The sequence below is a fragment of the Lewinella sp. genome (genome assembly GCF_050633125.1).
Taxonomy (GTDB): domain Bacteria; phylum Bacteroidota; class Bacteroidia; order Chitinophagales; family Saprospiraceae; genus Lewinella.
The window spans coordinates 19,946-77,616 of sequence record NZ_JBOEFX010000091.1 but is presented as its reverse complement, the minus strand read 5'-3'; the positions used below and the strand labels follow the sequence as shown (position 1 = coordinate 77,616).

Sequence of the window (57,671 nt, the reverse complement as noted above, 5' to 3'; positions counted from 1 at the left end):
TCCCTTATTGGAGCAATTCCTTCCTCAGGATACTTCCAATTTGCCGGAAGAGGAGCGTAATGATCGCTTGGCTAGAAAGGTCTTTGATTGGCTGTTGTACCTCAATGTTCCGCTTGTTTTTGGGATCATTTGCCTTTTTATTTACCAGTTGAATACGCAAGACTACACAACCAGCGAGCTGACCGGGCATGTACTTTCCGTAGGAATAGTGCTGGGTGTTTGCGGCATCAATGTTGCGCACGAATTGGGGCACCGAAGTAACAAAGTGGAACAAACCTTGGCGAAAATATTGCTACTGCCTACCCTGTATCAGCACTTCTTTATTGAGCATAATCGTGGCCATCACAAACACGTTGCCACACCACTTGATCCCGCTACTGCCCGCAAAGGAGAAATAGTATATACATTTTGGTTTCGTTCCCTGTGGGGCTCTTATCGCAGTGCTTGGCGCTTGGAGCGAGATCGCTTGCAGCGCAGTAAACTCCCTTTTTGGAGCTTCCAAAACGAGATGGTCCGCTTTAGCATCCAGCAACTTATCTACGTAGCCTTGGTTTTCGCCCTTACCCCTTCCTGGCAGATGGCCCTGGCGGTGTTGACTGCTGGTTTGATCGGTGTACTGCTCTTGGAATCTATCAATTACGTAGAGCACTATGGCCTCCAACGCCGCCTTTTGGACAATGGCCGCTACGAGCGCGTACAACCTCGCCACTCGTGGAATGCCAACTATCATCTGGGCCGAATCATGCTCTACGAGCTCACCCGCCATTCTGATCACCACTACTTGGCCAACAAAAAATACCAGATCCTCGATCATCACGAACAGGCACCTGTATTGCCTTTGGGCTACCCAGCTTCTATTCTCATGGCGCTGGTGCCGCCGCTTTGGTTGGTGGTGATGGATAGGAGGTTGGAAGAGGTCGGGGTCGCGTAAGACGGACCAAGCTGCTTAGGAATTCAAAATAATAGAATGGAGTTAGAAGATGTCTTGTTTAGAGTATGGGTAGTTTTTATGATTTTCATCCCCTTAGCGTTATACTTCTCAGGTAAGAACGTACTGAAGTTGTTCCCAGAGGTAACGAATGATGATATTCAGTTTAAAGAAAGATGGTGCTCAGGGTATTCTGGAATGTATACTAGAAGAGCAAACGGTGCTAAAAATATATTAATGGTGATGGTAGTTAAAAATGAGTTTTGGATAAAATCTCATCCAATTCATGCGCTAGCAATTGAAAAATCCGGTATTCTGACTAAAATACCAATTGATGATATAAAGGAAATAACCCCATACGGGAAGAAGGAGGTTTCCGTAGTGTATTCAAGTGGAGCTAATACCAATTCTGTAACGGTGAGTTTAAAGAATAGAGGAAAATTCATGAGTATTTTGAAAGGGTCATCATCACAGTTAATTGTTAATCAACTAATGGAAAAAAATGATTGATTAACTCCCTTTAATCTATCGTTAGGTGTATAGAATGTGAGCGTAGAGGCGATTATAAAATTGACTCAATAAAAGCATTGGATTTGGATGTCATAAGTAATAGATACAGCGTTTCAATTCTATCAAAATTAGTAAGGCATTTTATGCCATTGGGCTTAGTGATTTTCTTTTGCTATAGCACAGGGACAGAATGTTTATTGTGTCCATTTTTCGACAATTTTTGTATTGTCACGGGAGTCTATATCCTGTTTTCGGTTGTGCAGATTGCATACACAAATCCATCTTTCTATTTTAAAGAGCGGTCCGTTTTAGTAAAGTTCCCCATGTTGTTTAGATGGAAAGATTTTGAAGTGAATTATGAAGAAATACAATTGGCTCTATTTAGGCATGAGCCATTTCAATCTAAGTTTTTCGATAATAGACCTGGGCTTACTCTTCTGTTGAGGCTAGTCGTAAACTTAGTCGTACCAATTGAGTATAAATGGATGAAATTAGAAACGCCTACAAAGAAATATTTGGTGTTTTGTTTTGGATTAGAATATGACTATTTTGATAACTGTGATGATATACTGTTTGAAACACTAAAGTTAGCGTTTTCTGAAAGGGGAGTGAAGACGCTTTGGACAGAAACGGATGATTTTTATTTTCAGAATGATTGATAGGATGACGTACCCCATTCAGCGCGAAAGGCAACGCCTGTAGCCCGGCGGACGGAGGAGCAGGCCAAAGGATGGGCCGGAGCGCCAGCGACAGACAGCCTGGTGCCGCAGCGGTGTTTGCACAGCAACACCACTGCCGGTATGGCCCATAAAATTGTGTCAACGTGTTTCAGTCCTAGTCAATATTTCCGACTTCCCACTTCCGCTTACTGACTTCCCGTTCGGCATTGGGTCCACCTATGTAGCTGCCCACTTCCCACTTCAAACTTATTTCCCCCACTCCGTATGATACGTCTCCCCATCACCATCTAGTCGTTCGTAGGTGTGAGCGCCAAAGTAATCACGCTGAGCCTGTACCAGGTTGAGTGGCAAACGCGGTGCCCGCAAAGATTCAAAATAGTGCAAAGCACTGCTGAGGGCCAGCAGAGGAATACCATTTTGGGTAGCAGTTTCTACCACCGCGCGGACGGATGATAACAGTGTTTTGAGACGACCACGGAATACCGACGAAGCAATAAGATTTTCCAGGTCTGGCCGGGCCGCATAGGCCTGACGAATATCTTCTAATATTTCGGCCCGGATGATGCACCCACCCCGCCATATTTTTGCCGTTTCCGAGAGGTTTAGCTCCAGGCCCATCTCTTTGCTGGCTACGGCCAAAAGGTGGAGCCCCTGAGCGTAGGTGAGGATAAAACTAAAGAGCAGTGCGTGCTCTAGCTGAATAGCAAAAGTGGTTTTGTTTTCGATACTTTCGGTAGGGAAGGAACCATATTTTTGTCCGGCTTCCTGGCGAAAATCAAAGAAGGATGAAAGCCCCCGCATAGTAACGGCCGCATCAATGGTAGGCACAGGAACGCCGAGGTCCATCGCCGACTGCGAAGTCCATTTGCCGGTGCCTTTTTGTTTGGCTTTGTCAAGGATGGCATCAATCAGGTGACCTTCTGTTTTGTCATCCTTTTGCCCGAAAATGGTGGCGGTGATTTCGATCAGAAAAGATTGCAAAGGGCCTTGGTTCCATTGCGTGAAGGTCTCGTGGATTTCCTCATTGGAGAAGCCACCGATCCGCCGCATGAGGTCGTAGGTTTCGGCAATCAGCTGCATCATGCCATACTCAATGCCATTGTGTACCATTTTTACGTAGTGTCCGGCTGCGCCTTTACCCATGTAGGCAACACAAGGCTCGCGATCTACTTTGGCAGAAACTGCCTCCAGGATGGATTGCACATCCTCCCAGGCAGAAAAATCGCCGCCAGGCATAATGCTCGGCCCGCGTCGGGCACCTTCTTCGCCGCCAGAAACACCTACACCCAAAAATCTTATCCCCTTTGCATTGAGGTTTTCGGCACGACGTGCGGTATCGTTGTAATGAGAATTACCACCGTCGATAATCAGGTCGCCTTGGTCTAGGTGTGGTAAGAGGCCTTCAATAACTTTATCCACGATTTTGCCCGCAGGAACCAGCAGCATGATGCGGCGTGGTGACTTTAGCATTTGCAAAAATTCCGCTTGATCGGTGGTGGCTTGCATTTTGCGGTGCCCGGCTTCTTCATTGAGTGATGCTGCTTTTTCAGGGTCCAGGTCTAAGCCCGCAGCCGAGAAGCCTTTGTCTGCAACGTTCAATAAAAAATTACGGCCCATTGTGCCCAGACCAATCATTCCGAAATCGTATTGCATGGATGTTATTATTAGGCTTGCACCAACTTTTGTTTAGTTGAGCGGTTTGAAAAAGAGTACACTTTACAGCTAAACTGTACTTTTGGCAAAAGTAAGAGAATCCTGTCTTGGTGGACTATAAATTAGCGATTATCGCTAACCCAACTGAAAAACGATCCTTGGGCCCAACAAGTTTAGGTGAACTTCGAGGAAAATGTCCATTTTTGCAATCATCCTTAATCATCGTCTTGTATGACTCCTCATATCTTCGTTATTTTTGGCGCTTCTGGCGACCTTACCGCCAGAAAATTAATTCCCGCCTTCTATCATCTTTATGAAGGAGGGTATTTGCCTGAAAATTTTGCACTCCTGGGGGTTAGCCGAACGGAGTTGTCGGATGAAGATTTTCGCAAGAAAGCCGTTTACGAAAGTACTTATCTTTCCGAGGATTTGCCACAAGAAAAGAAGGATACTTTCGCTAAAATGCTTTTTTATCAACCCATTGATACTTCCAGCGAAGCTGATTATGGCAAGGTGAAAGAGCGGCTGACGAAGCTGGATCAGGCCATTGGTACAAAAGGAGATTATATCTTTTACCTCTCTACGCCGCCTAAGTTATACAAAACGATTCCTGCTTATCTTGCTACCCATGGCTTGAATAAGGCGGAAGGCCATTTCCGCCGACTGGTGATTGAAAAGCCGTTTGGCTATGATGCGGAGTCAGCTAGCGAACTGAATAACCATCTCTTACAATTCTTCAAAGAAGAAGAGATTTATCGGATCGACCATTACCTCGGGAAAGAGACGGTGCAAAACCTGCTGGTGACGCGGTTCGCCAATGGTATTTTCGAACCACTTTGGAACCGAAACTATATCGAACACGTACAAATTACTTCTGCAGAACCAATGGGGGTAGGTAGCCGTGGTGGTTACTATGATGATTCGGGTGCTTTGCGCGATATGATTCAGAATCACCTTTTGCAGGTCGTTGCACATATTGCCATGGAGCCACCTGTTTCGGCTGCTGCCCATGCTATTCGTAGCGAAAAGTTGAAATTGTTTCAATCGTTGCGGCCGATTGATCCAGAAGAAGTGGAGCAATATGTGGTACGTGGTCAGTATACGGCATCAGAAATTGCGGGAGATACTGCTGTAGGCTACCGCGAAGAAGAAGGTGTTCTCGATGATTCCAGAACGGAGACTTTTGTGGCGATGAAATTTTTTATCGACAATTGGCGCTGGGCTGATGTACCGTTCTACGTACGCACAGGCAAGCGCCTACCTACTAAGGTTTCGGAGGTGGTGATTACCTTTAAACAATCACCACAGCGCCTTTTTCGCAGTGAAGAAACCTTCAGTGATCCTTACAATCAGCTTATTATTCGTATCCAGCCGCACGAAGGACTGGCGCTTAAGTTTGGGATGAAAATCCCCGGGCAAGGCTTTCGTGTAAAGGATGTCAATATGGATTTTCACTACGCAGACCTTACCGATGCTGATGTGCCGGAAGCTTACGAACGCCTCATCTTGGATTGTATCCGCGGTGACGCTACGCTCTACTCTCTCGGAGAAAGCGTAGAGGCTGCCTGGGCTTTTGTGGACCCCATTCTAAATGCTTGGAAGGCTAATGAAAGCAAGCTGTTTGGTTATCCCGCCGGCACTTGGGGCCCTAAAGAAGCAGATAGCCTCTTCGATAATGGGACACGCTGGCGTAACCCTTGCAAGAACCTGACGGATATGGGTGATTTTTGTGAGCTCTAAAAAGGAGGTTCGGCTATTTGAAAATATAAGAGACTTCGAAGCTAAGGAACAGCACGAAAATAAAAAGCGATTCGCAGTTTATTTTCTGCGCAATACTAATTGAGTTTTCCATTCCTTTTGCCCAATACTAAGCTATGTCAAAACCAGAATATCAGATTCCTGCGGGTGCCCGGATAGGGCACGTACACTTGAAGGTAGCAGATTTACAGCGAGCGCTGGATTTTTACTGTGGCCTGTTGGGCTTTGAGGTAATGGCTACTTATGGCGAAGATGCTGCCTTTATTTCAGCGGGTGGTTATCATCATCATATAGGCTTGAATACTTGGTTTAGCAAAGGAGCACCAAAATCAGATCGCCGTGCAGTTGGTCTCTTTCATACCGCATTGGTCTACCCTACACGAGAAGACCTGTCTGCTATTGTAAAACGACTGATTAGCGCTGATTATCCCCTTACGGGAGCTTCTGATCATGGTGTTTCAGAGGCTATTTACCTAGATGATCCTGACGGAAATGGCGTAGAATTGTATTGGGATCGCCCGCGCGAGGAATGGCCAATGAACAAGGATGGAAGTCTCCATATGTATACTCGGGTTTTGGATGTAGACGGACTTTTGGCGTTAACGGATTAACGTTTGTGTTGCATCAATGGTAAAACCAACCTCAGGAATCCGAAAACAGTCGTTATTGATGCATTTGATAGTTTCCAGCGTTGAAATCAAGTGCAATCAAACCTGATACTGCTTTGCTTAAACGCAAAAAAGTCATTGAAGGTCTTATCTTTGTTGCTCAATATAATTATGACGGCTCATGCGTAATTCGAAGCTCTTACTCTTTAGTGTGTTTTTTCTGGTAATAGGTAGTCTTTTTTATACTTCTTGTAAAAGTGATCCCCCACAAAAACCGGATACTCCTCGCCCCAAAGGGCCTGTAGCTGTCCCTGCTTTTGATGCTGATGCTGCCTACGATGATATTGCCAAGCAAGTAAGTTTTGGCCCTCGGGTAATGGGGAGTGAAGGCCATGAAGCTACACGCGAATGGTTGGTAGCAGAGCTAAAAGCGACAGGCGCAAAAGTAATCGAGCAGGATTTTCAGGCGGCCGTTTATACAGGCGAAAAGTACCCCGCAACGAATATCATTGCGCAGTTTAACCCTGAAGTATCTGATCGGATCATGCTAGCCGCTCATTGGGATACGCGCCATATTGCGGATAGCCCTTTGAATACAGATCGAGAAGCCGAGCCGATATTAGGTGCCGACGATGGTGGCAGTGGGGTAGGCGTAATTTTGCAAATAGCCCGTACTTTGGCAGCACAGAAAGTAGGCATCGGAGTTGATTTGGTTTTATTTGATGCCGAAGACTATGGTGAAGCAGGAGGCCAGCCGAATACTTACTGTTTGGGTAGCCAATATTGGTCGAACAACCGCCCGACGCCTATAAAGCCTCGCTACGGTATTTTGCTAGATATGGTCGGCGCAAAAGATGCTCAATTTAAAATTGAAGGGAACAGTTGGCAATACGCACAACCTATCGTGCAAAAAGTATGGGTGCTGGCAAAACAAATGGGCCGCAGTAACTATTTTCTCAATGAAGGAGGCCCAGGAATTACGGATGATCACTACTTCGTGAATACGATTGCTGGTATTCCTATGATTGACATTATCAACCTAAAAGGAACAGAAGAAACCGCCTTTGGCCCTCATTGGCACACCCATCATGACGATATGGAAATCATTGACAAAAATACGCTACGAGCAGTAGGGCAAGTACTATTGGCTGTCATTTATCGAGAGGATGCTGGCCAATTCTAGATGATATTACCATTCAAAGTACAAAACTGACGATTCACCAGAAAAGACTGTTGTAACAAGCACAGAAGGGGCAGCTTTGGTCCATTAAATTATTCAGACCCTGAATTTACCAAAGCTCATCAAGATGTTACGACTACTATTTACCCTTTCAATACTAGTTTCTGGTACGGCCCTTTGGTCGCAGCAAACGATCAAAGGAACTATTATAGACCAACAATCCGAGATGCCACTCATTGGTGCTGCCGTAGAGTTGGTTAGCGTCGAAAATTCCCCTGGCACCGTTACCGATATTGACGGATACTTCCGTTTGAAGGAGGTACCCTATGGCCGTCAGGTTATCCGGGTTACGTACCTGGGATACGAAGCCCTTACTATTCCCAATATCGTGGTGGGAGCAGGCAAAGAAGTCATCCTACAACTAGCGATGGAAGAAGCAATCGCTGAACTCGACGCCGTTGTAGTAACTGCGAATGTGGATAAAGATCGTCCGCAAAATGAATTAGCGACCATCTCGGCACGGACCTTCTCTGTAGAAGAAGTCAACCGTTATGCAGGTGGGAATAGCGATGTTGCTCGACTGGCCAGTAACTTTGCTGGCGTATCTACTGCCAATGATTCTAGGAACGACATTGTTATTCGTGGAAATTCACCAACAGGCGTGCTTTGGCGATTGGAGGGTATTCCTATTCCCAATCCCAATCATTTTTCTACATTGGGTACAACGGGTGGCCCGGTGAGCGCACTCAACCCAAATTTACTTCGCAACTCGGATTTCCTTACCAGTGCTTTTCCTGCGGAATACGGCAATGCATTGGCGGGCGTTTTTGATCTCGGACTCCGCACCGGTAATCGTGACCGACATGAATTTATGCTTCAAATGGGAGCGTTTAGCGGGCTGGAAGGCATGGCCGAGGGACCTTTGTTTAATGGTGGGTCTTATGTCGTGGCGGGGCGTTACTCTTTTGTTGGTTTAGCCGCCGAATTGGGTATTCCTGTAGGAACCAACGCTACGCCCAACTACCAGGACCTTACTTTTAAGTTGGATTTTGGCAATGGAAAAGCAGGTAAGTTTGTCCTCTTCGGTATCGGTGGGCGTAGTGATATTGATTTTCTCCATGATGAAATTGCCGAAGATGACCTTTTTGCTGCTGCGGATGAAGACGCTTTTGCTGAATCAAGTTTTGGCGTTTTAGGCCTACGCCACAATCTTATCCTAAGCGACAAAGCTTATATACGTACTGTAATTGCCGGTACTAGTTCAGGGAATACCTTTACCCAGGATCGGTATTTTTTGCAAGACACAGAAGAAGAGTTTAAGGTGCCCTATGCCGATGTTGACAATACAGAAAATCGCTACTCTTTGTCATCTTACGTAAATAAAAAATTCAATGCCCGCTGGACTGCGCGTGCCGGGGTCTTGGTCGAACTGTACGATTATGACCTAAATGCATTGGATGCAGAAGAAGGGCCGGATGCCGATGGTGATGGTATTCGTGAATTAGCGCTGGCTTACAAGTTTCAAGATCAGGCGACAATTCTACAACCATTTGTACAAACGCAATACCGCTTTAGCACAAAGTGGACTTTGAACGCTGGCCTGCACGCCCAATATTTGGATATCAATGATGCAACAGCCATTGAACCTAGGGTGGCTGTAAATTGGGACTTTGCACCTCTCCAAAGGCTTACATTAGGCTACGGTTTGCATAGCCAAGCACAACCCATTCCCATTTTGTTAGCTGCGGCTATTGACGATGAAGGAACGATAAGCCGGCCTAACAAAGAACTTGATTTTACCCGTAGCCAGCACTTTGTATTAGGCTATGATTACAAATTCTCTCCAGCCTGGCGCTTAAAAGTAGAAGCCTATTATCAGGATGTAAATAATGTGCCTGTAGACCCTTTTTCGAGTTCATTTTCTATACTAAATACCGGGGCGGATTTTGTCTTTCCACGGAATAAAGTGGGACTTGTGAATGACGGTTCAGGCAAAAATTATGGTGTAGAATTGACTTTGGAAAAATTCTTTAGTAACAACTATTACGGTTTACTTACAGCTTCCATTTATGACTCTAGTTACAAAGGAAGTGACGGTGTCGAACGCAGTACCGCTTTTAATAATTCCTATGTTCTGAATCTTCTGGCTGGTAAAGAATGGAGTTTTGGACCAGATGGCAGAAATGCGATTACCGTGGATACGAAAATTACAACAGCGGGCGGAAGGCCCTTCTCTCCTACTGATTTAGCAGCTTCGCAAGCAGCAGGCTTTCAGGTCGATGTTGAAGAAGAAGCTTTCAGCCTAACACTTGATCCCTATTTTCGGTGGGACCTCAAGTTTGGCGTCACAATGAACAGTACAAAGCGTAAACTTACCCACCGTTTCTATCTGGATTTTCAGAACCTGACAGACCAGGAAAACGTTTTTGTACGCCGCTACAATCGACAAACAAACGAAGTGAATGAAGTCTACCAGCGTGGGTTCTTCCCTGATTTTTTATACCGCGTACAGTTTTAATAAACAGGAGTACGACAAATGAGTGGCTTTTGTAGATAATTGGTGGTTCCCCGTGATTTGTCGCGGGGAACCACTAATCGTCTTAGGATAGAAGAGGGATTAGCCCGGAAAATAAATAAAAAACAATGCCCCTTACTCTATAGAGTCCGTACCTTAGCCTAAACAGATTTTACCAAACGCATGGCCAAAGGGAAACATACGCTACGCCCACACGCAGAAACCGCTTTCGCAAAAGAGCTTAAAGCCCTCAAAGCGCAGGATAAACAACACCGCCCGCAAGGTTGGGAGCTTTCCCCCCAAGCAGTGGTGACCTACTTGCTGGGCGGAGAGTTGGCTGATGGTACCGTTATTGAACCCAAATACTTCGGACAGCGCCGATTGATTGAAGTAGCAGTTGCTACCCTGGTTACAGATCGTGCACTCTTACTGGTAGGTATACCCGGGACCGCCAAAACATGGGTGAGCGAACACTTGGCAGCAGCCATCAGCGGCAACTCTACACTTTTGGTACAAGGTACCGCTGGCCTGAATGAAGAAGCATTGCGCTATGGTTGGAATTATGCTCAATTGCTGGCCGAAGGGCCATCAGAAAAGGCTATCGTTCCTAGTCCTATTATGAAAGGAATGACCACGGGCAAAATTGTGCGGATAGAAGAGCTTACCCGAATACCCAGCGATGTGCAGGATGCCCTGATAACTATACTATCAGAAAAAACACTGCCCATTCCCGAATTGAATGCCGAAGTACAGGCCATTCGTGGTTTCAACGTGATTGCTACGGCAAACGATCGAGATAAAGGAGTCAATGAGCTTTCTTCTGCCCTCCGTCGGCGTTTCAACACCGTTGTGATGCCGCTTCCTGCTACCTTGGAGGAAGAAGTGAAAATCGTTGAAACAAGGGTACAGCAGACCCAGACCCAGCTCGAAATTCCAGCACCACCACTCCCTTCGGAAGAAGTACGCCGACTGGTGACTATTTTTCGAGAACTCCGTTCTGGTAAAACCGAGGATGGTCGTACCCGAATTAAATCGCCTAGTAGTACCCTCAGTACTGCCGAAGCTATTTCTGTACTCAATAACGGGCAGGCACTAGCGACTCATTTTGGGAATGGCGAATTGCATGCTGATGATTTGGCAGCAAGCCTCACAGGCGCCATTATCAAAGATAACCAGCAGGATGCTCCATTGTGGGAGGAATACTTAGAAACGGTAGTTCGCCAGCGAAAAAATTGGAAAGACTTGTACGATGCTTGTCGAATACTATTGTAAGGTTTTAGATTAGGGGAAGATTATAGCAATAAAAAGCTATTTTACACCGTCTTTACTCCCCCAAGAACTTTATGAGAGCTGTCATCCTATCCATTTTTGTTGTTTTATTGACCACTTTTGCTTTAACGGCTCAAGAGCCAACAGCTATTACCATTGACAAAATATCAGTAATTGGTCAGAAACGTACCCGGCTGGCAGTTATTTTCAGAGAGTTACCCATTAAGGTAGGAGACACCATCTCCCTCGCTAATTTACCAAAAAAGATCGCGGAGGCAGAACGCCAACTTATGAACACCAACCTGTTCAGTAAGGCGAATATCACCTACAAAGACTGGGAAGGCGCTACTCAAAAAGTTCACCTGCAAGTAGAGCTGTTAGAAAACTGGTACATCTATCCCGTTCCAACCTTCGATTTGGCCGACCGCAATTTCAACGTCTGGTGGAAGGAACAAAATCGTTCGCTTCAGCGGGTGAATATCGGGTTGGAAGTCAACCATCTTAATTTTACAGGTTGGGGAGATAAGATTGAAGTAGGCTTTGAATATGGCTACACCCGTAGCTACAGTGGTAGCTATAAAATTCCCTACATTAATAAGAAGCAAACGCTGGGGCTGGCGGCAGGCCTTAGTTACAGCCGTAACCGCGAAGTGAATTACGCTACGGTGGATAATAAGCAGGAGTTTTATCGTGATGATGCTCGCTTTCTGCGTAGATTTTACAAATTTGAAAGTAGCTTAACCTGGCGCCCTGCGATTTATGCCATGCATACGTTTGGCCTGGAGTTCCATCAGGAATGGATAGACCCCTTGATTGTCCAGCAATACAATCCTGATTATTTTGGAGACAACAAGAACGAAATCAGTTTTTTTAGGCTGCTTTATCGTTTCGCTTATGATTTTAGAGACAATCGCGCTTATCCTTGGTCAGGCCACATTTATGGTGCCGAATTACTGAAAGATGGTGTCGGAATCTTCAATGACCGTTCCTCGCTTACCTTGGATGTTTTTGGTTCTAAATACTGGCCGGTAGGGGAGCGTTGGAGCTTTGGGCTTGTTGGAGGAGGGAAATATTCATTTATACGTCAATCGCAGGCATATCGCTATAACCGGGCACTGGGTTTTGGCAGGAGCAAGTTGAGTGGTTACGAGCTGTATCTCCTGGATGGCCTGGATGCGGCGTATCTGCGTAAGAGTGTCCGTTTTAACCTTTGGAAGGGGAATATTACTTTTGGTAAATGGGTCTTTTTAGAATCTTTTCGGGAGCTACCTTTTCATTTTAACCTTAGTATGAGTAGCGATATGGGGTACGCAAACAGCCCATTCAATACCCAACCGAACCCACTCAATAATGAGTTTCTTTGGGGCGGTGGAATCGGGATTGATCTTGTTTTTTATTATGATTTCGTACTTCGCCTACAGTACAGTGCAAACAAAATTGGTGACCGTGGGTTTTTCCTTGATTTTGAACTAGGGATATAAAAGAGAAATCAACTCTTTCCAAAATTTCCCATCTTTGCAGCACCAAATAAAACATAAAAGCATAAAAATAAATTGAGTACTTATCTAGCTATGTCGAGCAGACAGGCTGAGAAAAGACTTCATTTTTTTTCTGCGTAATACCAATGACCACATGTCTAAAAAAGCTTTGATTGAATGCGTGCCCAATTTTAGTGAAGGCCGCGACTTGACTATTATTAAGCAAATTACCGATGCGATTGAAACCGTTGAAGGGGTAAAACTCCTCGATGTTGATCCAGGCTACGCTACCAATCGTACTGTGGTCACTTTTGTGGGTGAACCTGCCGCTGTAGTAGAAGCAGCATTTCGGGGGATTCAAAAAGCAGCTGAGCTTATCGATATGCGTCAGCATCAAGGAGAGCACCCCCGTATGGGAGCCACTGATGTATGCCCGCTAGTACCTATTGCGAATATTACGATGGAAGAAGCTGCTCACTGGGCACAACAGTTGGGCCGCCGCGTTGGAGAAGAATTAAAAATTCCTATTTATCTATACGAAAGTGCTGCTTCTCGTCCTGAAAGGAAGAATTTGGCTACTGTTCGTGCTGGTGAATACGAAGGGTTGGCAGATAAGTTGAAGCAGCCTGAATGGAAACCTGATTTTGGTACAGCAACCTTTAACGCAACAGCAGGGGCCACAGCTATTGGTGCTCGTGATTTCTTGATCGCTTATAATGTGAACCTCAATACGACATCGGTTCGGCGAGCCAACTCTGTTGCTTTTGACATCAGAGAGAAAGGTCGTGTGCAACGTTCAGGTAACCCAATTACTGGGCCAGTTGTAGAAGATGAAAATGGTGAGCCAGTACGCACTCCTGGTACTTGCAAAGGCGTAAAAGCTATTGGATGGTTTATTGAAGAATATGGCGTTGCGCAGATTAGTATGAATATTACGGATACTAAACTTACCGCCCTACACGAAGCTTTTGAGGCAACGAGGGAGAGTGCTACTCGGCGTGGTTTACGTGTCACCGGTTCTGAACTTGTTGGTCTCGTTCCTTTGCAGGTAATGCTGGATGCGGGGAAGTATTTTCTGGCACAACAGCAACGATCTTTAGGCGTGAGTGAGGAAGAAATCGTCAAAATTGCGATAAAGTCTTTGGGACTGGACGAATTGAGCCCTTTTGATCCCAACAAAAAAATTATTGAATACCAACTGCGAGAAGAAGCTGGTGCACCATTAGCGGCGATGAGTCTCCGCGACTTTGCAAATGAAACAGCCAGTGAAAGCCCTGCACCTGGTGGTGGTTCAATTGCAGCTTATGTAGGTGCACTCGGAGCAGGCCTCGGAACAATGGTCGCAAACCTAAGTAGCCACAAAAGAGGTTGGGATGATCGCTGGGCAGAATTTAGCGAATGGGCCGAACGGGGGCAGGAACTTAAAGACCAGCTCTTGCTACTTGTCGATCAGGATACCCAAGCTTTTGAAGGTATTATGGACGCTTTTCGTTTACCTAAAGGTAGTGATGCAGAAAAGGCTGCTCGCCGTGAAGCTATCCAGTTGGCTACTAAAGAGGCTATGATGACGCCTTTTAGAATCATGGAAACATCCAGTCATATTTTTCCACTTTGCCGGGCAATGGCAGAGAATGGCCTTCCTGCCTCGGTCTCTGATGCTGGAGTAGGAGCGCTTTGTGCACGAGCAGCTATTCATGGCGCTCATCTCAATGTACAGATCAACGCTAGCGGTTTGCATGACGAATATTTCAAAGAGGATTTACTTGCAAAAAGCGCTAAGCTAGCTGCAGCAGCGGATCAGGAAGAAAAGGAAATCATGGAGATGGTAAGAAAGGCGATCTAGAAAAAGAATCAACTCATTTTAGCAAACAAGATCGAAGTAAAAAAGGCACCTAAGGAATGAACTTAGGTGCCTTTTCTTTGCAAAAGAACGTCCAGGAATTACTCTGGCTCAAATCCAAGGATGATGTTAAAGTCACCCATGTTTTGTAAAGTTCTTGGCCCTGTTTTGTCAATGCCGATACCGTAGTCAAATCCAAGTGTACCAAACATCGGTAGGAAAACCCGGACACCACCACCAACGGAACGTTGTAGTTCGAATGGGTTGAAGTCGCGGCCATCACGCCATGCATTTGCTCCTTGCGCAAATGCGAGTACGTAGATAGTAGAACTTGGGTTCAAAGACAGTGGGTAACGTAGTTCAAAAGTAAGTTTGCTGTAAAGTGGTGTCGCTACTTCCTGGCCATTGCCAATAGTATTGCCAGGGAAATCAGCGATCTCATAGCCTCGACTAGAGATAATATCTACACCGGCATAACCAAATTGCTGGTTGTTAATACCATCACCTCCTAACTGGAAACGTTCGAATGGAGAAGTACCAATTTCATTATTATAGCTACCGATTACCCCAAATTTGGTTTGAGCTTTAAGTACTAATTTACCCACTAGGGTGGTGTACCATTCTGCATCAAAACGCCACTTGTGATATTCCAACCAGCGGTAACGATCCTCAGGAGGGAGGTCAGCATAGTTTTTGTCATCGAAAGCAGAATAAGGAGGTGTGAATTGTACCGATAAAGATATATTAGAACCTTCTTTCGGGAAAAGAGGATCATTTACAGTGTTTCGCGCCAAAGTCTGCGTGATACTGAAGTTGTTGTAATAACCACCGCGCACCACTTGGCCATCGTCAGAACGGAAAACATTAAAAAGGCTCCAGTTTTGTAGGTTCAGCGTCTGAATATTAACCCCTGTACGAGAAACGAAGTTGTCATCAGGCCAACGCAAGCGAGTACCTACACTCACAGAAAATTGAGTGATGTTGAAACTCTGGTAGGCATCTGGATTGTTCTTCGAAGCACCGTTAGTAAAGCGATTGTAAAAACCAGCCACCGTTAAAGAGGTAGGTTTTTTACCCCCCAGCCACGGTTCGGTGAAAGAAACGTTATAAGACTGGTAGAAGTCGCCATTCGTTTGTGCACGCAGGCTCACCCGCTGACCATCACCCTGAGGGAGAGGGTGCCAAGCTTTACGATTGGTGATATTACGTAAACTGAAGTTATTAAAGGTAACACCCAATGTACCAATAACTCGGCGTTGCCCACCCCAACCGGCAGACAGTTCCAACTGGTCTGAAGGTTTCTCTTCAACAGTATATTCAATGTCAACAGTACCACGGTTAGGGTTAACCGGCGTGTTGATACCCAGATTTTCCGGGTTGAAATAGTTGAGGTTGATAATCTGACGTTGTGAACGAATGATGTCCGAACGGCTGAATTTATCCCCTGGACGGGTACGTAATTCACGGCGGATAACGTGTTCGTGAGTACGGTCGTTACCAGCAATTGTTACTTTATCAATAGTAGCCTGTGGCCCTTCAAAGATTCTGATTTCTAAATCGATACTGTCGCCTTCAATCGCCGTCTCAATAGGGTCGGCACGGAAGAAGAGGTAACCATTGTCCATGTATAAGGTACTCACGTCGCGACCATCCTGGCTAAAGCTCAGGCGAGTCTCCAGTAATTCCTGGTTGTAAACATCACCAGATACAATACCCAGTACTTCTTCTAGTTGTTGTGTTTCGTAGATGGAGTTGCCTTTGAAAGCAATATCACGGAAGAAATATTGCGTTCCTTCTGCTAAGTCGATTTTCAACATCAACTCTCCTTTTTCATTACGCCAGCTACTGTCTTGCACGATGCGGGCGTCTCGGTAGCCAATCTTATTATAGAAAGCGATGATGGCGTCTTGATCCGCGTCATATTCTTCCGCAATGAATTTGGACCCCGTAAGGAAGCGGCGCTTCTCTTTGGTTTCCATTTCTTTCCGTAAGCGACGAGATTTAACAGCTGTATTTCCTGAGAAAACGATGTTTTTAACCTTGATTTTATCATTTTGGTTAACATCGAAAACGAGGCGGACAGCATTTACCCGACTCGTATCATTGATCTCTTCTACCGCTACACGAGTATCAAGGAATCCTTTTTCTACAAAGAATGCTCGAATGCTCTCAGCGGCATTTACTTTAATGTCTTCTGTAACAATCCCACCTTTTAGGAGGTAGCGATTTACCTCGTCGTTGAGGTCGTCGTGGAAGGATTTCTTTACCCCTTTGTAAGAAAAGCGTGAAAGGCGTGGGCGTTCCTGGACAATGTATTCCAGAAAGATAACATCACCAATTTTCTTCTCTTGGAGAATTTGGACATCGGTAAAAAGACGAAGGCGCCACAGATTTCTCAGTGCGCGCGGGATGTCATAACCAGGGATACGAATTTTGTCACCAACGGCTAAACCGGATACGCCAATAACAGCTGTTTCATCACTAAAGAAAGCACCGGTTACCTTGATGCCTCCGATTTCGTAATCCTGTGGATCAGTATAGTCGAATATTTCCAGGTTGTCATCTTCCTGAGCTTGTAGCGTTGCGTTAAAACCTACGGTGAGACCTATCAGCAAGACCGCGAAGCGGATGAGAGCTGAATTGGTACTTAACAACCGCTTGCAAGATGTTGCCAGGGGTAGTTTACGCGCTTTAATTGTTAGCATCTGTTTCATAAAAATCAAAACCTGCTTGTACTTATCGGAAATCACGAAAATAGGTGCTTCCCGGTAAGTGTAAATTATTCTTCCTCCTTAATTCTGGGGAAAGACGGACAAAGATAAGTCCTGGTTGTATAGTAACGGAGAATGTTTAGGCAATTTGTTCGCTGATCTTACCAAAACGTCTTTCTCTTTGCTGATAATCGACAATGGCTTGGTAAAAATTAGGCTTGCGAAAATCCGGCCAAAAGACGGGCGAAAAATAAAACTCAGCATAAGCAAGCTCCCATAACAAGAAATTACTGATCCTGTTTTCTCCACTCGTTCTGATCAAAAGTTCTGGGTCGGGCATGCCGTGCGTGCTTAGAGCACCGGCAATTTGTTCCGCATTAATATCTTCAGCTTTAAGCTCTCCCTTGGCAGCGGATGCTGCTAGTTTTTGAGTAGCCTGTGTGATGTCCCAGCGCCCACTATAGTTGAGTGCTAGCACTAAAGTCATTCTGGTGTTATTCTTCGTGTTTTCAATGCCTTCCAGTAGGGCATTGTAAGTAGCTTTGGGTAATTTGTCAATTTCACCAATAGCTTGTAGCCGGATATTGTTTTCCATCAGGGTGTTGGTTTCCTGATAAACAGTTTCCACCAACAAACGCATCAGTGCGGATATTTCTAATTTCGGACGCTTCCAGTTTTCTGTCGAAAAAGCATACAGTGTGAGGTATTTTACCCCAATTTCAGCAGCACCTTCGGTGATCTCACGAACGGATTTAACCCCATTACGGTGCCCGAAGACCCGAGGTTTACCCTTCTCTTTAGCCCAGCGACCATTGCCATCCATGATGACCGCAATGTGCTTTGGCAAGCGCTCTAAATCAATCTTGTTCTTCCAATCCATGAAATCTGTTTCCCGATAAAATAGGGTGGATAATGATGGAACCACAATGAGTGTAGTACCTACTGCCTCAAAAAGCTCACAAAATTACGAAAATATTGGTAATGGGGCCTTATTATCAAAGGGTAATCACATAATATACTGTAGATAAGATAAGTATATTTGCAGCTACAATTGCGACCCAATAATATGAGTACACCATCTTCCTTTACGGAATATCCGTATACCCGCCCTAAAATGGACGAGCTGAAAACTGATTTTAATCAGGTATTGTCAACCTTTTCAACGGCGGCGACCCTAAGCTTAGCCAGTAGTGCATTGAAGGATATTTACCAGCTGCGTAATGACTTTCAAACAATGTACAATCTGGCATATATTCGGCACAGTAGTAACACCAAAGATACTTTCTACGAAGCGGAAAACAATTTCTTTGATGAGCAATTACCTGTTTTCGAGGAGCTTAAGACCCGTTTTTATCGTGAATTGTTGGCCAGTAAATGGCGGTCAGCATTGGAGAAGGAACATGGAGAACAGCTTTTTGCAATTGCTGAACTTAGCTTGTGTACGTTTCGATCTGAAATTATCGAAAAGCTTCAGGAAGAAAATCGCTTGGCGAGTTCCTACAATAAATTGAAAGCTTCTGCTCAGATTGAATTTGATGGAGAAACCTACAACCTGTCATCAATTCAGCCCCGAGAAGAAGACCCTGATCGTGCTAAAAGAGCGGCGGCTTCCAAGGCGAAATGGGATTGGATGGCCAGCCAGCAAACAGAAATGGAACGCATTTTTGATGAATTGGTAAAGATTCGACACCAGATTGCATTGGAATTGGGTTTTGAGAATTTTATCGAATTGGGCTACGCCCGGATGTTACGTACCGATTACAACGCTGAAGATGTCGCAAACTACCGAGAGCAGATCCGACAACACATCGTTCCTCTAGCTCATAAATTATATCAACAACAAGCCGATAGACTCGGTCTCAAAGAGTTGCATTACTACGATGAGTCAATGTTGTTCGCTGACGGCAACCCCCAACCTAAAGGCCAGCCGGCCTGGATTGTAGAGCAAGCTGCTGAGATGTACGCTGAACTGTCGCCAGAAACCAAGGTCTTTTTTGACTTTATGCAGGAAAGGGAATTGATGGACCTCGTCAGCAGAGATGGCAAAGCCACTGGCGGTTACTGTACTTTTATTCCAGCGCATAAAGCTCCTTTTATTTTCTCCAACTTTAATGGCACCAGCGGCGATATCGATGTGCTCACCCACGAGGCAGGGCACGCTTTTCAGGTGTATTCCAGCCGTGATTTAGCAATCAGTGAATACAATTGGCCCACCTATGAGGCCTGCGAAATTCACTCAATGAGTATGGAGTTTTTCACTTGGCCCTGGATGGATAATTTTTTCCAGGAGGATGTGGATAAATACCGCTTTGGTCACCTGAGTGGTGCTATTTATTTTCTTCCCTACGGCGTAGCGGTAGATGAATTTCAGCATTTTGTGTACGCACATCCCGAGGCTAGTACGGCCGAGCGTAACCAGGCCTGGCGAGCAATAGAAAAGAAGTATTTACCTCAGCGTAATTATAATGGCCACCCTTTTCTGGAGGCAGGAGGCTTTTGGCAAAAGCAAACCCATATTTTTGGAATGCCCTTCTATTACATTGATTACACACTAGCACAGATTTGTGCCTTCCAGTTTTGGATTAAAGACAGGGAAGATCATACTACTGCCTGGGCAGATTATGTGCATTTGTGTAAGGCCGGGGGGAGTGCATCTTTTCTGAAATTAGTAGAATTGGCAAACCTGAATTCTCCGTTTGCTCCGAATTGCGTAGAGCAATTAGCGGCACCGGTAGGGATGTGGTTGGAAGAGCATGTGCTTTGATATTACAGGCTCAAGACCAAAGAGAGCCATCTCATTTCTGAGATGACTCTTACCAAGGTTCTGATTTAGTCTTTGATGATTTAGCTACTATCGAAAGCGTTTTTTGGGGATGAAAAGTTCCTTCAGGCTCGGGTGAGAAGGTAAAAACAGGAAGCTACGAAGGGAAGAACGAGTAGCTAGTGGACCTACTTGTAAGTTTCGTTATACTAAGTCGCCGCTTATTTTGTGCTTGGGCGAGGAGCTGAACCCGGAGTGTAGCCATAGCTACATGAGGATTTCAGGGACGAAGCGCAGGTGCAAATAAGCAAGGCTTGGATGTAACAGAATTTACCGGTTGATCCACTATATTGTCATCTTGGGTTCCATTATTACAATTCTCTTAACAGTATAGCATCCAGAAAACGCTTACCTTTGGCATTGAAATAAGCATAATCCCCTTAGAACCAACACAAGATGAAGCAATTTTTACTCCTTACTTTTTCTCTTCTCCTTAGCATGCCGCTACTGCTCAATGGGCAAATTACCTTGGAGAGTACCGACTATTTTCCAGCCATTGGAGATACTTTACGTACTGTCACTGATAATGCGCCAACTGGTGTAAGTATTACGACTCCTGGTGGAAGCCAAAGCTGGAATTTCACAAGTCTACAGAATAGTTTTTCACAAGAATTAGCTGTTGGTGATCCATCTGGAGGAACCTCGGCAGGCAGTTATCCTACGGCAAATGTTTTAATGGATCAAGCTGCTGGTGGTGAAGGTTATTATATCTCCAATAGCACCCAGTTTGCGATCCTCGGATACGCAGGAACGGATCCTTTAGGGCAAGGTTTTGAAGTGAATGCTCCCTTCATTCCTGAGTACGTGGAACGTTGGGCACCGCTGAATTTCTTTGATTTACGGAATCACGAATCGGCACTTACTATTGCTATTGCCGCTGACGATATCCCCGGAAACATATTTGATGGCCTTCCTATTACACCTGACTCCATCAGAGTAAGGGTCGCAACAACCAGAACAGACTTGGTAGATGCATGGGGAACCCTCAGTATTCCTGGCGGTGATTATGACGTGCTACGCGAGAAGCGGACCGAATATCGGGATGTACGCCTGGATGCTAAAATTGGTCCTTTCCCATGGGCCGATATTACCGACCTTGCATTAGACGCATTGCCTATTGATGCGCTCGGGTCAGATACAATTGTTACCTACAGCTTTTGGAGCGATGATGCCAAAGAAGCTATCGCTGTGATTAATGCAGACCCTACCGGTACACAAGTAGAGCGTGTTACTTATAAGGACAACGGTGTGGTTAGTAATAACAATACGGTTGTTGTTTCAGCACCTTCTTTTTCTATTTACCCTAATCCGGCTATCGTTAATACTCGTTTTGAGTTCAATAACGTACCTGTAGGCAACTACACGATGGATGTTTATAACCTGGCGGGCCGCTCTGTTTGGCGCGATAGTTACCGGATGAATGGCCATCATGTGGAGAACTTTAATGTTACTCGCCTCAAAAAAGGTATGTACCTCTGTGTGTTGAGTAACGATAAAGGGGAAAGAATCGGGGTTAAGCGCCTGTTAGTAACAACACCATAAAACAAGTTGAAAATATTTCTTCAGGAACAGTATATAACACTGGAGTATTTTAAAAATGTGTGTTTCTGTAAAGCAGGGGCACACATTTTTTTGTTGTGAACAGTAGGCATACGAAGGCGCTTAATTAGGCTTTCGCCAAAAGAAGAAAGCCGGCTTTAGAGTAGACATATATTTATTTATGCAAATTTAATGTCTTGGTCTCGCAACCTTAGTTATTGGACCCCGTATAAGCCAGCAAACGGGACAGAAAATGAAAAGGTTGGTATGGATATTTGCTGTCACAGCTATGTGTACAGTCAATGCCTGGTCGCAAACAGAAGCGGATCAGGCGCTTCTGCTTTTGCAGGCTACTCAACCTAGTGCCTTTTATCTTGATGATGCTACGGAAAATATTTCCTTTTTGCGTTGGCAGAATCCTCTGTCTTTTCCCTCCTCTAGTCGGTTTTCAAAAACCCAGGACTTTCTGTCTATCTATGGGCCTGCTTTTGGACTAAAGTCAACTGCTAGTACTTTTCAACTCCTGAAAGAGGAGCGTGATATTGCGGGGAATTATCACTTACGATTACAGCATTTACACGAAGGCATTCCTGTTTTTGCAGGAACGCTCAATTTTCATTTCAATGCGGCGCTAATGCTGACAGGAATGGACGGAATGGTTCTTCCACGAATCAACGCATCTTCAGCAACGCTCGTTTCGTCAGCTCAAGCGAGGCAAATAGGAGTAGGGTGGTTGAATAAGCATTATCCCAATGTCGATCAGAGTGAATTAATACTTACCAACCCAAGCTTACATTGGTTCAAAGAAGGCTTGGTGCAGGGGCTGAATGGAACCGTAAAACTTGCCTACTATCTTGAAGTGAGTAATCGACAGCATTTACGCGAATACTTGCTAATCGATGCACGAGAAGGTATTGTTATAGAACATTTTCAAGGAATATGTGAGCTTGCTGAAAGGCGGCTTTTTGTTGGTAATACCAATAACCCTGTATGGCAAGATGGCGATGCTTATCCCGCTGACCTTTCTTTTTGGCAGCAGCAACAGGTGCATACGACCGAGGAAGTTTACTACCTGTTTAAAAATACCTTTGGCAGGATGTCTTATGATAACCTGGATGGTGACTTGTTATTGGTCGATCAGGCCAGTTTCCTTGACTGTCCGAATGCGAGTTGGAATGGTTATACCACCAATTTCTGTAGTGCCACCAGCAGTGATGATGTCGTAGGGCACGAATGGGCCCATGCCTATACCGAGTATACCAGCAATTTATTATACGCTTGGCAGGCCGGAGCAATCAATGAAGCTTATTCTGACATTTGGGGAGAAACCCTGGATATTCTCAATAGTTCTCCGGAAGAAAACGAGTCTCGAACAGCATGTGAAAGCGGAGATCGTTGGCTGATCGGCGAAGAAGCTGCTGCTTTGGATGGAGCGATTCGAGATATGTGGAATCCCGCTTGTTACGGTAAACCGGGAAAGGTAAGCGATACGACCTATCATTGTTCTCCTCAAGACTTTGGCGGAGTGCATATTAACTCGGGTGTTGTTGCACATGCGTATGCCTTGCTTGTTGATGGTGGTACTTACAATGGTTATGATATTACAGGCATAGGTCTGGATAAAGCGGCTCATATTTTTTGGCAAGCACAAGCTTATTACCTGGGGCGGACCTCAGATTTTGCAGTGTTAGCTAATGCGTTGACTGCTGCCTTTGCTGATTTGCGGACAACAGAACTTAGCCTCCTTAGCATTACCGAAGAGGGTAACTCACTACCAGGAATACAGTTGAATAGTGCGGATAGCCTCGCTTTGCAACAGGTGATTCAAGCTACGGAATTGAGGCTGGCACCCAATTGCATTGATTTTAATGCTTCGCTACAGGCCAATCCCCCTTCTTTTTGTTTGGTTGACGGAAATGAATTTACGCCATTCTTTACGGAAGATTGGGAAAACGGAGCCTACGATTGGTTGTTGAGTGCGCATCCTAGTCATGCTGAAAGTTGGGCCTCAAGGCAATGGGCCTTGACAGCGGAAATGCCAAAAGGAAGGCCAGGGCAAGGTATCTATGCTACCAATCCTAATATTGGTGATTGTGATACCTCATTGAATAATGGGATACTCCGGCTACAGAGTCCTATAATTAATATCTCGAACGAATTAGAAGGGCGTGTTTACCTCACTTTTGATCACTACTTTTCTTTGGAAGAAGGTGTTGATGGAGGGAATGTGAAAATACAACAGAATGGTGGTAGTTGGATGACGATACCTACAACGGCTTTTCTGTATAATACCTATTCGGATATTTTACCTCAGCCAGGATTTACGGATAATCCTTTAGCAGGGCAAAGGGTGTTTTCTGGTGCTGATGAAGGAGCTGTTACAGGAAGTTGGGGAACCTCTCAGGTTGATCTAACGGTTATTGGCGTACAGCCAGGTGAGACCATCCGTCTACGATGGGAGTTGGGGACCGATGGCTGTAATGGCTGGGATGGCTGGTATCTTGATAATGTGAATGTAGGTACCTGCGCTGCCAGGATACTACCGGTGGAATGGGCGGGCTTCGAAGCCGAGCTCCAAAACAATGGAGTATTGCTGGAATGGTCAACTTTATTAGAAGAAAACAATGCCGGTTTTTACATTGAGCGTAGTACCGATGGCCGGTTGTTCTCGGACTTGGGGTTTGTGCCAGCAGGGAATACATCGGGCAGTGAGTATAATTACAAAGACCTTCATTTACCCGTAAACACGGTCTATGTGTATTACCGTTTAAGGCAAGAAGACTTGGATGGACACAAATCTTATTCGCCAATCAGAAGAGTGAAATTAGATCCTGATAATCAATGGAGGGTTTATCCTAATCCGGCACAAACGACCTGTGTGCTTAGTTTTCCTACTGCACCATTCCTATCGGCGGCAGTGAGTCTACGTGACCTAAATGGCCGACAGCTTTGGGGGCTCGCCGATTGGCAGCCAGCTACGGACCTTTCTATTGATGTGCAAAACATTCCTGCCGGGGTTTATTTACTTCGGGTGCAAACAGAAAGCAATAGCTATTCCCGACGGATACTCGTCGAGTAAGGATTGCTGATTGTTAAATTTGTTAATAATACAATATCCCCGATTGGGCTTAAAAGACTTGTTCTGCTGAGGATAGTTTGGTGGGAAAATTGATGCATTATCGACCACATGAAGCCTTTTTTGAGGAGCCTAGCCTTAGCTAAGCAACTCAAAAAAGGCACAGTGTGGGAAGATGAGGCGCGATTTGCCCCCGATTTGCTCCCGGTAGAACAAGTCTAATATGTTAGAAAGCTGTTAACTCCCGTTAAACAGGGTTAAGGCACTAGCGTGATGTGTGACCTGCTTGTATATTCGTGTCGTTGGAACATAAGGAATTAATCACCCACAAAAACAGCCCGACATGAAATCCTTGCAAATTGTAGTCATCTGCCTTTTAGCTTTTACTGGTTTGACTGCCCAGTCTGAAGAAACCCTTTTTAATAAAACCAATCTGAATTTATCTGGAGCCTGGGGCTCAGCAGCTTATAATTTCGCTAGCTTCAATGGTGACGATTGGACCTTGATTCGTGGTGGTTACGGCGGTATAGAACTTGGCCGTGATCTATTTATCGGATGGGGGGGCTACGAAACCCGCGATAAATTCACTGTTGATAATGGAGGCCCCAATTTGAATTTCAAATACCACGGTCCTGTTATTGGCATTGCACCCAATTCGGTGAAAATGATTCACCCTCGCTTTACTTTTATCACGGGTAGTGGAAAAGTATGGACCAACGAGAGTAGCCAGAGCGACCGGATGTTTGTATTCCAGCCTTCTGCTGGATTTGAATTTAATGTCTTCCAGTGGTTTCGTTTAGGTTTTGAAGGAGGTTACCGTTTTGTTGGTAGCAGCGATAAATTCGACCTCACCAGTGGCGACTTGTCTGCCCCTTTTGCCCAGGTAGAAATGCGTTTTGGCCTAAGCTGGGGAGACTAGGTACTTTTAAAAAAGTTATTCACCACAGATTAGCACTCCAAATATTGAGCAGAAAACAAAATCGCATTTTGTTTTCTGCTGTTCCCAAGAGATCCCATTATAATTATGCCGCCCTATTAACACCCCACAAAACCAAGTTTAATTTGCCTCCTAGAACCCCTTAAAATCCTTCTGTTTAAAGCAGAAGAAGTTACTATACCTTAATAACCCAATACACTATACCGGCATGACCTCACTGAGCGTCGTGCCGGTTTTTTTTGCTGGATACTCACCAGATACCGGATTTTTATATCTTTGCCTACGCAGTTTTATCTGTATCCAGTTTTCATCCTATGTTACAAACTTTGACACCGACAGTTATCATCAGCATTATCACCGGTTATTTTCTGGTGCTAATGGTTATTTCTTATTTCACCAGTAAGGATGGTAATAGCAATGAGTCGTTTTTCTTGGCGGGCCGGAAATCACCTTGGTTTCTGGTAGCTTTTGGAATGATTGGTGCCAGTTTGTCTGGCGTTACTTTTATATCTGTTCCTGGTTGGGTTGGAGAGATAAATACTACGACAGGCAAGACACAGGGCTTTGCTTATATGCAAATGGTAATGGGCTATCTGTTGGGTTATGCCGTTATTGCTACCGTTTTGCTTCCTTTATACTATCGTTTAGGTCTTACATCTATTTACGAATTTTTAGAACAACGCTTTGGCCGTTATTCTTATAAGATAGGTGCGTTTTACTTCCTTATTTCGCGCATTATTGGAGCCTCTTTTCGTCTTTATTTGGTGGCTATAGTTTTACAGGAATTTGTAATGAATGCCTTTGGTATTCCTTTTCCTGTTACGGTGCTTACGACGATTCTCCTGATTTGGGTTTATACCTTCAGAGGAGGCATAAAGACCATCGTTTATACGGATACGCTACAGACTTTATCTATGTTGATGGCTGTAATCCTAACTATTTTGGGTATTGGGCAGGCATTGGAAACTGATATCAGTGGTTTAGCAGAAATGGTTTCAAATAGTAACTACAGCCAAGTCTTTTTCTTTGAAGGAGGCTGGAGTGATCCTTATAATTTTTGGAAGCAATTTTTAGCGGGTGCATTAATCACGATTGTCATGACTGGCCTTGATCAGGACATGATGCAAAAGAACCTTAGTTGTAAAAGCCTAGGAGATGCGCAAAAGAACATGTTTACTTTCAGCATCGTTCTATTTTTTGCAAATATTCTTTTCCTTTCTTTAGGCGCATTACTTTACATCTACGCTATGCAGGTGGGGATTGATATTCCGGCAAGTACGGATAAGTTGTATCCGATGATAGCGCTGCAGCACTTGTCGCCTTATATTGGAATATTGTTTATCATAGGTCTGATTGCTGCGGCATACTCTAGCGCCGATTCAGCCTTAACGGCCTTGACGACATCATTCTGTGTTGATTTTCTTGGATTTGGAAAGAAAACGGAAGAAGAGGATATTCAGAATGCTCAGAAAAGAAAACGATTTTTAGTTCACATCGGCTTTTCTGTGGTACTGTTAATTGTGATATTGATTTTTAATGCCCTGAATAATGATGCTGTAATCAAGCAGTTGTTTACGGCAGCGGGTTATACCTACGGGCCTCTTCTTGGCTTGTTTACATTTGGGATGACGACAAACCTCAAAATCCGGGAAGTCTTAGATCTTAAATCTTTTAGCTGGGGCGGAAAACTTCCCCCTTTCTTGCAGAAAGTAAACCTGGTCATTCTGGTTTGCTTACTTGCACCTTGTTTGTCTTTTGTGATCGATAGCTATTCTGCTGACTTGCTTTATGGTTTTGAATTCGGTTTTCTTATTATCGCCCTTAATGGCTTTCTGACCTTCCTCGGGCTGCTTGCTATCTCGTATCATGACTACGAAGATCAGCTGGATAAGCATGAGCCATATCAAGAATAAGGAACTTAGGAACCGTAACTTACTATAATCGTTAAGTTTTCACCTCCGTGAAATTTAGCAAGATATTCTTACCTTGCGGCGATTTTACGCAATGTATCAGAATAACTATTGACCATGTCGAAAATTCGTGCAGCCATTACTGGTGTTCAGGGCTATGTGCCTGAGTATGTTCTTACCAACGCAGAGTTGGAAACAATGGTGGATACCAATGATGAATGGATAACCTCCCGAACGGGAATCAAAGAAAGGCACATCCTCAAAGGTGAAAACCAAGGTACTTCTGTCATGGGGATTGAAGCGGTTAAAGGATTGTTGGCAAAAACCAATACAGACCCTTCGGAAGTAGAGCTTGTTATTTGTGCTACGGTTACACCTGATATGCAGTTTCCGGATACTGCCAACCTGATTGCAAATGCATTGGATATCAATAATGCTTTTTGCTTTGATGTAAATGCAGCATGTTCAGGTTTCTTGTATGCACTGACCGTAGGTGCGCAGTTTATTGCCAGCGGAAAGCACAAGAAAGTGATTGTCATTGGTGCTGATAAAATGTCCTCTATTGTTGATTACACCGACAGGTCTACCTGTATCATCTTTGGCGACGGTGCTGGAGCAGTTATGCTAGAGCCTGACACCAGCGGTAACGGCATCATTGACTATACTCACAAAAGTGACGGTTCAGGGTCAGAGTTTTTGCACCTGAAAGCAGGTGGTTCTATGAAGCCTGCCTCTGTTGAAACGGTTTTGGCTCGTGAACACTTTGCGTTCCAAAATGGCCGACCAGTATTCAAAGCAGCAGTTTCCGGGATGAGTAGTGTGGTTGGAGAAGTTATGAAAGCCAATGACTTGGAAATTGATGATATCAAATGGCTGGTGCCTCACCAAGCAAATATTCGCATCATCGAGACTGTTTCTCGCATGGCTGACTTTCCGATGGAACGTGTGATGGTGAATATTCAAAAATATGGCAATACTACTGCCGCTACGCTCCCGCTTTGCTTGTGGGATTATGAAGACCAGCTTGAGAAAGGAGATAATGTTATCCTTACCGCATTTGGTGGTGGATTCACTTGGGGAGCCGTTTATTTGAAGTGGGCGGTATAGCGAAATATAGCTATGAAGATTTACCAACTTAAAATTACCCTTCAGGGGTCGAGTAAGCCTCCTATCTGGCGGCAGATACTCGTTGCTTCAACCATCAATTTTCAGGAGCTACACGCAATTATTCAAGGTGCGATGGGATGGACCAACTCACATCTTCACGCATTTACGGATAGTAGGCGTAATTTTTTTATTGGGATACCGGATAACTCTGGGATGATGGACGTTACAGATGGACGGACAAAAAAAATCAATACACTGCTAAAGAAAGAGAAAGACCACGTTCTCTACGAATATGATTTCGGAGATGGTTGGATTCATACCATAGAATTACAAAAAATCCTTCCAGTTGATGATAAATTGCGCTACCCCTATCTTCTAAAAGGAAAAGGAAGCTGTCCGCCAGAAGATTGCGGCGGTATTTGGGGATACTACAACATGGTCGAGGCCATCAATGATCCCAAACACCCTGAACACGAAGACCTTGTCGAATGGACAGGATTAGAGTATTGGGATGTTAATGAGGTTGATCTGGAATTGCACAGGGAAGAAACCTGGGATGCATTTGACAATGCCAAAGGTTTCTACGGAATGATGTTTTAGCTTCCTCCCAAGTCTAGAGAAAGGCCTTCTCTTAAAATGCGACCTCTCATCCTAGGCCGGAACTTACTTCTGTTAGAACTGCCAATATTTGACCTCTACCGAGGTGCTTGAGCTGTGGCTAATTTTCTTAGAGCGCTGTTGCGTTTCATTTGGGTATCGTATTTGTGCGCGCAGGCCAGCGGCCGGAGCGCGGGGTGCGGAGCAACCAAGGATAAGCTGGTGAAGTGGTAGGGCGCAGCGCAGCAAGCCCTAAGAACGGAACAAGCGGTAGCGCACGAAGTGCCGCTATAGCCCCGAAAATGCGTTGACCTACTCTTTGTTATACCTGAATAATCACCTTTTATAGTTGCGTTTTTTAGTGTTTTTTAGTTTTTGGCACACCTTTTGCTTTACCTCTGGCAAAGGAAGTATATAATTTTCTTTAATAGTTTAAAATCTGGTTACGAGTGTAGTGTGCGCTATGTAGCCCTGATATAGCTATGCCCAAGCATGAGTCATTTCTATTGAACACGATTAGGTGAGCTGCCGGCTTACCCAAAAACAACCAAGCATGAAACGCAAACAAGAAGAGTGGCGGTCCCAGGCTCACTTGCAGCGAGGCCCCTCGCCGAAAAGGCTACAAAAGATGAAGCAAGAAGAAAAAAAGCGTGTGCTACGGGTAGTTCACGTAAAAGAAGAACCTAAAGCTGATATTGTTTGGCCAGGTATACAGCGAATGCTGTTTTTGCCTTGCCTGTTGTTGCTTTTATCCATCAGTGGATGGTCGCAAACCCCTACCGTTTTTCTAGGGACAGATGCGGCTACAGGAGCGCAATGCCATTGCCTGAACAATGCTACCACTTTGGCGGACGGGCAATTTGCCGATACCATAACTATCGTAAGCCCTCCGGGAGAAACCTGGATGGTGACGAATAATGTTGGTGCTTTTACAGAAGGAAGTGCTGCTCCTCCGGCGGCACCTACCCCTGTTGGTATAGGGCAGGTATTGCCTGAAGTAGCCAATGGTGTTTACCAACTTATTATCAGGCATGTTGATGCATCGGGTTTTACCCTTTTCTTTAATAATGGATCAACGACACTTAATATTAGCAATACTTGCTATTATCCGAATGTTGCTTTCCAGGGCTTGCCCGATACGATTTGCCTGACCAGTAACCCAGTGATGCTTTTAGCACAAAACAACGGAGTTGCCGGTGTTGGTGCTTTTGCAATTGAAGGGCAACCGGCCACTGTCTTTAATGCACAAGTGCTTGGGGCGGGGACCTATACCGTTACTTATACTTTTGATGCCTTGACGGGAACACCCAATAATCCGAATGATCCGGGGTGTGTATCTACGATTAGTAAGGAGGTTGTTGTTCCGAGTCAACCTAATACTGCTGTCGTAGCGGTAGTGAATGTAACCCTTGGGCAAGATTGTGAAGCCATTATCACACCGGAAATGATGCTATCGGGTAACTATCCATGTCTTGACGACTTTATCATTACGGTCTTTGACCAAAACGGCATTGCTATTGGCAATACCGTAAATGGCACACATGCCGGTGAGCGACTGAATGTGAGGGTTACGTCAGAGGCAGGCCAATTTATTGGTGATGGGCAAATAGATATTTTTGATGTAGATGCTCCATCGATTACTTGCCCTCCTGGAAATAGTATGCCTCAGATAGCAAATGATGTACAGCTGATAGATGGTACTGTGCCTAACACATCGCCTTTATTCATTCCTAATAACTTTGCCTGCTATAACCCTGCTGTGGCGCCGATGAGCGGACAGCACTATTATACCTTAAGGGAAATAACGGTGGATGAAACCGATACTTATACGATAGAGTTGAATATGGACCTTCCGAATGGTGGCGTATTTGGTATTTACCAAGGGAGTTTTAACCCATTTCAGGGTCCGTGCCAGGGAATTGTAGGTGTAGGAGAACCCTTGCCAGATGGAGAAGGATACTATACTACGGTTGATGCGGTAACCCGTCTGCATGTGATGCTGACACCGGGCATGCCCTACACGCTATTGACGATGGCCTATGATGGCAACCAGTTGGCCAACTACCAGTACGCTATTTATAGTGAAGGGACAGGTCGAGTGAATGGTTTTTCTAGCATTCCTGCCACGATTCAATTGCCCTTGTATTGTAGTAGTGTGCCAGGCTTGATCAACAATCCAGCGAGTGTAGATTTACTGGGCGCTCCGGTAGTTAGTGATGCTTGTATGCTCAATCCACCGGTGACTTTTACCGATCAGTTTGTCAATGGTGGTACTTGTGGCGTTTCTACGATCACCCGTACCTTTACGGTAACGGACCAGGCAGGGAATAGCAATCAGTGCACGCAGCAGATCAATTTTTCGGCAATTACGATGGAAGATGTCAACTTGCCGCCCAAGACGTTCAATATCTCTTGTGACGAAACTTATCCTACGACGCCTGGCGGAAACCCGCACCCTTCCCTGACCGGTTATCCTTTTGTGATTACGGCTGGAGGTGTGTTTGATATTGCGCCAGTTTACTGCAATATGCTATCGAGCTTTGTGGATATACCTCGCGTATTGGTATGTACTGGAACGGAGCAATTTGTCCGTCGCTGGACCATCTTTGACGATTGTGGTAGTACTGCGCTTGTTCAGTTTGATCAGACGATCATTATTGGTGACCGAACCGGACCAATGATTAGCTGTCCGGCACCGGATACGGATATGGATGGCTTGCCTGATACGTTGATTTACGGCACGCAGGGAGCTAGCTGTACAGGAACCCTGGAAGTACCGTTACCTAACGTCACTGATAATTGTAGTGGTTGGACGGTAAGAACCGAGGTGGTGACCCAGTTACAAGTACCTATTCTGAATCCATTTGGACAGGTTATTGGTTTCGAAACAGAAGTAAGCGTTTTTGCTACGATCCCTCCTAATGGTAGCCGAATTGTTGCAAACGTACCGGTAGGGACCCACTTTTTCCGATTTATTGCCACCGATGATTGTGGAAATAGTGCTCAGACAGAGTGCCCGTTCCGGATAGAAGACTTTGCGATACCGACAGCCGCGTGTGATGATTTGATTCATATTTCCTTGGGAGGAGACGGCGTTGGTGTGATAACCGCACAGGATATTGATGAAGGAAGCTCTGATAACTGTGGGCCTGTAAGCTTGCAGGTGAGACGGGAGATTGATTTCAATCCAGCAAACTGTGATGATATTGCTCCGACCGTTACGGATTGGGGGCCATTTGTAAACCTTTACTGCTGTGAAGTAGGAGATACCGTTACGGTAAATCTGTTGGTGACCGATATTGTAGGAAACTTCAATACCTGTTCTGGACAAGTAGTTGTAAGTGATAATACTGCACCAGTATGTCTGGCTCCGCAACCGGTGACGATTAATTGTTCGGAGTTGCCGGAAGGCGCAAACCTAAACAGCACTAGTGTGCTGGAAGCACTCTTTGGGTCAGTACAAGCCATTGATGCCTGCCAGGGGGCACTTGCAACGGAGCTTACCCCGCAAGTGGATATGCAAAACTGTGGACTAGGCTCCATTATTCGACGATTTCAGGTGAGTGATATTGCAGGGAATACCAGCAGTTGTCAGCAAATTATCAATATTACAACGAATACCAATTATGAGATCAAATTCCCGCGCGATGTTATTGGGGATTGTGTTGAACCAGGTGCAGATACTTTGATTATAAATAATTTTGGCTGTGATGACTTTGCAGTGAATAGCACCGATATACGCTATGATGTTGTGAATGGAGCTTGCTATAAAATATTGAGAACCTATTCGGTGATCAACTGGTGTGAATACGATGGATTTTCAGCGCCTGTTGAAGTTCCTCGAAATGCGGGTTGTCAGGCAGAAGGAGGAATGGAAGATGTATGGGTAATTCGTAGCCCTAGTGGCACGACTTATCTGGATGCAGATAACAATCAAAACAATAGCTTTCCTGCAGCAGGCACTCGTCCTATTACCTGTGATGGCCTTAGTAACCCTACGGGCTATTGGAGAACCATCCAGAGTATTGGTTCGTGGACCTATACTCAGGTAATTAAAGTGATTGATACGACAGCACCAGTGGTGACGGCTACCAATCCAGCACCTTTCTGTACAGCAAATAACACCTGTGAAGGGAGTGTAAGCATAGACTTTAGCCTCGCCGATGGATGTGCAGCCTCGCCTCCGACGTTGACGATAGCAATCGACTTGTTTAATCTCGGACAATTTACAACTAGCGCTGCGCTGACAGGAACTTTCCCGAATTATCAGGTGAGTGGTACGTTTCCTGTGGGTAATCACCGATTGCGGATAACGGCGAATGACCAGTGTGGAAACTCAGGAAGCAGAACTGTCGATTTCTCGGTGGCGGATTGTACTACTCCTGGATTTATCTGCAATTCCAGCATGGCTGTACCGCTGATGCCTCAGCTACCCGGTGTGGATGCTGATGGTGATGGCGATGATGATTTGGCCGCCGCCGCAGTAACGGCAGAAATGTTCCTGAACAGTGTTGGGGAAGATTGTTCTGGCCCGCTACGCTTTACGATCCACCGTGTAGATCAGTTGGATAATGGTAGCGATGTACCGTTTCCAAATCATCCGGCACTGGTGGTGACTTGTGACGAGATAGGGTTTATTCCTGTAAGGATTTACCAATGGGACAGTGCTTTCAACCCAACGGCCGTACAGCCAGACGGTACGGTAGGCGGCCCTAACTATACGACCTGTGATGCCTTGCTGCAAGTACAAGACAACAATAATATTTGTACCACATCGACGGCAATGGGCACCATTTCGGGGCTGATTATTACCGAAGAAGGGGTGCCTGTTTCTGGGGTCGAAGTGAGCCCAAGAGAAGATATGGCCTACGACATGATGATGACGGAAAATGATGGCCTTTACGATTTTGAATTGGCGATGCAGGAAGGTTATGACATTCAGCCTTACAGTGCAGAAGATTATATGAATGGGGTGTCTACGATTGATATCATTTACATCTCCAAGCATATCCTGGGGGTAGATCCATTGGATTCTCCTTACAAAATGATAGCAGCGGATATCAATCATTCCAACACGATTAGTACCCTTGATTTGGTGCATTTGCGCAAAGCTATTCTGGGCATCACCCAAGGATTTCCGAACAACGAAAGTTGGCGCTTTGTGGATGCGGGATACAATTTCCCGAACCCAACCAACCCGTGGCAAGAAGTGTTTCCGGAAACGGTAGATGTTCCGATGCTGAATAACAATGTCTACGGTGCCGACTTTATCGCGGTGAAAGTAGGCGACATCAACGGCAACGTACAGGCCAACCTCCATGATGGTGGCGATGAGCGAGCAGTAGGCAACACCTACTACCTGCGTACGGAGGAACACGAATTTGAAGCTGGAGAAACGATAGAAGCGGTCTTCACAGCTGCCGACTTACTGGATGAAGTACAAGGTTTTCAGTTTACCCTCCAATTTGATCCTGGAAAGATCGCATTGGAGAACATTGAATGGAGCCAGATTCAGCCTGCTCATGTAAATCAGGAACAAGCCGACCGAGGTATTCTGACGATCAGCTGGGATGCCAGCCAGACGGAGCAGTACCTGAGCCAGGAAGAAATGACCTTCTTTATCCTACGCTTCAAAGCACAAATGGATGGCCGACTCAGCGAAAGCATCGGTATTACCTCGCGGATGCTATCTGCCGAAGCTTATGGCCTCGACGATAGCTTGCGCGAAATAGGCCTGAACTTTGCGCCAGTAGCGAAATCAGCAGACGGGTTCTTCCTGGAGCAAAACCGCCCCAACCCCTTTGGTGACCAGACGATCATTGGCTTCCAAATCCCCGAAGGTGGGCAAGTAACCCTGACGATATACGACACCAACGGCAAAGTAGTACGTGCCTACCAGCAATACTACACCGCTGGCTACAACCAAATATTGGTGGATGCTCAAGACATTGCCGCCCGCGGCCTGCTCTACTATAAGCTGGAAACCGACCAGTATGCAGCCACCAAGAAGATGGTGATTTTGGAATAAAAGGGAGCGCGTGCCGCGCCCGTAGATGGATAATTAGGTAGAGGGTAGAGGGATGTAGCTACTAGCGAGCATTTATCTCTATACCTTCTACCAGAAATCCCTGTACGAGATTTGGAGACAAATCTCCCTAAAGACGTAATTTTTTTCATCTGTACATCTCGTTGTACAAAATTAGGTGTAAACCGATGTGGAATGGGTTTTAACACCGCCGGCCGGCCCCCGCTTTTTGGGGGTCGGTTTTTTTGGGGTTGTAATGGGCTGACTTTGCTGTGGCGACTTTCTTTGTTCAATAACTTTTAAGCCTTCCGTCAATATGTAGCAATTGCTTTTCTTTAACTTTGGGTTTGTTAACCGATTCTCTCTCTTCTGTTTATTGCTGTTGTATGGATAAATTAATTATTGCTTGCTGTGTTTTGATTGGGTGTGCCGATCATCTGAAGTCACAAGACTTTTATATTATTGATACACTATATGCCCCGCCGTTATTCGCAGAGAATTCTAGGAAAATAATCGACCTAAATACCTGCGAACTTTCTACTACAACTACAGATTTTAATCCTCTAATTGTATCTTTTCGTCCCTTAGATATGACCATTACTGGCCAGTATGGGATTAATATGCCTGTTTCTCTATCTATTGATTATGATCCAGCATTTAATAATGTTCCAGAAAATGTAATAGTGTATAATTCATGGTTAGTTTTCACTACACCTGGAATAGGGCCGCTTATTAGCCCAGAAGCCACTCCCAAAGGCATAGCCACCGACTACAACTTTGAATCCTACCTGGTCGGGGATTATTTGTCACATATCGACGATATCAATGATGTAGTGACCCCTTTGGGTATGCTCCCTCCTGGGCAAAGACCCAAAGGGCAAATGACCTTTAGAGAAGNNGAGTTTCTACTATCCGTCGGTCAATAATGAGTTGATACAAATAAAAGTAGCAGGAACGGATTTTTGGATGCGATCCTTAGGGAGCTTACCCGATACAATTAACTACGGAGGCGTTTTTTCAATTCCTTATGCCTGTGACAGCACGGATACTTACGTCATTCATCATAACCCTGATGGTGATGCCACGATCTACCATCTTGCAATTCCATCACTAGTACTTACGCAGAATTGTACTATCCCCAATAAACCGAGTGCGGCTGCGCATGATGGGGAAAATACCTTACCAGATTGCAGCAATTACGCACTAGACCTCGACCTTAATAACCCAACCGAATTAAACCGTTATGATTCCATCTGCACGGGTACCATTTCCTTATTAGATAACCCAATCCAATTATCCCCTGATCTGGAATTTGACTCTATTACGATCACCTTGCAAAATCCCATTGATAATCCCAATGAGCTGCTGAGTGTCACGGCTACTCATCCCGAAGTGGTCATTGACGGCCAAAACTCAGAACGCATCACGCTGGCAAGTACGGGGTTTACCAAGGCCGGGCCACTATTAGAGGTGTTGGCCAGTTTAAACTACACCAACAACAACCCTACGCTTGGTCAACGCATTATCGAGGTTGTCGCCTTTCATCCTTTCTACGGAACGGTCACGGCTTTTATCTATGTAGAAATCACGACTACAGGGTCGGCAAATATTGTAGCAGCATTGAATGAACCGGGTTGTTTTGGTGGTGCGGACGGCAGCATTGATCTAAATATTACGGGTACAGAGAGCTATGCACTGATCTGGGACAATGGGGATACTGATCCGCTTTATCCTAATCTGAGCACAGGTACTTACAGCTATCAATTTACGGATGACGCAGGGTGTATGTACAATGAAATGCTTTTCCTTGACCAGCCGGATACCCTGACTTTGACCATCACCGCCTTCCAGGATACCATCTGTGGCCCCAACGGTATGCTTACCGGAATGCCAATAGGTGGTACGCCCGATTATTCTTTTGCCTGGAGTTCGGGGGCTACCAACCCTTCTGCCAACATGCTCTCTAGTGGTACGTATGATTTGGTGGTGACGGATGCTAATAACTGTTCGGCTGATGCCAGTTATACGCTTTATGCTACCCCACCACTAAATGGTCAGTTGGAAGATGTTGCCTGTTTTGGGCAGACGGTAACGATCAACAACCAGTCCTTCACCCAAGACACCGCCTTCCAACAGCTTCTCACCACCCCCGCAGGCTGCGATTCGCTGCTTGATGTACAACTCACTTTTTTCGATACCTTTTATAGCTACTCCGCTTTTGAGCTTTGCCCTGGTGAGAGCATCAATCTCTATGATCTGGTGATTACGCAAGACACCAATTTTACCGTCGCTTTGCAAACGGTGAACGGCTGCGATTCTTTGGAATATTATGAAATAAATCTGCTGGATACGCCAGTGACCCCTTCGGCGGTAAGCATCTGCGCGGGAGAAAGTTATCCCTTTACCGGGCAGTTGTTTACGGAAAGTGGGGTTTATTACGATACTTTGCAAGCTGCAACGGGCTGCGATAGCCTCGTGGAGCTTACGCTTACTGTCCATGCTTTGCCAACTCCCGCTATCGTAGCGGATGGTAGTCTGTGTAATAGCGGAGCCGCAACGTTGGCTACCAGCCTTCCCTATGCCAGTTTTTCGTGGAGCGACGGCACCAACGGCGCTAGCATCGGCATCAATACCCCCGGTAGCTACGCAGTGACCGTGACGGATGACAACGGCTGTAGTGGAGCAGCCAGTCTTGCCGTCACTGATAATCCTCCCAGCGTCGATTTTACGGTGGAGCATCCTGCTTGTCCTGACGGTGTGGGCGTTTTACAAATCAATGAAGTTGCAGGCGGTAGCCCTCCGTATCTATTGGTAGAAACAGGACAGGAAGTTTTTGCGGGCACCAACGTCAACGGGCTTGCGCCTGCGAGTTACACGTATACCTTGCAGGACGCTAACAGCTGTTTGGTCGCGCTGGATTTTTCGGTGATGGCCGAAAATGCGATTGCGGTTGATTTGCCACCGAGTTTGTTGATCAAGCTGGGCGAAAGTATTCTCCTGCCGGTGAATGCCTCTTTCGTACCCGGTTTTATTGAATGGTCGCCACCTTTGGGACTGGATTGTACGGATTGTCTGATGCCCTTGGCCAGTCCTACAGAAACGATGCGCTATTTTTTATCCTTAGCGGATGACCAAGGTTGTAGCTGGGAGGGCAGTATGCTGGTAGAGGTGGCCATTCCCGGCATTTATATCCCCAACGTATTTTCCCCAAATAATGATGGGAACAATGACCAGTTTGGTCCGATATTCAATGATGTAGTTCGGTCAATCAGCGTATTTTCCATCTTTGACAGATGGGGAGCGCAGATCTTCACCGCCAACGATCAACAAAGTACCTGGGATGGCCGCATCAATGGGGCATCTGCCGCCCCTGGCATCTACGTCTATTTTATCGAGTGGGTTGATCTGGCGGGGAATTTGAGGAAGGAGACGGGGGAGGTGCTGTTGCTGCGGTAGGAGGTGTTGCATCACAAATTCTTGTTGGGAAATCTCTGAAAATGAGTTAGTACACTCTTATCAGATTCAGATTATATCATAATTACAATGAAGAGCATCTTTTTTTATACCTCTATTATTCTAGCTAATGTGATTGTTGTTAATCTTATTGGTCAAAACATGGAGTCTCCCAAAGGACTTCTAAATGGAATAAGAAGTGAATTGTTTAGTGAGGCTGGGAAAGAGAGCGAAATTCATGCTTTGCTGGGATGCGAAGAAATGAGAATTTCTCAAAATCAAACCTTTACCTATAAGATACCTAACCCCAAAAAGGTTCAACAGCTATTTATTCAATTAATAAGTAATCCATTAAGTTCCCAGGAGTTTAATGAGTTGATTGACATATATGATGAATACGAAAATGTGTTCCGCAATAATTGGGAGCAGCTATTTCATGATAACCTATATCCTTGTGAAATAGCAAATCAACAGTACCAATACCTAGAAATGTTTGAAGAAACTATACATTCCGTAGCGTTTCGGAACATGAACCTGTCACCTGGAGCGCAACTTTCATACTATCTAGAATACCTTGGAAACCATCATCAATATTTCATGCGTCGAGGAGAATGGGCTGCAGCAATTAGAGATAGAAAAATTCACTCACCCTATTTCAGATATCTAAAAGAAAATCGTTTGGATGGTCAACCATTTGGAGGGTTTCAGTTTATCGATCCTTTTATTGAGAGCATGGGGTATTTACTAATTGAAAATCAAAAAGATGGTTTAAAAGATGGGGAGTACTTCGTTCCTTCTAGAGATGAACGTTACTATTTTCTTCGAGAGACATTCAGATTAATAGGTAGGGTTGGAAGCTTGCAACAAAAAAAATTACTTATCGAGGTATTTATACAGGCGGGAGATGAACTTACAAGTTCAATGATCTATAATCATTTCTTAAACATAGCTTATTATCTCACAGATGAAGAGACCAATGAATTAAAAAGCTTCATCTGGGAAAGATATGTTACGTCTGTAGATGACAATAGAAGACTCACTGGGCTTACCATCATGATATATTTTCCTTCAGATGGAGTTGTTGATCAATTGTTAGAATTAACTAACAAAGTAGAGTTACACACAAGAGACTTAGAGCTGATAAGGGTCAATTTGAATCAGTTTCTAAGACAACCAGAGATTAGTGAAACAACGAAAGAACTTATTCGGCAAGCGCTCAACTAAAATACTAATGAAAGAAATGAGATATACCTTTAGCCTTAATACTTCTATTATTGGGCGCTGTTGCTTTTTCTCAGACAGACCACTAAGCTAACCGCATAGTACATTGATGTACTTGATCAATCATGGGTTGCAGGAAGTGGAAACGGTGCTTCTGCGTAGAAAATAGCCCCTAATCGACGCACAATTTGCGTAGAATAGCTGCTGCTTTTAAGAAGTAGGTGAAAGGGTTAACTACGAATTAGTAGGTATGGTTAACTTTCTTACACCGCATTCAAGCCCTCAATCACAACGTTTTTTACATTCATAGCGTTTATCCTCTTTTATTCTCCTATTTTTGCAGGAAACTTCTGTATATCCCTCCACATGAGTGAGCAAATCAAACACGAGTGCGGTATAGCCATGATCAGGCTCCGCAAGCCCCTTTCTTTTTACCAGGATAAGTATGGTTCGGCCCTTTACGGCCTCAATAAGCTGAAATTATTGATGCAAAAGATGCGTAACCGTGGGCAAGATGGCGCTGGCCTGGCTACGCTGAAACTGGACATCCAGCCTGGAGAAAAGTACATTAGCCGTAAGAGAAGCAATGCTTCCAATTACCTCGATGACTTGTTTGAAAAGGTATTTGAACGGTTCACAAAACTAAGCCCCGAACAGCTTGCTGATGCTGAGTGGCTGAAAGCGAATCTTCCTTATACGGGAGAATTGCTGATGGGCCACCTGCGCTACGGTACGCATGGCGATAACAGTATAGAAACCTGCCATCCGTTTTTGCGGCAGAATAACTGGATTCCTCGTAACCTTATCCTGGCGGGCAACTTCAATCTGACCAATGTAGATGAGTTGTTCCAGGAGCTGGTAGAACTGGGCCAATACCCCAAGGAGCTCAGTGATACGGTAACGGTACTGGAAAAAATCGGTCACTTCCTAGACGACGAAGTACAGCGCCTGTTCAATTGGTTTAAGTCAGATGGATATACCAATCGGGAAATCAATGACCTCATCTTTGATAAACTCGACTTGCAGCGGCTATTGCGCCGAGCCAGTAAGAAGTTTGATGGTGGTTATGTGATGAGTGGCCTTATCGGTCATGGTGATGCATTTATGATGCGTGACCCTAATGGTATTCGACCTGCTTATTATTACCAAGATGAAGAAATAGTAGTAGCAGCCAGCGAGCGGCCAGCGATCCAGACGGCCCTCAATGTGCACATTAGTAAAGTGAAGGAAATTCCGCGCGGGCATGCACTTATTATAAAACGGAATGGTGTTGCTGCGGTAGTTCCTTATACTGATCCGGGAGAAAAACTAGGTTGCTCTTTCGAGCGAATTTACTTTAGCCGTGGCAATGACCGGGATATTTACCTGGAACGGAAAGAATTGGGCCGTAGATTAGCAAAGGCTGTTTTGAAGAGCGCCAATAATAACTTCAAACGGACGGTGTTTACATTTATTCCAAATACGGCAGAGATCGCTTTTTATGGACTCGTTGATGGCCTCGAAGACGAACTTAACCTGCACAAAGCGGAAAAGATAGCGGCTTTGGGCAAAAATATCAATCCAGATAAGCTGCGCAAGGTGCTAAACCTTCGGGCGCGGGTCGAAAAAATTGTGGTCAAGGATGCTAAGGTGCGTACCTTTATAGCAGATACGACCTCCAGAGGGGAAATGGTTTCGCACATCTACGATGTTACTTATGGTATCGTGGAAAACGAAAAAGACACCTTGGTACTGATGGATGATTCGATTGTTCGGGGTACGACCATGCGCGACAGTATCATTCAGATTGTCTCTCGTTTGCGGCCAAAGAAAATAATTATCGTTTCTTCTGCCCCACAAATCCGCTATCCTGATTGTTATGGGATAGATATGTCGAAGATGAATGAATTTGTGGCATTCAGGGCACTTGTGGCTTTGTTGAAAGAAAATAAAAAAGAACATCTTTTGCAGGAATGCTACGACCGCTGTGAAGCGCAAGAAAAGCTACCGAAAGAAGAGATGACCAATCAGGTCAAAGTCCTCTACGACGAGTTTACTTATGAGGAGGTATCTGCAAAAATTGCGGAAATTATCACTCCTCCTAACATTAAACCTAAAGTAGAAGTGATTTACCAAACGATTGAAGATTTGCGGGCTTCTTGCCCTGGGAATAGTGGTGACTGGTATTTTTCCGGTGATTATCCTACGCCTGGAGGGAACCGTGTCGTCAATAAATCGTTTATGTATTTTATGGAGGGTAAGGACGAAAGGGCGTATTAGTGCTCACTCGACCAAAGGTCGGGATCACGGCTGTGTTCATCCCGCTTCTCGGGATTCACGGTAGTGCTCGTTCCTCGCTGTGATGCTCGCTACGCTCGCGTGTAACGCGGCTACGGCCGACGTAGTCGGTACCACCGCGAGGAACGAGCACTACCGTGAGCGTGAGCGAACACTACCGCGATTCTGATTTATCGGAAGAGCACTTTAATTAAAAGAAGATATTGACATGGAGCAGCAGGGATGGAATGTAGGAACCTCTTCACAACAGAAGGGGCTTGCACAGAAGACAGAGCAGGTTATTCTCGTGGGTTTGGTTACGCGTGACCAGACAGAGGATATGATTACCGAATATTTGGATGAATTGGAATTTTTAGCCCTCACTGCTGGTGCTAAAACAGTTAAGCGTTTTATCCAAAAAATGGATCACCCTAACCGCCGGACTTTTGTTGGAAAGGGGAAGATGGAGGAGATCGCAGAATACATCGAAACGCACGAAGATATTACCGCAGTCATTTTTGATGATGACCTTTCTGGTAAACAAACCAATATCCTAGAAGAAGAACTGAAGGTGAAAATCATTGACAGGTCTTCGCTTATCCTGGATATTTTCGCTCGACGAGCACAAACGGCTCAGGCGAAAACACAAGTAGAACTCGCCCAGATGCAGTACTTGCTGCCCCGCCTACGAGGACTTTGGACTCACTTGGAGAGACAGCGTGGTGGTATTGGTATGCGTGGACCTGGTGAGAAAGAAATTGAGACGGATCGTCGTATCGTCCGCGACAAGATTTCGAAGCTTAAGAAGCAGTTGGAAAAAATTGATCAGCAGAATTCAACACAACGTAAAACGCGTGGTGAATTGATCCGGGTAGCACTTGTGGGGTATACGAACGTGGGCAAGAGTACCATCATGAACTTGCTTACGAAGTCGGAAGTATTTGCGGAAAACAAACTCTTTGCAACACTGGACACTACGGTGCGCAAAGTCGCTTTTGATCGTACGCCCTTCCTGCTGTCTGATACGGTAGGGTTTATCAGAAAACTTCCTCACCATTTGGTGGAGAGCTTCAAATCTACGCTGGACGAGGTTCGCGAAAGCGACATTCTTTTACATGTGGTAGACCTGGCGCACCCCCAGCACGAAGATCATATTCGTACCGTCAACGAGACCCTTAAAGAACTAGAAGCATTGGAGAAGCCTACGCTGATGATCTTCAATAAGATAGATTTATATCGTGAGAGAAACTACGACCTCTACCTCGATGATGAGGTGAAGGAAGAAATTGAATCGGGATTGAAGCAACGCCTGGAAGCACAATTTGATCAGGAAAGTGTCTTGGTATCGGCAATTACCAAAGAGAATATTGACACGCTGCGTAGTAGAATGATGGAAATGGTGAAAGCACAATACCATGTTCGTTATCCTTACATTGCAAAACAATGGTAGAATTGCTGCTGTTGTTTTATTAGAGTTCTTCAGTACGACCCAAATAAGATGAAAAACATACTACAAAGCTACGCCCAACTTCTCGTAAACTACTGTTTAGAGTTGAAAGCGGGAGAACGTTTATATATCAGAACCACCACTTTGGCAGAAGATTTGCTCCGCGAAGTTTATCGCGAGGCAGTTCGTGTAGGGGCTCATGTGGAGTATGAGTTAGAGTTCAGAGAGCAGAGCCGTATATTTCTGGAAACCGCCAATGATGAGCAGTTGAAGTACATTTCTCCGCTATATCGCCAAGCGATGGAGGAGTTTGACGCTTACCTTTATATCCGTGCGCCTTTTAATTTACGGGAGGGGCAGCAGATAGATCCTGATCGTCGCGAAATTAGACAACAAGCACTTGCAGATCTTTCGAAGACTTACTTTAGCCGTACGGCAGATCGTTCGCTAAAGCGGAATCTTTGTCAATTTCCTACCCAGGCTGCTGCTCAGGAAGCCGGGATGTCTTTGGAGGAATATCAAGACTTCATTTATGGGGCTTGCCGCCTCTATGATGAAGACCCCATTGAAAGCTGGTTGCAGGTTAGAAAAGATCAGCAACAGATCGTTGATCGTCTCAATTCTTGTCAGGAAATCCGTTATCGCAGTCCTCTTTTTGATATCACCTACCGCACGGATGGGCGGATTTTTATGAATTCTGATGGTCAAACCAATATGCCCAGCGGGGAGGTGTATACTTCGCCCGTAGAGGATTCCGTTAATGGAGTGGTCCATTTTGATTATCCTGCCATTTATCAAGGAGAAGAGGTTCAAGGAGTAACCCTCTGGGTGAAAGATGGCTATATTGATAAATGGGAAGCAAAGCAGGGCCAAAAGGTACTTGATCGTGTATTCCAAATACCAGGTACCCGTCGGTTTGGAGAAGCTGCCATCGGTACGAATTATGGAATTAATCGGTTTACCAAGAATATCCTTTTTGACGAAAAAATTGGCGGAACCATCCACATGGCTATTGGGCAATCTTATCTCCAAACAGGAGGCAAAAACCAGTCAACGGTTCACTGGGATATGATTGCAGATATGACAAAAGGGGGTGAAATCTACGCGAACGGTGAAAAAATTTATGAAAACGGGCAGTTTGTCCTTTAAATCCTTATCTTTTTGCCCGTGTTTAAGGGACGTAAGGCTAGTTTTCGTCGGAAAGTACTTAATGGATTTAAAATTTCTGGCTACCTTGCGTATTCATTAGCATTGCGCAAAAAATAAAATGAAGCATTCTCTGAAGTTTCTCAAATAGTCAACACGTTTGAAGTGTATCACTTAGTTACCTATTTGAAAAGCGAATCTTCATTTGTTTTTGTGCTGTTTTTAACCAAATGAACTGGCAAATAGCACCCGAAAACAATTACAGTAAACTGAAACACAACCTCAAACCGTGAACAGGAACATCGCATTTTTGGAATTAAAGTATGGCAATATTTACGGAGGGTACCCAAACTTCTACGCCATCAGTGAAATCTCCTTGTTGGTTTTTGAACAAGGCTCTAACCGAATTTTTCTTGAAAGCTGGGTCAACAGCGCAAACGTTGATGTTGTCAATGTATTTGCCCAGACCAATGAACTAGGCCATACCATCGGACGTGGAAAAGAAGTCATCAATATGCGGACCCGCAGACGGTTCCGGTTTGATGAAGAATTCCGCCTCGAAGAACATGATCTTTCTTATGCTTTCAGAAACTTGCGCTCTACGAAGATGGCTATTCGGAGCTTCTTGTTGCGCAATTTCAAGAAATACCGTTTTGAAGATATCGTTGTCTTTGATGGTCGCCGAGATATTTTCTTGTGCGAACGCGCTGGAGTAGACTTTGGCCGTCATCAGATCATTGATATCCAGAAAGACCTTAACCGGGAAACCGATTATCTGTTTAGCTTGAATAAGTTGGCAGTAGTAATTGGTTTTGAAATGGACCGTTCTTACTTGCGTTCCAATAATCTGGAATACTGGCTGCACCCTATCGCTGCCCGCCAGTTGATGCCCAAGTCAGCAGCTTTTGATGCAGCTCGCCTGATGATGATTTTCAACGAATATACAGAGCACCATGACGACTTCTTGATGAAGGCCGCCTTGTTGCTTAATAAAATACAGAACTCGAAAGAGGAAGAAGAAAAGAGAAAGGCGGCTGAAGCTGGACCTGAATCAGAGGAATAACCCTGTGGTTTTGAACCTTTTCTACATATCCCGAATATTAGCTTAGTGGCTGGTATTCGGGATTTTTCTTAAAAAATACGCCATACTTTAGGAGGCCCTCATGAGGGGAATAAAGAGACAATAATATGAGCAAAGGGAAGATTTTAGTGACTGGAGGTTGTGGTTATATAGGTAGTCATACTATCGTGGATTTGATTGAAAATGGCTATGAGGTAGTTGCTGTAGATAACCTTAGTAATGCTGATGAATCTGTCCTGAAGGGTATTGCTGAAATCACTGGAGTAAATGTAAAAAACCATGTGGTTGACCTGGCCGAGCGAGAAGCTACTGTACGCTTATTTCAGGAAGAAGCCTTTAATGGTGTCATCCATTTTGCAGCGTTGAAGCACGTAGGTGAATCGGTCCATCAACCTGTTCGTTATTATCAAAACAACCTCAATAGTTTACTCAATGTCATTGAAGGCATGCAGGCGACGGGTTGTCAGCACCTGATTTTTTCTTCTTCCTGTTCCGTCTACGGTAATACAGACGAACTACCGGTGACGGAAAAAACACCTCGCCAGAGTGCGGAGTCACCGTACGGTCGCACTAAACAAATGTGTGAAGACATCCTTTTTGATGTTTGCAAAATAAGCCCCGACTTTCAAGCGGTACTCCTTCGTTATTTTAATCCAGCAGGAGCACACCCCAGTAGCCTGATTGGAGAAGCACCTTCTAACCCTGCTTCTAACCTTGCGCCCGTTATCACTGAAACGGCCATGGGCAAGCGTAAGGAAATGATGGTCTTTGGCAATGATTACAACACCAGTGATGGCAGCTGTGTGCGGGATTATATTCATGTAGTAGACCTTGCTCATGCCCATACGCTGGCCTTGGATTACCTTCGAGAAAACCGCCAAGCGAGCAACTGTGAACTTTTTAATCTCGGCATCGGAACGGGCGTAAGTGTACTAGAAGCGATTCATGCATTTGAGGAGGTGACGGGCATAAAGCTCAATTATCGTATCGGTGATCGCCGTGCAGGAGATGTTGTTTCTATCTATGCCAATGCAGATAAAGCTAGCCGAGAGCTAGGTTGGCAACCTAAGTACAATATTAAAGATATAATGGAGACGGCGTGGGCTTGGGAGCAGAAGCGGTAGATTTTATCACATAGTCACATAGAGCTGTTATGGAGTCAGGTGTGTGTATTTTCTCTGTGTCTATTGTGGTGAAAAGGATGTGTGTTTCGATTTACTGCATTTATACATTTCTCCTTTCCCAATAATTCTGCTCATCCACTTCGTCGAGCAAAGCGAGGTAGTTGAAGTAGCGCAATTCACTAATTTCTCCTTCTTCGATAGCCGCTTTTACAGCACAGCCGGGTTCGTTGCGGTGAAGGCAACTTCCGCCGAAGCGACAGTCACTGGATGCGGCAAAGAATTCCCTGAAATTGTGGGCTACATCAGCTAGTTCGAGATAATTGAAAGAGAGGTTCTTTATACCCGGCGTATCGATCAGTAAGCCCCCGAAAGGCAGCTCAAACATTTCTGCAAAGGTCGTTGTATGCTGGCCTTTGCCACTATAATCACTGATATCACCAGTACGTAAATCCAAATCAGCTGCGATGGCATTGATTAGGGTAGATTTTCCAACGCCAGATTGACCACCAATGAGGGTCGTTTTGTCTTTTAAGAGCACTTTTAAATCGTCTAAACCATGCCCTTTGGTTGCTGAAAGGATCAAGGTTTTGTAGCCAATATCTTCGTAAACGCCTTGGAGGTAGGCAAGCGTGTCGATATCTTCTTCTGTATAAACATCCACTTTATTGAAAGCAATGACTGTGTCAATATTGAAAGGCTCCGTCATTAGCAAAAAGCGATCAATAAAACCTTGCTTAAGCTTTGGCTGAGCAATGGTCGTGACAATGATAGCTTGATCAATATTACTGGCAATGAGATGGAGGGAGTGCTTCTTGCGGGGAGATTGGCGGACAACATAATTGTCGCGCGGCATGATCTTTCGAATAGCACCGGCTCCTTCTTCATCCACATCGGTCTCTACTTTGACTTTGTCTCCAACGGCAATCGGGTTCGTAAGTCGTTTGTCGTCTTTGCGGAATTTACCACCAATGCGGCAGGGGATGATTTGGCCGTCTTCCAGACGGACATTGTACCAGCTTCCTGTTGATTTTGTAATTATACCGTCTTGCAAATTATCGGAGATAAGAAAAGTTCTGTGTAGAGATAAAAAACAGCACAAAAATAAGCTGATCCATCGTTTTTCAAAAAGTAGGCTATCAAGCGTGTCAGCTTTTTGGAAAACCTCAGAGATGGTTCAATTTGTTTTTTGCGCAATACCAGGACTGAATATAAAGGTATAACAAAAAAAATGAGGCAACCGTTCCGATTGCCTCCTAATAACCCCAAAAAACCAAATGAAAACTATCTTTGAATAAAATTCTTCGTATTGATGGATTCCGTGATTTCCCGGAACCGCAACAAAAAAAAGATGTTTTAAGGAGAATCCCAAAAATTTTAGCGAATATTTTTCAAACGAAACAGTAGGAAATTTTTACATCGTTGAGTGTTAATACATTGTAAATTATTTATTTTCTTGTAGGTACATCTGTATACCATTCGCCGGCCGTAAAGTAATCAAAGCATTAGCCTTAATCCCTTGGTCAGGAATAAGTTGGAACGAAAATCGACGTAGCCAGGCAGCTATGACGAGTTGCATTTCCATCATCGCGAAATTATTACCAATACAAAGACGAGGGCCTCCTCCGAAAGGAAAGTAAGTAAAAGGTGCCTGAGTGTCCTGAAAACGATCAGGGCGAAATTCTTCGGGATCATCCCAATACTGGGCGGTATGATGAATCCCGTAAATAAAGGGAACAACAATGGTGCCTTTAGGAATTTTTACGCCCCCTATTTCATCGTCTTCCAGCGCTATTCGGTCTGTGATCCAAGCTGGAGGATAAAGTCGCATTGATTCCTTAATGACATTCGTCAAGATGGGCAGGGATCGAAGTTCTGTGAATCCAGGAGGCCGACCTGGGGCAACCTCTTCCAATTCATTTCTCAGTTGTTCTTGTATTTCTGGATGCTTGGCCAGCAGGTACAGTGTCCATGCCAAGGCATTGGCGGAGGTTTCATGCCCAGCAACAAAGAGAATCCCTGTTTCTTCTACCAGCTGTTGTTCCTCCATGGGGAGGCCAGTATCTTCATAGCGTGAGTCCAATAGCATCTGCAACAGATCATCCCGGGAGGCACCACTTTCTTCTCTACGTCGGATAAACTGCCGTTGCATATCGAGGATATCACGGGAAAGGCTCAGATTACGTTCTCGCTTGCCCGTCAAGATGTACCACCAGCGCAGGAAGGGAAGGCGTACCTCTTTGATCACGTATTCCTGGATTTGGGTGATCTTGTCCCCTAGTTGGTTCAATTCTTCTTCCACCACATCTTCGCTAAAGATTGCTCGCCCTACAATGCGAAAAGTGATGCGTAGCATTTCTTCGTAAATATCGATACCGCTCTCTTTGTTCCGTTGGCAGAGTAGGTCTAGTTCCTGGTCAATTACACCTTGCATGATGTTAGTGAGTGCAGCCAAGCGATCACGGTGAAAACCAGGTTGAATCAGGCGTCGTTGCCGTAGCCAGGAACTACCGGTGTTGGTTAATAAACCGCGCCCTATATATTTGGAGAGTACATCCGTTTGGATAGGAGATTTTTCGTAGCGGCGATGTTGTTTTTGGAGTACATGCTGGGCTACTTCGGGGTCGATAGTGACCAGCGACTTGGAAATACCCCCGATATAAAGGTAGAAGGTGTTTCCGTAACGTTCGGTATATGCCTGTAGGCCAGCAATAGGATCGTGTGCGAAACTGAGTGTAGTAGGCAGCGACACAGAACGGGGGATAATAGGGATGTCAGCCATTTTGGTAGTAAAAATACCTTATCTTCCAAACAAAAAAAAACGCTGGTATGAATACCCTTCTTAATTACACCTTCCTTTTCGTGCTTACGATTCTGGGATTAAGTTTTCTTTCCTTAAGTCCTGTTTTTGAGGCCACAACTACAAACCTTTGTACTGCTAATGAAGCCGGAATACGACCTGTACCGGCGATGATTAGCGTGCCCGCAGGGACGTTCCGGATGGGGGACAATTTTGGTGATGGAAGCCTCGATGAAAAGCCATCTCACATGGTAACGATTAGTGCTTTTGAGATTGGTAAATACGAGCTTACGTTTGCCGAATATGATCGATTTTGCACAGCTACAAACCGTCAATTGCCCAGGGATGAACGTTGGGGGAGAGATCAAATGCCAGTTATTAATGTTAGCTGGTATGATGCTGTAGCTTATTGTAATTGGCTGAGTGAGCAGCAAGGTTATACCAAGGTGTACCGGGTAGAGATAGAGGAAGCCTTTGACGGCTCGGACATGAAAGTCTTTTATTCCGATTGGGAAGCGAATGGCTATCGTTTGCCTAGCGAAGCAGAGTGGGAGTATGCTGCCAGCTGGAGCAATGCTTCGGAGAAAACTACCCGCCGTACTATTCGTGCTAGTGAACGCTATGCCGGCACCTCTTCGGATCACTTGTTGGATGAATTTGCTAATTTTTGTGATGCCAAATGTGGTTTTCGTTGGAAGACCACTCCTCGAAACGATGGTTATGCCCATACGGCACCCATAGGGCAGTTTTCACCAAATGAACTGGGGGTTTATGATATGAGTGGCAACGTATGGGAATGGTGCTGGGATTTTTATGATGGGGAGTATTATAAAGATTCACCAAAAGAAGATCCCCGAGGGTCAGATATTGGAGGTTATCGGATTGTGAGAGGCGGTTCCTGGAGAAACCTTCAGCCAGAGGTACGCTGTGCTTCTCGACAAGAGAAATCACCAGGCAAGGGTAATTTTACGACAGGCTTTAGATTAGCGCGTACAGTTAATTAGCGAATTTTCGCAAAAAGAGATTGATTGGTCTTTACATTGTGGGTAGAAAGCCTTAAATTTGTAGCGAATTTTCGCTGAAGGGAAGCACCGCAAAAATAAATTGGCACATTTGTTTTTTGCGTAACAAAAGACCTTTCAAGGATTCATGTTCTTTTTTTTGCTTGAAACGACTAAATAAAATTGACCAATGGCTGAAGTAGCAACCTCCGAAAAAACACTTCGTGGCGGAGAATTCCTGGTAAGAGATACCCGTCCTGAAGAGATTTTTATTCCTGAAGAATTCAATGAAGAGCAGCGGATGATCCGCGACATGGTTCGTGATTTTGTTGAGGGCCATATTTTTCCCAATAGTGAAAAACTGGAAAAGCAAGAGGACAATATTGCTGTAACCTTACTGGATACGATAGCTGAATTAGGCTTGTTGGGTACACATATGCCCGAAGAATATGGAGGAATGGCTTTGGATACCAACACGAATACCCTTATTTGTGATGCAATGGGCCCTTCCGGAGCGTTTACGGTTTCTTATGCTGCGCATACTGGCATTGGCATGTTGCCAATTTTATATTTTGGTACAGATCAGCAGAAAGAGACATTCTTGCCTCGCTTGATTAGTGGAGAGTTAAAAGCTGCCTACTGTCTCACCGAGCCGGGGTCTGGTTCTGATGCACTTGCTGCTAAAACGCGTGCCGACCTGACAGAAGATGGTAAGCATTACGTTTTGAATGGCCAGAAGATGTGGATTTCTAACGCTGGCTTTGCGGATATCTTTATCGTATTTGCACAGATTGACGGCGACAAATTTACCGGCTTCATTGTGCCTCGTGATAGTGAAGGATTGTCTCTTGGAGCAGAAGAAGCTAAGTTGGGGATCAAAGGATCATCTACCCGGCAGGTTTTCTTCGAAGACGCGAAAATTCCTGTAGACAATGTTTTGGGAGAGATTGGTAAAGGTCACCTTATTGCGTTTAATACCCTGAATGTTGGGCGTTTCAAATTGAATGCTTTATGTAATGGTGGTGCGAAAGAATGCATTACGAGGTCTGTTAACTACGCTAACGAACGCCACCAGTTTAAGCAGCCTATTTCTAATTTTGGAGCTATTAAGTATAAGTTAGGAGAGCAAGCTATTCGGGTATTTGCAAGTGAAAGTTCTCTATATCGCACGAGCCAGTTGATGCAGGACTGGAACGAAAATCTTAAAAAAGAAGGCATCGGTTTTGGTGAAGCCAAATTGCAGGCTGCTGAAGAGTATGCCATTGAGTGTGCTTTACTTAAGGTGATTGGTTCTGAGGCACTGGATTATATTGTAGATGAAAATCTACAGATTCACGGCGGAATGGGCTACTCTGAGGAAGGCACCGCAGCACGTGCTTACCGCGATAGCCGGATCAATCGCATCTACGAGGGTACCAATGAAATTAACCGTTTACTGTCTGTGGATATGTTTTTCCGTCGGGGAATGGCTGGTGCTTTCGATATGGTAGGTCCAGCTTGGGCAGTGCAGAAAGAATTGGCGAGTATGCCTTCAATGGAGCAGCCAGAAGGTCCTTATGGGCAAGAAGTGAAAGCGGTATCAGAATTCAAAAAAATTCTGTTGATGGTAGCTGGTGCTGCAGGTAAAATGCAGATGGAAGGTAAACTGAACCTGAAAAAGGATCAAGAGATTGTCATGAACCTGGCCAACATCCTACTGGATGTATTTCAGGCAGAAAGTACACTGCTACGCGTACAAAAACTGGCAACGATGGACAATAAGCCGCAAGCTCAGGAAGTGTACGATTCAATCTTGAAAGTGTTAATGCACGATGCTACAGCACGAATCAATAAGGAAGCATCTGACGCGGTAGCTTCCTTCGCAGAAGGCGATTTGCTGCGCACCTTCCTAATGGGAATCAAGCGCTTTACGAAGTATCCGCCAGTGAATGTAATGAAAGAGCGTCGTCAGGTTGCTGAGGCTTTGATAACAGCTAATCAGTACGCTTTTTAAGAAATAGACTTTAGGTCAAATAGTCGCTTTAAGGAAAGCCCCGACATTATGTTCGGGGCTTTTTTATTTAGAACGTCTTGCGAAACTGACCACGCTGACTCCAATAGATCGTACTAAATACCAGTGTGAATAAAAGGATCATTAACCACGCTTCACCATTTTGTAAAGGAGAATGCACCAATGCCAGGGTGTCCAGTATAGGTCCCTGTGGATGCAGTAGAGCGTCCCAACTATTCCAGCGAAGTACGCGGCCGAGGTAGATTCCCAGGCCACTAAGTAGCAGCGTGCTGATTGTAAACGAATTAGCCCATCTATTGGAATAATGCTCGCGCAAGTAGCTACGTAACCCTTCCAGCGCACGAATCCCCAGGACTAAGCCCAAGTAAGCAAAAGTAAACAGCAACAAGGCATCAAACCATAAAGGGATACCCGGCCGAACCCTCAGATGAATCAAATCAGTCATGAGGTAAGGCGCATTTGGGAAGAATAATAACCATGCGGCTAGAATTCCTCCTTGTATCCATCGTTTACGAGGTATGTACGGAAGAAGGTACAAGAGCCCCAGTGGAACCCATGCGAGTATCAGGTTCCAACCGAGGAAGAGGAACCGTAAACGTGGCCATGTTCGCAAGGTTGAATAGCTTTCAATATCTCCTTCTTGTAGATAAAAGATTCGAAAAAAAACGAGACCTGAAGCCAGCAGGCTTAAAAGTAGGAGTGCGCGTTCTTTGTGGAAAAAATGCTGGAGGAATGATTTCATTTTTGGTGGTTTTTTGGGTTAAAGAATACTTTTTCGTAAAGCTAAGCTTTGGGTTCTACGCTTGGAAAGCAGTGTTCGCTCACGCTTGCGGTGGTGCTCGTTCCTCTAGGCAGTGCTCGCTAAAGCTCGCGGGTAACGCGGCTACCGCCGACGTAGTTGGCACCACTGCAAGCGCAGGGTAGCACCACCGTGATTCCGAGAACCGGAAGAGCACTCCCGTGAGCGCGAGCGAACACACGCTTAATACTCCGCCCCCTCTGCCTGCAACTCACCACCAGCTAGGAAATCCTGTAAACCAACAAGGTTTTCGCGTAGTAAGTACTCATAATACCAATGGTGGAAGGTGCGTAATTGTCGCCCTTTTTGGAATGCACGCCGAAGCCGCCCCCAGTATTCAGGAAAGAAAGCTGCACCCGTAAAGGCGGCCAAGAATGCGTAAGCGCTTCGTTTACCATTACCCAATAAGCACCATTGCAACTCTACTTCCTCGGGCGCGGTGAGGCCATATTCCAGCATCACATGGAAAACGTCATGATTTTCAAAACCAGGAAGAAGATCAAGTTGATTACTTGTTAGGAATTGACCTACCCGCTGGCCAAGACTTCCCGGAGGAAGTTGTAGCAAATCATCCCGGTTGAGTTGCCACTGCGGGCGCGACCGAGCAGAAATACGCGCGTAGATAGGGTATGTTTTTTCATACATAAAATGGAGAAACTGGCTCCGAAGCCCATAGAGCGGAAGCCGTACAGAGAGGGTAGACATGATATTGAAGTTTGTAACTGGACTTTTAGGAAGCCGAGTCTAGTTGTTTAATGTTTTTTGATACTCCTGCCATTGCTGGTACTGTCGGTATTCACTCCAATTCCAGCTGCGCCAGTCTTTGTTTTTCCAATCGCTTTCCAGTCGATTTCCTCGACGGGTAAGTGAATTGATCCGTAGTTTATCGGACAGCATCGTGTTGCCTTGGGCGGTATTTAGTAATGGAGTGAGGTTATTGTCTAATCGATTTACTAGATGGTGGATATCAGGGTTTTCCTGATTTAGGTTGTAGCGCGTAATGAGTTTGTCCCAATTGACACTAGCTGCAAGGAGTAGGGCAATCATTACGGCAGTGGCATTGGTTTGGAGTAGAAAGTAAATGGTCTTCGGGCCTTTGACTTTTAAGTACATCGTAAACAAACCAAATAGTACCAATGCCAGGAAGAATACGACCGTAATTCGGCCATGGGCCAAGGCGTAATGATGGATGTAATGGCCATTTCTAACCCCTACTGACAACGCCAGAAAGGCATTCTGTCCTAACCATAAATAGGCCAACTGCCGAAGGCGTTGGTTGTTGGTAAAGAAGTTGAGGTTCGCCCGGAAAAAGCCTAGCACAACCAGCATTGCCAATACAATAGAGAAGATCAATAGCCAGGTTCCTTCGTGAACATAGGCGCTCAATTCACTTGCGGTGCGTTCTTGGCGAGAAAACCAAACGAAGACAATATCCAGTAGATTGATGATGCCAAGAAGGACATTTAATGCGGTGAACGTGAGCAACGCGCTTTGGTATTCTTGTTTCAGGGCCATCGTCCTAGCAGGCCAAACTCTTTTCCGTTGTCGCTCCAATGGATAAACCCAATTGGCGACCCATTTATGCAGTGGTGCGACTCCTGTTCGGTATCCCAAAAATGCAGCTATAAATGCCCATCCTAGAAGGAAAACAAAAAAGCGAGACCAGTCAATATCCAGCTGGAATAAGGCGCCCGCCCATTCTAATAGTTTGTCATTAAAAGCACCTAATGCCGTATTGGCTTGACTATAAATCAAGTAAAACGGAGGTACGATCAAAATAGGTAGTAGGAGCAGGCGCACCTTTCGCCAGGAGGGCAAAAAGGAATGCTTATCGCCTAATTGTTCTCCCAAGTGACGGATACTGAGCCACCACCCGCCGAATAAGGCTCGAATGCTTTCGAGGATACCAAAGACCCAAAAACGCACCTGGATTTCTTGAAGGTAACCCAGCGTAATAAAGCCAAAGAGCCAATAAACGACCATGCTTAGCGAGGAGTTGTGCCAAAAGACCCAAAAAGCGGATAGGCACCAAGCAGCTAAGAGGTATTTTACTTCTGATCGAGCAAAGGCTTTTGGCTTGGCCCAGGGAATTACCGCTGTAATAGATACACTAAAGAGCAGCACATTTAAGCCTAATTGAGCTTCCCATATGAGCAGATGCCACCAGATGGCTAGCAGGATAATAAGCAATGATTTCTTCATCTAAAAGTACTTTGTTTTTCAAAGTTAAAAGGCAGCACAAAAATGAATTGAGCATTCGTTTTTGGAATAGATGGCTAAGCGATTAACTTCAAGCGTATCAACTATTTCAAAAACCTCAAGGAAGGCTCAATCTGTTTTTTGCACAATGCAATGGATAAAAAATAGATAATGTCTATTTCTAATCTCCCTTTTGTAGATTAATAATTTTTTCCAGATAGGCTAAGTGATCTAAAAAAGCAATCCGGCCTTTTTCTGTAACCTTGTAACTGGTATTGGGCCTACGGCCGATAAATTGTTTACGAAGTTCTATGTAGCCTTCTTTGTCTAAAGCTTTCAGGTGACTGGCCAAATTGCCGTCACTGACTTCAAGGTTATCCCTGAGGTGGGTGAAATCGACCCATTCTGTGACCATCAACATCGACATAACCCCTAGGCGTACCCGGTGGTCGAAAGCTTTCCGTAGATGTGTGATGAGCTCTTTCATGTTCCTTGTTCGTATTTCAAATACATCATGATGCCATAAACAATGTGCAAAACCCCAAAGCCAATGGCCCAAAGTAATAATCCCCAGCCGATGAAAAATACACCAATACAACCCAGTGCAATTTCGCATAGCCCCAAGTAGTAAACATCCTGAAGGGTAAATTTACTGCCATTTACGAGTGCTAATCCATAAAAAATAAGGGTTGCAGGGCCAACAAGCCCCAAATAACCGTGAAAAAACAGGGCTAGACAAAAAATGCCTCCTGCGACAAGCGGTATCGCCAAATGAAGTAAAAGCCGCTGGGTGAGGGCATCCCAGATGGCTTGGCCTTTGCGATGAGCACGCCTAGTGGTAAAGTAAATGCCACTAGTGAGGGCACCTGCAAGTACAAAGCCTGCGTCTAAAATGTAAAAAGTTAGTGGCGACCATCCCCAAGGATGTGGCTGGTTGGGCCAGTAGTGTAGCGACGGTCCGTAACCATCAAGGCCTCCTGCTACCAAATACCAGTGGGCCATTACGGCTCCGGCCAAGGCAAAAATACCTGCGCCTACTCCTGATAAACCACTCAGACCAATAAATTTACTGGTGCGTTCCATCATCCGATGGATATCGCGTAATTGATCTAATGGCTGGTGAGGATATTGACTCATAAAGTACTTTGAAATGCAAAGTAAGTCGTTTTTTTATTAAGAATCAAGTAGGGGGCGAATTTATTTATTAGAAAGACTTAATTTTAGCGGCTTACCAAGTTTAATTTGTTGGCTTTAAGCTTTGGTGTTTAGTTTCCAAGCTTGGTAAGGAGTGTTCACTTACGCTCGCGGTAGTGCTCGCTAAAGCTCGCGGGTAGCGCGGCTACCGCCGACGTAGTCGGCACCACCGTGATTCCGATTTTATCGGAAGAGCACAAAAAAATAAACAATTATGAAAACTATCCTCAAACCTACTTCCGATCAACACCCCGATTGGGCATCTGTATACATCAAGCATGTACCTGATGATGGTAAGGTGCTGGACTTCTTAGCCGAAGGATTAAAAGAAGTAGTCGCATTAGTCCAGCCATTGACAGACGAAGCGTGGAATTACCGTTACGCTGAAGATAAATGGACCATCAAGGAAATGTTGGTACACTTGATGGATGCCGAGCGAGTGTTTACCTACCGTGGGCTGTCGGCCGCTCGTGGGGATAAGACGTCTCTTCCTGGGTTTGATCATAATGCCTATGTACCGGTATCACGTGCCAATAAGCGAATGGGAGATGATATTTTGGCGGAGTACCAAGCCCTCAGAGCTGCAACGATTGCTTTTTTCCAAAACCTTGATGAAGAAGCACTTAATACCATTGGCGAAGCCAAAGACCAGCCATGTAGTGCTCGAGGTATGGTGTACATGATTGCCGGCCATGAACGCCATCATTTGCAAATTTTGCGGGAACGCTACATTAATATTGCGCAGAAAAGAAAATACGATTTTTCTTAGGTTTTTCAGATAGTTAAAACACTTTAAATGA

The 57,671-nt window shown here is 45.0% G+C and carries 37 protein-coding genes (1 of these 37 cut by a window edge); 27 read left to right on the top strand and 10 right to left on the bottom strand.

Annotated features, from left to right (window positions below):
* A protein-coding gene (locus ACRBG0_RS19600) for an alkane 1-monooxygenase (protein ID WP_431488551.1) crosses the window boundary here: on the top strand, positions 1-931 show its 3' portion. 113 nt of this gene lie to the left of the window's left edge; 931 of the gene's 1,044 nt are visible here — the last part of the coding sequence; its start codon lies beyond the left edge, outside the window; its stop codon occupies positions 929-931.
* Between the two features lie 36 nt (positions 932-967).
* Positions 968-1,438, top strand: a complete 471-nt coding sequence (locus ACRBG0_RS19595; RefSeq protein ID WP_431488550.1) for a hypothetical protein — start codon at positions 968-970, stop codon at positions 1,436-1,438.
* Between the two features lie 926 nt (positions 1,439-2,364).
* On the opposite strand, the gene gndA is transcribed toward ACRBG0_RS19595, so the two are convergent.
* The gene (gene gndA, locus ACRBG0_RS19590; RefSeq protein WP_431488549.1) at positions 2,365-3,771 is read right to left on the bottom strand and encodes an NADP-dependent phosphogluconate dehydrogenase; all 1,407 of its coding nucleotides are present in this window, start codon (positions 3,769-3,771) and stop codon (positions 2,365-2,367) included.
* A gap of 231 nt (positions 3,772-4,002) precedes the next feature.
* On the opposite strand from gndA, the gene zwf reads away from it, so the two are divergent.
* The 7 genes from zwf (at position 4,003) to ftcD (ending at position 14,422) form a co-directional block, all read left to right on the top strand.
* The gene (zwf, locus tag ACRBG0_RS19585; protein ID WP_431488548.1) at positions 4,003-5,511 is read left to right on the top strand and encodes a glucose-6-phosphate dehydrogenase; all 1,509 of its coding nucleotides are present in this window, start codon (positions 4,003-4,005) and stop codon (positions 5,509-5,511) included.
* A 134-nt stretch (positions 5,512-5,645) separates the two neighbouring features.
* A complete protein-coding gene (locus tag ACRBG0_RS19580) occupies positions 5,646-6,140 on the top strand; it encodes a VOC family protein (RefSeq protein ID WP_431488547.1) in 495 nt (164 codons plus the stop codon).
* A 178-nt stretch (positions 6,141-6,318) separates the two neighbouring features.
* The gene (locus ACRBG0_RS19575) at positions 6,319-7,320 is read left to right on the top strand and encodes a M28 family peptidase (RefSeq protein ID WP_431488546.1); all 1,002 of its coding nucleotides are present in this window, start codon (positions 6,319-6,321) and stop codon (positions 7,318-7,320) included.
* A gap of 124 nt (positions 7,321-7,444) precedes the next feature.
* Positions 7,445-9,835 (top strand): TonB-dependent receptor, encoded by a 2,391-nt coding sequence (locus ACRBG0_RS19570; RefSeq protein WP_431488545.1) that lies wholly within the window; start codon positions 7,445-7,447, stop codon positions 9,833-9,835.
* Between the two features lie 180 nt (positions 9,836-10,015).
* Complete coding sequence (locus ACRBG0_RS19565) at positions 10,016-11,104, top strand: AAA family ATPase (protein ID WP_431488544.1); 1,089 nt, start codon at positions 10,016-10,018, stop codon at positions 11,102-11,104.
* Positions 11,105-11,175: 71 nt separating this feature from the next.
* On the top strand, positions 11,176-12,582 hold the full coding sequence (locus ACRBG0_RS19560) for a BamA/TamA family outer membrane protein (protein ID WP_431488543.1): 1,407 nt from the start codon (positions 11,176-11,178) through the stop codon (positions 12,580-12,582).
* A gap of 151 nt (positions 12,583-12,733) precedes the next feature.
* Entirely contained in the window at positions 12,734-14,422 is a 1,689-nt protein-coding gene (gene ftcD / locus ACRBG0_RS19555) for a glutamate formimidoyltransferase (protein ID WP_431488542.1), read from the top strand.
* A 98-nt stretch (positions 14,423-14,520) separates the two neighbouring features.
* On the opposite strand, the gene bamA is transcribed toward ftcD, so the two are convergent.
* On the bottom strand, positions 14,521-17,133 hold the full coding sequence (gene bamA, locus ACRBG0_RS19550; protein WP_431488541.1) for an outer membrane protein assembly factor BamA: 2,613 nt from the start codon (positions 17,131-17,133) through the stop codon (positions 14,521-14,523).
* A gap of 136 nt (positions 17,134-17,269) precedes the next feature.
* Positions 17,270-18,010 carry an isoprenyl transferase gene (locus ACRBG0_RS19545; RefSeq protein ID WP_431488540.1) on the bottom strand — a complete coding sequence of 247 codons (741 nt, stop codon included), beginning with the start codon at positions 18,008-18,010 and terminating at the stop codon, positions 17,270-17,272.
* A gap of 186 nt (positions 18,011-18,196) precedes the next feature.
* Between ACRBG0_RS19545 and ACRBG0_RS19540 the strand changes: the two genes are divergently transcribed.
* The 15 genes from ACRBG0_RS19540 to galE all read left to right on the top strand — a co-directional run bounded on the left by ACRBG0_RS19540 (position 18,197) and on the right by galE (position 46,870).
* Positions 18,197-19,894: a M3 family oligoendopeptidase gene (locus tag ACRBG0_RS19540; protein WP_431488539.1), complete on the top strand. Its 1,698-nt coding sequence runs from the start codon at positions 18,197-18,199 to the stop codon at positions 19,892-19,894.
* Between the two features lie 453 nt (positions 19,895-20,347).
* On the top strand, positions 20,348-21,493 hold the full coding sequence (locus tag ACRBG0_RS19535; protein ID WP_431488538.1) for a T9SS type A sorting domain-containing protein: 1,146 nt from the start codon (positions 20,348-20,350) through the stop codon (positions 21,491-21,493).
* Positions 21,494-21,743: 250 nt separating this feature from the next.
* On the top strand, positions 21,744-24,569 hold the full coding sequence (locus tag ACRBG0_RS19530; protein ID WP_431488537.1) for a M4 family metallopeptidase: 2,826 nt from the start codon (positions 21,744-21,746) through the stop codon (positions 24,567-24,569).
* Positions 24,570-24,909: 340 nt separating this feature from the next.
* Complete coding sequence (locus ACRBG0_RS19525; RefSeq protein WP_431488536.1) at positions 24,910-25,485, top strand: hypothetical protein; 576 nt, start codon at positions 24,910-24,912, stop codon at positions 25,483-25,485.
* A gap of 332 nt (positions 25,486-25,817) precedes the next feature.
* Positions 25,818-27,416: a sodium:solute symporter gene (locus ACRBG0_RS19520; protein ID WP_431488535.1), complete on the top strand. Its 1,599-nt coding sequence runs from the start codon at positions 25,818-25,820 to the stop codon at positions 27,414-27,416.
* 114 nt (positions 27,417-27,530) lie between these two features.
* A complete protein-coding gene (locus tag ACRBG0_RS19515; protein ID WP_431488534.1) occupies positions 27,531-28,520 on the top strand; it encodes a beta-ketoacyl-ACP synthase III in 990 nt (329 codons plus the stop codon).
* Positions 28,521-28,532: 12 nt separating this feature from the next.
* Positions 28,533-29,120: a plasmid pRiA4b ORF-3 family protein gene (locus ACRBG0_RS19510; protein WP_431488533.1), complete on the top strand. Its 588-nt coding sequence runs from the start codon at positions 28,533-28,535 to the stop codon at positions 29,118-29,120.
* Between the two features lie 550 nt (positions 29,121-29,670).
* Positions 29,671-35,145, top strand: a complete 5,475-nt coding sequence (locus ACRBG0_RS19505) for a T9SS type A sorting domain-containing protein (protein ID WP_431488532.1) — start codon at positions 29,671-29,673, stop codon at positions 35,143-35,145.
* A gap of 963 nt (positions 35,146-36,108) precedes the next feature.
* The gene (locus tag ACRBG0_RS19500) at positions 36,109-38,598 is read left to right on the top strand and encodes a gliding motility-associated C-terminal domain-containing protein (RefSeq protein WP_431488573.1); all 2,490 of its coding nucleotides are present in this window, start codon (positions 36,109-36,111) and stop codon (positions 38,596-38,598) included.
* Positions 38,599-38,685: 87 nt separating this feature from the next.
* Positions 38,686-39,819, top strand: a complete 1,134-nt coding sequence (locus ACRBG0_RS19495; RefSeq protein WP_431488531.1) for a hypothetical protein — start codon at positions 38,686-38,688, stop codon at positions 39,817-39,819.
* 363 nt (positions 39,820-40,182) lie between these two features.
* Positions 40,183-42,075, top strand: a complete 1,893-nt coding sequence (locus ACRBG0_RS19490; RefSeq protein ID WP_431488530.1) for an amidophosphoribosyltransferase — start codon at positions 40,183-40,185, stop codon at positions 42,073-42,075.
* 226 nt (positions 42,076-42,301) lie between these two features.
* Positions 42,302-43,522, top strand: coding sequence for a GTPase HflX (gene hflX / locus ACRBG0_RS19485; RefSeq protein WP_431488529.1), 1,221 nt, complete (start codon positions 42,302-42,304; stop codon positions 43,520-43,522).
* 48 nt (positions 43,523-43,570) lie between these two features.
* The gene (locus ACRBG0_RS19480; protein WP_431488528.1) at positions 43,571-44,668 is read left to right on the top strand and encodes an aminopeptidase; all 1,098 of its coding nucleotides are present in this window, start codon (positions 43,571-43,573) and stop codon (positions 44,666-44,668) included.
* A 286-nt stretch (positions 44,669-44,954) separates the two neighbouring features.
* Positions 44,955-45,728, top strand: a complete 774-nt coding sequence (locus tag ACRBG0_RS19475) for a hypothetical protein (protein WP_431488527.1) — start codon at positions 44,955-44,957, stop codon at positions 45,726-45,728.
* Positions 45,729-45,853: 125 nt separating this feature from the next.
* Entirely contained in the window at positions 45,854-46,870 is a 1,017-nt protein-coding gene (gene galE / locus ACRBG0_RS19470; RefSeq protein WP_431488526.1) for a UDP-glucose 4-epimerase GalE, read from the top strand.
* Between the two features lie 100 nt (positions 46,871-46,970).
* Here the strand turns inward: galE and rsgA are convergent, their stop codons facing one another.
* Positions 46,971-47,921, bottom strand: a complete 951-nt coding sequence (rsgA, locus tag ACRBG0_RS19465; protein ID WP_431488525.1) for a ribosome small subunit-dependent GTPase A — start codon at positions 47,919-47,921, stop codon at positions 46,971-46,973.
* Between the two features lie 390 nt (positions 47,922-48,311).
* The gene (locus ACRBG0_RS19460; protein WP_431488524.1) at positions 48,312-49,649 is read right to left on the bottom strand and encodes a cytochrome P450; all 1,338 of its coding nucleotides are present in this window, start codon (positions 49,647-49,649) and stop codon (positions 48,312-48,314) included.
* A 47-nt stretch (positions 49,650-49,696) separates the two neighbouring features.
* Here ACRBG0_RS19460 and ACRBG0_RS19455 point away from each other — a divergent pair, with 47 nt between their 5' ends.
* Positions 49,697-50,671: a formylglycine-generating enzyme family protein gene (locus tag ACRBG0_RS19455; RefSeq protein ID WP_431488523.1), complete on the top strand. Its 975-nt coding sequence runs from the start codon at positions 49,697-49,699 to the stop codon at positions 50,669-50,671.
* A 187-nt stretch (positions 50,672-50,858) separates the two neighbouring features.
* Positions 50,859-52,661: an acyl-CoA dehydrogenase family protein gene (locus tag ACRBG0_RS19450; protein ID WP_431488522.1), complete on the top strand. Its 1,803-nt coding sequence runs from the start codon at positions 50,859-50,861 to the stop codon at positions 52,659-52,661.
* A 67-nt stretch (positions 52,662-52,728) separates the two neighbouring features.
* On the opposite strand, the gene ACRBG0_RS19445 is transcribed toward ACRBG0_RS19450, so the two are convergent.
* From ACRBG0_RS19445 to ACRBG0_RS19425, 5 genes are all read right to left on the bottom strand, one after another.
* Complete coding sequence (locus ACRBG0_RS19445) at positions 52,729-53,421, bottom strand: DUF1361 domain-containing protein (protein WP_431488521.1); 693 nt, start codon at positions 53,419-53,421, stop codon at positions 52,729-52,731.
* A 240-nt stretch (positions 53,422-53,661) separates the two neighbouring features.
* The gene (locus tag ACRBG0_RS19440) at positions 53,662-54,183 is read right to left on the bottom strand and encodes a hypothetical protein (protein WP_431488520.1); all 522 of its coding nucleotides are present in this window, start codon (positions 54,181-54,183) and stop codon (positions 53,662-53,664) included.
* A gap of 39 nt (positions 54,184-54,222) precedes the next feature.
* Positions 54,223-55,680, bottom strand: coding sequence for a DUF4153 domain-containing protein (locus tag ACRBG0_RS19435; protein WP_431488519.1), 1,458 nt, complete (start codon positions 55,678-55,680; stop codon positions 54,223-54,225).
* Between the two features lie 178 nt (positions 55,681-55,858).
* On the bottom strand, positions 55,859-56,164 hold the full coding sequence (locus ACRBG0_RS19430; protein ID WP_431488518.1) for a winged helix-turn-helix domain-containing protein: 306 nt from the start codon (positions 56,162-56,164) through the stop codon (positions 55,859-55,861).
* Positions 56,161-56,814, bottom strand: coding sequence for a hypothetical protein (locus ACRBG0_RS19425; protein WP_431488517.1), 654 nt, complete (start codon positions 56,812-56,814; stop codon positions 56,161-56,163). The genes ACRBG0_RS19430 and ACRBG0_RS19425 overlap by 4 nt, the downstream gene beginning before the upstream one ends.
* A gap of 271 nt (positions 56,815-57,085) precedes the next feature.
* Between ACRBG0_RS19425 and ACRBG0_RS19420 the strand changes: the two genes are divergently transcribed.
* Positions 57,086-57,640, top strand: coding sequence for a DinB family protein (locus ACRBG0_RS19420; RefSeq protein ID WP_431488516.1), 555 nt, complete (start codon positions 57,086-57,088; stop codon positions 57,638-57,640).
* Positions 57,641-57,671 lie beyond the last annotated feature (31 nt).

Bases quoted from the DNA above. Each gene is read 5' to 3' on its own strand.
- ACRBG0_RS19540 (WP_431488539.1), top strand. From the start codon at position 18,197: ATGAGTACACCATCTTCCTTTACGGAATATCCGTATACCCGCCCTAAA.
- ACRBG0_RS19505 (WP_431488532.1), top strand. From the start codon at position 29,671: ATGAAACGCAAACAAGAAGAGTGGCGGTCCCAGGCTCACTTGCAGCGA.
- ACRBG0_RS19500 (WP_431488573.1), top strand. From the start codon at position 36,109: ATGCGATCCTTAGGGAGCTTACCCGATACAATTAACTACGGAGGCGTT.
- ACRBG0_RS19535 (WP_431488538.1), top strand. From the start codon at position 20,348: ATGAAGCAATTTTTACTCCTTACTTTTTCTCTTCTCCTTAGCATGCCG.
- ACRBG0_RS19435 (WP_431488519.1), bottom strand. From the start codon at position 55,680: ATGAAGAAATCATTGCTTATTATCCTGCTAGCCATCTGGTGGCATCTG.
- ACRBG0_RS19445 (WP_431488521.1), bottom strand. From the start codon at position 53,421: ATGAAATCATTCCTCCAGCATTTTTTCCACAAAGAACGCGCACTCCTA.
- galE (WP_431488526.1), top strand. From the start codon at position 45,854: ATGAGCAAAGGGAAGATTTTAGTGACTGGAGGTTGTGGTTATATAGGT.
- ACRBG0_RS19450 (WP_431488522.1), top strand. From the start codon at position 50,859: ATGGCTGAAGTAGCAACCTCCGAAAAAACACTTCGTGGCGGAGAATTC.
- ACRBG0_RS19575 (WP_431488546.1), top strand. From the start codon at position 6,319: ATGCGTAATTCGAAGCTCTTACTCTTTAGTGTGTTTTTTCTGGTAATA.
- ACRBG0_RS19570 (WP_431488545.1), top strand. From the start codon at position 7,445: ATGTTACGACTACTATTTACCCTTTCAATACTAGTTTCTGGTACGGCC.
- zwf (WP_431488548.1), top strand. From the start codon at position 4,003: ATGACTCCTCATATCTTCGTTATTTTTGGCGCTTCTGGCGACCTTACC.
- ACRBG0_RS19565 (WP_431488544.1), top strand. From the start codon at position 10,016: ATGGCCAAAGGGAAACATACGCTACGCCCACACGCAGAAACCGCTTTC.
- ftcD (WP_431488542.1), top strand. From the start codon at position 12,734: ATGTCTAAAAAAGCTTTGATTGAATGCGTGCCCAATTTTAGTGAAGGC.
- ACRBG0_RS19460 (WP_431488524.1), bottom strand. From the start codon at position 49,649: ATGGCTGACATCCCTATTATCCCCCGTTCTGTGTCGCTGCCTACTACA.
- ACRBG0_RS19510 (WP_431488533.1), top strand. From the start codon at position 28,533: ATGAAGATTTACCAACTTAAAATTACCCTTCAGGGGTCGAGTAAGCCT.
- ACRBG0_RS19545 (WP_431488540.1), bottom strand. From the start codon at position 18,010: ATGGATTGGAAGAACAAGATTGATTTAGAGCGCTTGCCAAAGCACATT.
- ACRBG0_RS19495 (WP_431488531.1), top strand. From the start codon at position 38,686: ATGAAGAGCATCTTTTTTTATACCTCTATTATTCTAGCTAATGTGATT.
- ACRBG0_RS19430 (WP_431488518.1), bottom strand. From the start codon at position 56,164: ATGAAAGAGCTCATCACACATCTACGGAAAGCTTTCGACCACCGGGTA.
- hflX (WP_431488529.1), top strand. From the start codon at position 42,302: ATGGAGCAGCAGGGATGGAATGTAGGAACCTCTTCACAACAGAAGGGG.
- ACRBG0_RS19515 (WP_431488534.1), top strand. From the start codon at position 27,531: ATGTCGAAAATTCGTGCAGCCATTACTGGTGTTCAGGGCTATGTGCCT.
- ACRBG0_RS19525 (WP_431488536.1), top strand. From the start codon at position 24,910: ATGAAATCCTTGCAAATTGTAGTCATCTGCCTTTTAGCTTTTACTGGT.
- ACRBG0_RS19580 (WP_431488547.1), top strand. From the start codon at position 5,646: ATGTCAAAACCAGAATATCAGATTCCTGCGGGTGCCCGGATAGGGCAC.
- ACRBG0_RS19420 (WP_431488516.1), top strand. From the start codon at position 57,086: ATGAAAACTATCCTCAAACCTACTTCCGATCAACACCCCGATTGGGCA.
- ACRBG0_RS19440 (WP_431488520.1), bottom strand. From the start codon at position 54,183: ATGTCTACCCTCTCTGTACGGCTTCCGCTCTATGGGCTTCGGAGCCAG.
- ACRBG0_RS19480 (WP_431488528.1), top strand. From the start codon at position 43,571: ATGAAAAACATACTACAAAGCTACGCCCAACTTCTCGTAAACTACTGT.
- ACRBG0_RS19490 (WP_431488530.1), top strand. From the start codon at position 40,183: ATGAGTGAGCAAATCAAACACGAGTGCGGTATAGCCATGATCAGGCTC.
- ACRBG0_RS19530 (WP_431488537.1), top strand. From the start codon at position 21,744: ATGAAAAGGTTGGTATGGATATTTGCTGTCACAGCTATGTGTACAGTC.
- ACRBG0_RS19425 (WP_431488517.1), bottom strand. From the start codon at position 56,814: ATGAGTCAATATCCTCACCAGCCATTAGATCAATTACGCGATATCCAT.
- gndA (WP_431488549.1), bottom strand. From the start codon at position 3,771: ATGCAATACGATTTCGGAATGATTGGTCTGGGCACAATGGGCCGTAAT.
- ACRBG0_RS19455 (WP_431488523.1), top strand. From the start codon at position 49,697: ATGAATACCCTTCTTAATTACACCTTCCTTTTCGTGCTTACGATTCTG.
- ACRBG0_RS19520 (WP_431488535.1), top strand. From the start codon at position 25,818: ATGTTACAAACTTTGACACCGACAGTTATCATCAGCATTATCACCGGT.
- bamA (WP_431488541.1), bottom strand. From the start codon at position 17,133: ATGAAACAGATGCTAACAATTAAAGCGCGTAAACTACCCCTGGCAACA.
- ACRBG0_RS19560 (WP_431488543.1), top strand. From the start codon at position 11,176: ATGAGAGCTGTCATCCTATCCATTTTTGTTGTTTTATTGACCACTTTT.
- ACRBG0_RS19595 (WP_431488550.1), top strand. From the start codon at position 968: ATGGAGTTAGAAGATGTCTTGTTTAGAGTATGGGTAGTTTTTATGATT.